Below are 57,671 nucleotides of genomic sequence, written 5' to 3' on the forward strand. Positions count from 1 at the left end.
ACGCCGGTGCCGCACTATGTGCCCAGTGCCGTCGTCAACGCCTTCGCCACCGGATCGAAGCAGGAGGCATCGATCGCCCTCACCGATGGCCTGCCTGCTGCGCAGCCTGAGCCCACGCGAGCTGGCGGGTGTGCTCGTGCACGAGGTCGCGCACATCGCTAATGAGGATCTGCGTGTCATGGGGCTGGCGGATTCCGACAGTCGCCTCACGAGCCTACTGGCCCTGATGGGACAGATCGCGATCCTGCTCAGCCTGCCCGCGCAGCTGGTTGGCGCGGCGGAGGTCTATTGGCCTGGTCTATTGTTATTGGCCGCATCGCCCCAGCTGGCCCTGCTCGCACAGCTCGGCTTGTCTCGCGTGCGTGAGTTCGACGCTGACCGCCTTGCGGCGGAACTGACTGGCGACCCGCAGGGGCTGGCGTCCGCGCTGGCGAAAATCGAGCGGGTCAGCCGCTCCTGGCGTGCCTGGCTATGGCCGGGATGGGGCAATCCCGAGCCCTCCTGCTTGCGCACGCGTCCGGCAACGCAAGAGCGCATCGCACGCCTGCTGACGTTGGCGCCTGGGCCAGCATCAGCGTTGCCACTCCGCGCGCCCCATTTTTTGCCGGAATCCGCTTTGGCGACGCGCCCACCGCGCTGGCGCCCGAGCGGGCTGTGGCGCTGATTGCCCATCAACAGGAGACGTCTCATGGCCTATCTCGACCCGTACCAACGCCCCGCGCCGGACCGCTTCGTCCGGCGCGGGCTCTTCATCACCGCCTGCATTGCCGCGCTCATGCTGCTGTGGCAATTTCTGCCCGCCATCGAGGCATGGTTCAGTCCGCGCGAGGCAGCAGAACGCACCGTGATGGCGCGTGGCGATCTGGCGGCGGACGAGAAAACCACCATCGAACTGTTCGAAAAATCGCGCGCCTCGGTGGTCTACATCACCACCGCGCAATTAGTACGCGATGTCTGGACGCGCAACGTGTTCTCCGTGCCGCGCGGCACTGGCTCGGGCTTCATCTGGGACGACGCCGGCCACGTCGTCACCAACTTCCACGTCATCCAGGGCGCGTCCGAAGCCACCGTCAAACTGGCCGACGGCCGCGACTACCAGGCCGCTCTGGTGGGGACGAGCCCCGCGCACGACATCGCCGTGCTCAAGATCGGCGTCGGTTTCAAGCGCCCGCCGGCCGTGCCGGTCGGCACCAGTGCCGACCTCAAGGTGGGTCAGAAGGTGTTCGCTATCGGCAACCCCTTCGGCCTGGACTGGACGCTCACCACTGGTATCGTCTCCGCGCTCGACCGCTCGTTGCCGGGAGAAGCGGGCGGCCCGGCCATCGATCACCTGATCCAGACCGACGCCGCCATCAACCCCGGCAATTCCGGTGGCCCGCTGCTCGATTCGGCTGGGCGGCTGATCGGAATCAATACCGCCATCTACAGTCCGTCTGGCGCCTCGGCCGGCATAGGCTTTGCGGTGCCGGTCGATACCGTCATGCGCGTGGTGCCGCAACTCATAAAGACCGGCAAGTACATCCGTCCGGCGCTGGGCATCGAGGTGGATGAGCAGCTCAACGCGCGTCTGCAGGCGCTGACCGGCAGTAAGGGCGTATTCGTATTGCGCGTGACGCCGGGCTCGGCGGCGCACAGGGCCGGGCTCGTCGGCGTCGAGGTCACCGCAGGCGGCATCGTGCCCGGCGATCGCGTTATCAGCATCGACGGTATCGCCGTCGACGACGTCACCACATTACAGGCCCGGCTAGACGACAAGAACGTTGGAGATGTTGTGGTCTTGTTAGTGGAGCGGGCCGGCAAGACTCGCGAGATGCTTGTGGAACTACAACCGGGAGTTTGATGGAAAGTGGGTCATGGATCTGCACAGCGAAGCAGCCAAGCGACTTCAGCCTTGCGCCGAACTACGAGCCCTAGCTAGGGATGGTCTGAAGTAGCCCTGTATTTCCGGCTGACTTCAGCCACTGCTGATTTTGAAAGCGGTGAACCGATCAAAAACGATCGGATCACCCGCTCATTTCGGTGCTTTCAGCCGTCGCGAGCACCTTGCGACGGCCATTTTCCGCATTACAGGCGCACCTCTCCTGCGCTTGCCAGCAAATGTCGGCGGGCCATCCATAGGTTCGACAGGGCAAACAGCGTCACCAGTTGTGCAGTGTTCCTCACCAGCCCTCGGAAACGTACCTTGGTGTAGCCGAACTGCCGCTTGATCACGCGAAACGGGGGCTCTACCTTCGCTCGCACTTGCGCCTTGGCCTTCTCGATCTTGCGCTTGGCTTTGTACAGGGCGCTGCGTTTATCGAGCATCTTGTAGGTGCTGCGGCGTGCTGCGACCTGCCAGATCACTTCTCGGTCGGCATGCTCGGAGCGCTTTTCGACGCCTGTGTAGCCGTCATCGGCGCAGACGACGTTCTCGTCGCCGTGCAGCAGTTTGTCGACCTGGGTGACATCCGCCACGGTGGCTGCCGTGCCCACCACGCTGTGTACCAGCCCCGATTCATCATCAACGCCGATGTGCGCCTTCATGCCAAAGTAATACTGGTTCCCCTTCTTGGTCTGGTGCATTTCCGGGTCGCGCTTGCCGTCCTGGTTCTTGGTTGAATTGGGCGCGTGGATCAGCGTGGCATCGGCGATAGTGCCCTGGCGCAGCGACAGACCGCGATCCCCCAGGTAGCCATTGATCACACAGAGGATGCCGGCTGCCAGTTCATGTTTCTCCAGCAGACGACGGAAGTTGAGGATGGTAGTTTCGTCAGGAATACGCTCCAGGCTCAGCCCGGCGAACTGACGTAGGATGGTCGTCTCGTACAGCGCTTCTTCCATGGCCGGATCGCTGTAGCCGAACCAGTTCTGCATCAGATGGATACGCAGCATCGCCATCAAGGGATACGCCGGGCGACCACCTTCGCCTTTCGGATAATGCGGTTCGATCAGGGCAATCAGCCCTTTTCACGGCACCACCTGATCCATCTCGATCAGGAACAGTTCCTTGCGGGTCTGCTTGCCCTTGCCGGCATACTCGGCGTCGGCGAAGGTCATCTGCTTCATGGAAGAACTCGGGTGGCGGGATCAGCGTATTTTGGACTGCCCCCACGCCCGTAGACAAATTCTGTCCTCACGATGAGGCCTGTTCGAAGGCCTCCGGACTGGCGCCGCCGAGGTGACTGTGGCGACGGGCCCGGTTGTAGAACACTTCAATGTAATTGAAGATATCCGGCCGGGCCAGATCCCGAGTTTTGTATATTCTCTTCCTGATGCGTTCTTTTTTCAGTGAACTGAAGAACGATTCGGCCACCGCATTATCATGGCAGTTGCCACGCCGGCTCATGCTCGGTGCAAGGTTATTGGCCCGGCAGCAGCTCTGCCAGTCGTTACTGCCGTACTGACTACCTTGATCGCGATGTACGATGACCTCGCCGTCTGGGTTTCGGCGCCAGACCGCCATCATCAGCGCGTCGAGCGCCAGTTCGCGTGAGAGAGTGGGGTTCATCGACCAGCCGACCACATTACGGGCGAAGAGATCGATAACCACCGCCAGACACAGCCAGCCCTGCCAGGTGCGGATATAAGTAATATCGGTGATTGGCCCGGACAACGGTAAACTGCCGCTGCACACGATTAGGCGCAACCACTAAAGGTCGGCCAGCGATACGACGCGGAGCTTTATAGCCGCGCACGGCTTTAATCCGGTTCAATTGCATAATACGGCCCACCCGGTTTTTACCGCAGATTTCCCCGATTTCGTTCAGGTCGCCATGAACCCGGCGGTAACCGTATACGCCTCCGCTCAGTGAATAGGAGTCACGGATAAGCGTCAGCAGACGCTGGCTATCTTTATCACGCGCCGAGGCAGGGTCATGCAGCCACGCATAGAACCCGGCCCGGGCGACATTCAGTACCCGACACATCGTCATCACACCCCATACAGTTCGGTGCTCATTGATAAAGCGGTACTTCAGTCGGGCTCCCTTGCAAAGTACCGCGCGCCCTTTTTCAGGATATACCGTTCTTCTTCGGTGCATTTTAGTTGCGCCCGGAGTTTGGTAATGCTGCCAACTTACTGATTTAGTGTATGATGGTGATTTTAAGGTGCTTGCGTGGCTTCCATTTCCATCAGATGTCCTTCCTGCTCCGCTACTGAAGGCGTGGTGCGTAACGGCAAAAGCACTGCCGGACATCAGCGCTATCTCTGCTCTCATTGCCGTAAAACATGGCAACTACAGTTCACTTACACCGCCTCTCAGCCCGGTACGCACCAGAAAATCATTGATATGGCCATGAATGGCGTCGGATGTCGCGCCAGTGCACGCATTATGGGCGTTGGCCTCAACACGGTTTTACGTCACTTAAAAAACTCAGGCCGCAGTCGGTAACCTCGCGCATACAACCGGGCAGTGATGTGATTGTCTGCGCTGAAATGGACGAACAGTGGGGCTACGTCGGTGCTAAATCACGTCAGCGCTGGCTGTTTTACGCGTATGACAGGATACGGAGGACGGTTGTGGCGCACGTCTTCGGTGAACGCACTCTGGCCACACTGGAGCGTCTTCTGAGCCTGCTGTCGGCCTTTGAGGTCGTGGTATGGATGACGGATGGCTGGCCGCTGTATGAATCCCGCCTGAAGGGAAAGCTGCACGTTATCAGCAAGCGTTACACTCAGCGCATTGAGCGACATAACCTGAATCTGAGACAACATCTGGCAAGGCTGGGACGGAAGTCACTGTCGTTCTCAAAATCGGTGGAGCTGCATGGCAAGGTCATCGGGCATTATCTGAACATAAAACACTATCAGTAAGTTGGAGTCATTACCCAATTGCCGCTTCAGAATTTGGTTTTCCGTTTAGATACTGTGTCATGTCTTAAGTCGTCGCTCGTTCCATTGAACGGCTGAGTCGTGAACATGGACCTACTACGACGATTACATTTCACCGCTACGAACCAAGGGGCGCTACGCCCGACTATGCAGGGGCATTTTTTCTCCCGCGTGATTTATCTTCCCGCATCAGCTTCCGGTTAATCGTTTCCCAACACAACCTGTCCCGCAAGGGTAAATGGCACGCATGCTGCGCCCTTGCAGGACAGAACGATGCCGTGAAAGCGAACCGTCAGGCGATACGAAGACGAAAATCACATCACTGACGGAGAAAAAATCATGACTATTTCCCTGCATAACAAGACTAGCGCCCCTAACACCGCAGCGGCGACCAGCGTATCCCCGCTGGAGCAGTCAGGCTCCTCAAAAACGAAATTTTCTCAAACCAGAACCGACATTTATCAGACCGTTACTGACAGCATCATTTCTGCGCTAGAAGCCGGTGTAAAACCGTGGTCTTGCCCGTGGCAACGTGTAGATGGCATGTCTGGTCTGCCTTCCAATTACGCCACTGGTGTGGCTTATAGTGGCATGAATATCATGTTGCTGTGGTGCAGCGCATCTAAACAGGGATTCAGCGATTCCCGCTGGATGACTTACAAACAGGCGCAAGCGGAAGGCGGGCAGGTGCGTAAAGGCGAACATGGCACAACAGCCATTTTCTATACGACCCTGGAAAAGGAAAATGACGACGGAGAAACTGACTTTATCCCGATGCTGAAGACGTTCACCGTGTTTAATGTTGAGCAAATTGATGGTTTGCCTCTGAGTGAGGAAGCCGTTTTCCCGGCAGAGACCTTTGAGCCGTTACCGCAGGTTGAAGCGCTTTTCCGTAACAGTGGTGCAACCATCATTGAGAAGGGACAAAACGCCTTTTTTGCACCGTCAACCGATGAAATCCGTTTACCTGAACGTTGTCTTTTTACCGATGCGGCCAATTTCTACGCCACCGGACTGCATGAGCTGGTTCACTGGAGCGGGGCAAAAAGCCGGCTGAACCGTGAAATGAAAGGAAAGTTTGGCAGTGAGAATTATGCGTTTGAGGAGTTGATCGCCGAACTGGGAAGCGCATTCCTGATGGCGGACCTGGGGATTGTCGGGGAGGTTCAGCATGAAAGCTATATCGCTTCCTGGCTGAAAGCACTGAAGAACGACAAACGCTATATTTTCAAGGCCGCCAGCGCGGCATCGAAAGCGCATCGTTATTTAATTGATAAAATCTGAGCAGGAAGTGGCCGCAAAGAAATGCGGCTTTGAGTGCTGGGATAGGCTTAACCAGTAACGCTGTAGAGACATGAGTGAGGCGGAGCGCAGCCAGGCGAGCACCGAACAGTCATGTCTCTACAGTGGAATAAAGCAAGTCACACGGACAGGGGGGAATGGGCAGTTATTCTCGGTTACCAGCAACTACCTGAAGCGCAAGCAGCCGCTGTTCCAGATTATTAAGTCTTTCTTCGAGGTCATGGCTATGCTGCTCAATATCTTCCAGCGTTTCTGACAAAACATCACGTAGCAGCACAAAGTTTGCCTGTAGGGCGTACACAAAATCGCTGCCGCGAACCAGTAATGCTTCGCGTGGTATGTCCTGCAATGCGGAATGCGTCATCCATGTCACTAGCGCTTTTGCGCTCATTTCAGTCAGTACGTCCGAAAGTTGGTCAGTTTCTCTGTTCATTCTGGTGTCCTGTCTGTTCTGATGTTGGGTGAGTATTTAGACGAGCATTATTTCAGCTCGTTTCGCTGCTGCGTGGGTTGGGACTGTAAGTGATATAGAAGAACTATATGCCGTGGTCTAAATCGAGCCGTTGCAGCTCGTCGAGCGTGTAGATGCGAAAGACATTCCGGTGGCGGGTTTCCAGCGGGATGTGTTGATGGTTAACGATGACGTGCCGGATGCTGTCAAACAGCCGTTCAAGACCGCGCTTTTTCTGCGGGTCCGGCACGATATAAAAAACGTAAATCCAGTCTTTACGGGTTCGGGCAAGCAAATGACTGGCGATGATCGACTGATAACGGGCTTTGGTTTTCAGACGGCGCTCGGTCTCAATAGCGATCACGATGCCGCCGGGCAGGGTAATCAGTCCGTCCGGGCGGTGGCTGGTCTGATAACGATTGAGGAAGGTTGTGCGATCGCCGTTTATCCATCCGGATGCGCCTTTTTGCTCAAGGATGATACGGGCGGTCTGATTATCAAGGTGGTGCTCCAGCGTCCAGCCGGTAATTTTTGAAGGCTCAAACCGCGCCGGAAAAATCGCATCGTCGGGGGTTAATACAACGGCCAGCCCGTCAGTGGTTATGCCCCATAATGAAATTTTCATCGTGCGCGATACCAGGACATGTTTTTGTATCAAGCCCATACCCTCGGCTTTTGAAAGCAGGGAATACAGTGATTTATGATCCCTGAAACCGAACAGCAGCATCGGTGTTTTAAAGTCACTGTACGTTTCCTCCTTCAGAAAATTCAGCAGTCGTTGTATTTTTTCGTGGTGTCGCGTCTGGCGTTCGCTGTATGTGGTGATAAGCATCATTCCCCCCTTTAAAAATCCAACAATGACGGGTTTTCCTCTTTATCGGCATTCGGTGTTGTTGTGTCTTTTTCGCCCGTCTCATCAAAAAAAAGATCGGGCCGCGTTGTGGTGATATCCGGCATTGATACGGATACGGAGGATGTTTCCTCCTCGCTAAAATCCAGGGTGACGTTTACCGTTGCGGCGGTGGCGGCAATCGCGGGCGACACGGCACAGATCTCCAGTTCGCGTTTCTTCACCCTGATGGGCGAAATCAGCGAAGCAGAGGGGAGTGTTTTTGTCGTAAAAATGAAGCTGACAAAATCGGGTAGATTCAGGATCATATTGCTGTCGGTAAAGAAACGCTCGGCCTGCCTGATGGTGCGTTCACTGTCGATAGTCTCTGTCAGCACGGCATCGGTTTTTGCTTTGCGGACCTCATCATCGACTAATATAGTGCCTGACATCCTCGCCACCCATTCAGCGGTGTCAGGATCCATGACACGATAAACCAGTTTGAATTTGGCGTTCTCAACGACAGCGCCGACAACGGCGTCACCTTTCAAATCTGCCGGGCAGTCTTTTAAATCGGCAATAGACTGATGGTCCATAATAATATGCACGCCTTTATCGCGTGCCGCGCCTAAACCTTCCAGTGCGGGCCTGGATAAATGGTATTTCAGTTCGGAAAGATAAATTGCAATGGGGCGGGGCACATCTTTCACCCGCTCGCGCCTTTCTGCCAGCTGGTACAGGCGAACCAGCAGCATGCGCTGAGCGGTAATGATTTTGCTGTTGCGCATTGAACCGATGACGTAACAGCAACCGCCTGCCTCAAATATCTTATTAAGCGAAAATCCTGTCGGCGCATTGATGGCATTGAGTAAGGCAAGCTCTTCAATTTTCCCAAAAAAGGCTTTTATTTTATCGGTAATACCCTGAACGTAGTCGCCGTTATAAACATCCCGAATGGTTGAGGCAGTATTTCGGGTGACAAATTGCGCGGCTATCCGGGCCGCTTTCCGGTCGTCAATCCGATAAAAGTCAGATTCCTGACCTTTCTCTGCCAGACTGAAACCGGCAACGAAAAGTTCTTCCAGTTCATCGGCGGTGATCGCTTCAATCAGGTTTAACTGGTATTGGGGTTTTCGCAGGTCAATTAAGGCAAAAGGTTTGCCTGCATCCTCACAGGCCTTGCGGTAAAGGTGGGGTGCCCATTCATCATCCTTGGGGTCCATCACAAATACGCCTTCACCGGCCAGAATACTTTGATAAAGTAATATCCCGGTGGCAACGCCCTTACCAGCACCGGTGGTGCCGATAATATCCGCGTGTTGTTTTTGCCAGTCTTTTAACGGCAGGTACATCGGCTGAATATCGCGGTCAATGCCGATAAATAACCCTTTGTTCAGGTCGATATAATCCAGCGGGTCATAATGCAGTGTTTCCGGCAGCAGTGATTTCACCGTACGGACATCGGTGCGTAATTCCCGTTCAAGCGTGGTTTTCCTGACGAGGCGTTTCTTTATTTTGTCTAACTCAGGTGTTAATACTCTGCGCAGCAAAATATGCAAAATAAAACCCGTTACGGTAAAGGCAATCAGCACCGGCCATGCCAGAACGGGAATGCTGGTGACTACACGGCCTTTATAAAGCCACTGGAAAATCCAGATAACAACCGGGGCCATCGTACCGCAAAGAAAACACAGTATGGAAAAAGCAATAATCAGCTTTTGCCACAACGGGGCTTTTTGCCGTTCATCGCTTTTCATCGACGCGAAAAACGGCATCGTCAGCCCCGATAACAGCGCCAGCATCAGCTGATGCTGTTGCATAAAAGCAATGAAGCTCAGCGCGCCATTCACTATCGGCGACAGTGAAACGGCCAGCTTATTCAAAATCACGATGCCTCCTTTGTCAGCAGTTCGCCCCATGACATCGCCCCATCAATTCGCCCCACGGTGTCGGGCGAAAAGGCGGGGCGAGCGTCAGGGGCGAAGAAGGTGGCCGCGTTGCGGCCATGTGCAGGAAAGCATGCTTTCCTGCACCAAACGGCGTGCGCCAGTTCATGCGGGCTGGACGCCCTTATGATATGTCGCATGGGGGTAATGTCGCGGCTGGACGCTGCGCCAAAACCCCCGACGTCAACGGCGGCACACCGTCGCCCGCTACGCGCGACCACCCCCTTTAAGACGGTCGCTTTCGCCTTTTTCTTCCCTTTGCTCGTTCCTCGCAGCGGGAATAAAAGGGAAGCTGACCTTTAAAGAGGGTGGTCGCGCCACGCTACCGGCTTTGGGCCGGAGACTTAGCGGCGACGGTGTGCGGGGCTGTGCCCCCCGGATAAACCGCTGTCGTGGGCGACAGCTTTTCGCTCGCCGGGGCGGCGAAATTTATCCGGCTCCCCCCGGCCTGCAAAATCCGCGTGGGCGCGGCTGTTTGCAGGTGAGGCGCGGTGCCTGAATTATTTTCGCTCCTTAACCCGCGAAAATAATTCTGTCCGCTGCCTCATTTTTACGGCCCCTGTTTCTTCGCTCCTTAATCCGCGAAAAACAGAAGCCGTAAAAACCTGAAAACCGTCATGCTCTGTGCCCGTCTCGCCAGTGTTAACCACGAACGGGGCCATATTTACTGATGATCTGACTGATAGCAGCAGGGGCTGCCGAATCACATTCAAGTAAAAACGATTTTCTGGCATCAGCCGTATGGTCAGGCAGAAAACCATGCCTGTTCTTCTTTACGATATTAAAGAATGCCCGTTCAGCCGAATGGCATTCACTGCCGCCGCCATTTCCGGTTGCTTTACCGTACATACATAACACCACTTCGCAGGTATCAGCAGCCATTACAGTTGTTGAACATGACGCCATAACGCAGAACAATAATACAGACAGTATGACTTTCTTCATTTCAGCCACCGTTATGATTAATGAAAGGTTACATATCTTTGGTTATGTTGTTTGCCAGAGTTATTTTCTGAATACCTCTTTCATGCTATTTAAATGAACTGGTTTAAAGTAAACATTATGCATCTGGCGAACATCGCCGTGTATATCAATACTGACGATGACATCAATGCTTTTAAGCACCTTACGTAACAGCACATCATAAGGAATATCCCGGCAGTCGGGGTTTTCATAGCAGCGGTCAATAATCCCGTCAATACATTCCGCCGGGCTGCCCGCATGCAGGGAGGTGATTAAACCCTTATGCCCGGAACCGACAATTTTCAGCGCATCCCACGCTTCCCGTCCGCGAATTTCCGCCAGTAATATCCGGTCAGGGTTCATCCGGTAGCTGGCGCGTATCAGTCTGCCAGGTGTGACAATGGCGTTATCCCCGGCATCCGCAGGGTAAAAAAGATGAACATAATTGCCGTGGTGATAAAAGCGGATTTCGGGGTTATCCTCAATCGTTATTAACCGGAGATGCAGCGGAATATAATGCAGCAGCGTTTTCATATAGGTGGTTTTGCCGGAGCCGGTTTCCCCCACAATAAAAATCGTTTTTCCGTATTCCACCGCCTTTTCCATAAAGCGGGGAATGTCCCCGCTGTGGTATAACCGTATCAGTGCCTCATCATGACTTTCCGTTTTCTCCTGACCGCTCACCCGCTGGTAAAATCCCGCATCAATCCATGACTGATGCGTTTTCTGCTCAAACGATGGTTTGCGCAGCGTAACGGACACCGTATGACGTTCGCTGGCCGGGGGAATAATCACCTGAATACGCTCGCCGGCTCCTGATGTTGCAGAAAGGATCGGCGACGTGTCGTCAATATTATCCTCATGCCAGGAAGCCAGTGCTCTGGCAAAGGCATGGCACTGACGCAGCGTGACCGGGGAGTCATGTTTTTGCCATTTCCCCCGGATTTTCGTATGCAGTTCACCCGGCCGGTTAATGGCAATTTCCGTCAGGCCCTCCTGCGCGAGGAAATCACCAAACAACCGGTTTTTCATAAACTCCAGTGACAGGTTTTCAGTGTTCATACCATTTCTTTTTCAGTCGCAGTTGATAAACAGAGGAAAAATCAATATCCGTGCCGGTCATGATGCCGATCACATCACCCTGGTTCAGGTACATCGTGGGCGGGATACTGATGCTGTTTTCCAGCGTCGTTTTCGCCATTTCCGCCGTAGCGGCGCGGGTGTTTTCGGTGTAGTCGGTATTGCGGTCTTTCCCCGGTGCGGCCTCTGACGCCGCTGCCGCCACGTCCTGCACGGTACTCAGCATCAGGGCGTTGCCGAAACGCTCCCAGAAATGGCTGTCGATCCAGCCCGCAATCCCCGCCTCGCCGAGCGGGCCGGTGGCCTGCGTATCGGTGAGCGGAATTTGCAGGCTGCCGGGCTCCGGCGTGCGCAGCTCCGTCCACAGCACAAACATCCGGCTGCGCCCGTGTTGCAGTGCCCCGGTGCGGTAGACGCCACGGGCGACCGTTCCCGCCGGGATCAGCTTCACATGGTTGCTGGCGCTCCAGACATCCTCCCCAATCAGGCAGGAGATATGGCCGCCGACATCGGACACAAAGCGCCGCATCATCGAACAGGGAATATAACGATCCACCGGGATATAGAGATCAGGATCGAGGCCCAGCCGTCTGACCCCGGTGACACGGGCGACGCCCGGATTGTCGCTGTCAACCGTATCCTGCGCGGTTTCCGGTGCGGCGGGATCCGGGCAGCGCAGGCGGCCATCCGCCCCTCTGACCAGTACCGACCGACAGGACGTGTACGCCGTGGAGACTGGCTGGCTCTCCGACATTCCCGCGCGGTTGCGCGGTTCGCTACGGGACGCGCGGGCATTGCCGCCAGCCGTTGTACTGCCGCTGTTCAGCCCGTCTGCCAGTGCTGCCGCTTTGTTCAGGGCGGGCGGCTCTGCTGGCAGGGCGGGTGCGCTGGTGACGGTCTGACTGGCCGGGTCTGTGCCTTGCTGTTTGCGCTGTCCGAACAGGCCAAACGGGTTACTGTCCATGCCCAGATTTTTACGCTCATGCTGCGTCGCCCCGGTGGAGGGCGGCGGTGCGGTGTCGGCTTCCTTCTCATCGCCCCTTTTCAGGGCGCTGAGAAGACGATCGCCGCCGGATGCGAGGGCGATCACCAGCGCCAGACTCAGCAGGCTGACGATCAGCGTGCGGTGACCGGACGCCTTACGGAAACGGGTCACTTCCGGCTGGCCGGGCGGTGTTTTTTGCTCCGGCGTCTGCGTCGCCATTGCCGAACGGGCGCGTTCACGGGCTTCCGCTTCCCGCTCTGCGGTGGTTTTTTCCGGTTCGTCCGGGAAAGGTCTGTCAGTCATTTTGCCTCCAGCGTAACGGACGGTGAAACGGTGTCACTGCGGGTTACCGGGATACGCCCGGATCCGGCGTTTTCCACGCCCACCACCGAGGTGCCGTAACGCAGTACCAGTTGCGGCGATGCCGGAACCACCATCACGGTGTAGTTGCCCTGTTGAACTGTCTGCGGCGTGACCGCCTGCTCCTGACCATTAACCACCCGGAAAACGGAAGGCAGGGTTTTCGTGGGGGAAAAACCGATATACGCAAAACGACCGTCATCCCAGGTAAAGTCTGGGGCGATGGCGGCGGAACCGGCGGCCACTCGTTTGCTGTAACGCCAGTTCCGCGGCGAGGCCGGTTGCCGGAATGCTGCCGCTATCCGCTGCCGGTCCAGTGCTTCCTGCTGTCGTTGCTGGCGGGTGGCGCTGGCGGCAGCGGATTTATTCCGCTGCTCATCAGGATAGTGGTAGCGGATAACAAAGGCCTGAGCGGGTGAGTCGCGGTCCAGCACGTTCAGTTCCAGGCTGTAATCGCGCTTCGAAGTCACCACGAACAGGTTGGTTTTCCAGTCTTTCTCTGTCGGCAGAAACACCTGACTGATGTTGTTGCCGCTGGCGTCCGTGACCGGCTGGGTAATCGGGTTCGGGCTGACGCCCACCCGGTTGTCGCTTTTCGTCACGGTCCAGCCTCTGGGAAAACCCGCCTGCGCATCGATAACGGTTTCACCATCGTCAAACACTAGCATGGTGACGTAGCCGGGGCGGGTACGGACGACCGTGGCATTCTGGCTGTTGTACGTGACGTTCTGCATCCGGCTGTCATACGTGCTGCCGCGTGGTGTCGCCGCGCTCCATGCCACGCATGACGCCAGTAACCCCGTGAGGAGCAGAATGTGTTTCAGCATCATTCCCCCCTCAGCTCTTTATCGCGCTGGTAGCTGGTGACGATGAAGCCCAGCGGATTCACTTCACGCTGGCTGTCGGTCAGTTGCTGGTGTGGCACATAGCGGTAAGTGAGACGGATATTCCAGACATCCGTTTTCACGGAATTATCGGCAATGCGGCGGATCGTGCGTTTAATTCTCAGGGTCGCCAGATTATCCGGCCCGGTGGCGGGCGCATGCACATTGGAAATAATATCGATATAAACGACATATTCCGCCTTGTTAAAAATTACGTCCGGTGCCTGGTCGCCGTTAAACCAGTCCAGATAGTCCCGGTTCACGCTGTCGCTGTTAAATAACTGTACGTCGTCATAATCACGCTGAAGGAAGAAATAATTGTATCCCTCGCGGAGTCTGACATAGTGTGCTGCCAGTGAGTGCGCCAGTGCCTTTTCAGAAGAAATATCCCGCTCCTTCACGCGGGTCATATATTCATAACGCCCGGTCTGTTTATCCACCGACCATAACTCAATGTCGGTGGTTTTCAGCGGCAGTAGAATAATAATGGCCGCAATCGCCATTGCGGCCAGCATCAGCCCGGCAGCAGCCATCCGCCAGGCGGTTTTTCGGGAACGCTCCTCCTTTTCCAGCAGGATGGATTCAAAAGAGCGGGAAACATTAACAATGTTCTGAATATCAGACATGGTGAGTCAGCTCCTGAATGATTGCGGGGGAATTTACCGGCTCGGGTTCGCCGGATACCGGCGGAAGGTCGCCCTGATGCCGTGCGCAGCCCGTGAGCATGCACAGCATCAGAAGGAAGATTCTGAATTTCATGGAAACTCCTTATTACAGGGATGCAGGAATGCCGCACCGGTGGCGCAGGCCACGGCGTGACGGGGAAAGGAAATTAACGGTCGGAAGGATTAACGGTGACGCTGCCGGTTCAGGCGTTTCATGCTTTCGATGGCGGCGGCGCGTTTCTGCCAGGCGTTCACGGTTTTACCCGCGCCTGCGCTGATGAGCCTGCCAGCCACCGTGGCGGCGGCCATGCCACCTCTGGCGGCCATGCCACCTCTGGCGGCCATCCGGGCACCGCCTTTTATACCGGGTCCGGCGAGATCGGCGGATTTGTTCGCCAGTCCGCCCAGGCCACTCATGGCTGCGCCCTGCAGTACCGCTTGTACGGCGGCTCCGCTGAGTGCGCTGGCGAGTTTTGCGGAGAACCAGACCACCACACCCGCCGCTGTCCCGGCCAGCAGGCACTGCGCCGCCAGCGTCACCATATTGGTTTCTGCGGATGTTTTTGCTGCGGTATCCAGTATTTTATTCAGGTAATTAATGGCGATACGGATGGATAAGGCGGAAAACATGATCGTCAGTATTGCCGCGAAAATCGTTTTCAGCCAGTTATCAAACATCGGTTTAAGAAAACCGTACAGCAGGCAGAAAATAAAGAGCGGCGCGGTGGTCGTCATTAACAGGATGGTGATTTCGGCGAGCAGGTTGGCAAAAGTGGCGGCCATCAGCAGGACAATCGCGCCGCCCCATACCAGCACCTCGGCAAGGCCGCCATTCAGTTTGACGTAAGTTGAGGTGTCCATATTAAATAACTTTTGCCCCAGCGCCTGTGCCTTTTCCCAGACGGTATCGAGCAGCGCCCAGATGTTATCATCGCCGCTGATACCGTCTTTGAGTCCCTGGATTGCCGCTACCACCATATCCAGCCAGCCATCAAGGTTTAACACAAAGGTGGTGATAAGCAGCATTCGCCCCACATCCCAGACGACATCTTCAACCGGGGTCCGGAGTTTGCCAGCCAGCGTCTGATAACCGCGATAGAGTATAAATAAGGTAAAAGAGCTGACAATGATGGCGCTGATCATTGTGCCGTAAGTGGAAGACTGGCCTTCCAGTACGGCATTCAGTCCATCCATGATGTTTTTGTCCATACCAACAAAAATACCACCGGACATGGTGCCTCACCTGATATATAAAGAAAGGAAATAAAAAACAGGGAGAATTCCCTGTTTTGCTGGAGGAAAAATTACTGTGTCACAGCATTTCGTTTTTCAGCTTCCTGCTGAAATATCGCCTCAAATTTCTCCTTAACCCCGGGCTGGCCTTCCTGTGCAAACATAAGTGCTGCCCGGTGGGCAAATTCGCAGTTATCGCTTGCCTCGCCATCCTTCAGGCATTGCGTATAAACCGCATAAGTTTCGTCAGGATGCTGTTTATACCAGGCTTCGGATTTGGTTTCCTTGCAGCCGGAGAGCACGATAACGCCTGAGAGTGTGCATAAGGTGAATAAGGATCTGAGCACGGATAACCTCCTTATAAATTATTAAGGTCAGCAACAGGTGCCGTCAGCTGCTGCTGTTCAAAGGCTTTCTGTCTTTGCTGTTCCAGCAATGTCGTTCGCTGTTCAGCCTGTCTGACAGACATCTCCCACTGATTCGTCAGCGCATTTAACTGTACGCTTTTCGCCGCGATGGCGTTAGCCAGATCCTGAGACTCTTTCGAGTCCTGCGCATTCGATATACGGTCAGATAAGTCTGATATATCGCTGAGTGTGCTGTTGATCCTGTTTTCAATGTCAGTGGTATTCTCAATCGCCATTGCCTGATTGAGGATCATCTGTTTGCAACTGTCGGCCAGAGACTGAGATTTTATTCCTTCCTGTTCCGGGCTGCATACGCTGAACGATTTGTATTTACTGTAAAGGTTTTGCAGTTCAGAAGAATATGAACTGTTCTGCGTGGTCAGCAGATCATCCAGTGAAATACCGCTCTTACGGAGATTATCAATATCGGTTTTCAGGCTTCGGGCATCACTGAGAAAACCCTGAATATCCCGTACGCCGGTTGCGGTAGCCAGTTGTTTCTTATATGCATCAAGTTCACTTTTATAATGGGTAACCGTAGCTTCCCATTGCTGTAGTTTCTGCATCCACTGGTTAATGGATTCGGTATTCTGCACGGCGTCGAAAACCGGTATTCCGGCGCTGAACGCCTGTGCTGAGAAAAATAACGATAATGCCAGAAGGTGATCCCGGTAACGCATTGATATTACCTCCGGTTGGCTTTCAGATTGCCCGGTCAAGAAACGTATCTTTCCATTCATCAGGTCGCATACCGTCCTGATAAATGGCATCGAATATTTTCAGGTTGTCCTCACTGCCGCTGAGAAGCCGGGTGAATTTACCCAGCCCGGACAGATCCATTTTCGCCATCGCCACAAACGGGCGGGTTTCCCCGGCCCGCAACGGGGTTTTCAGGATGACCATATAATGCTCGCCCGGATCCAGGTTCCTGACCGTGTCATAAACGCTGTCCGGCACTTTCATTTTCTCTACGTAATCCGCATGGCTGGCTTTCGGATTAGCGAGGAAAATCTGGGTACCGCACTGCTCAATAATCGCCGGGGCGATGGGGTGTTTGACGATTTCATCCGGTGACTGTGTTGCCGGAACGAAGATACCGTTCAGCTTGCGGATGACTTTCAGCATATTGAGCGAGAAGCGGGAAAATTCGACATCGGCCAGCCAGCGCCAGAACTCATCCATAAACATCACCAGGCGGCGACCGTCCAGAAGACTGGTCACACGGTACAGCAGGTAAAAGGTGATGGGGCCGCGAATATCGTCATCATCCAGAAATTCGGTGCCGTCGATACCAAAGTTATCGACATCGCTGATGGTGAATGTATCGGCCTCGTTATCAAACACCCAGCCGAACTCGCCCCCCTGCGCCCACTGTTTCAGGCGAATACGCAGCCCGTTGGTGCGGGCGTCTGTGGTCGGCGGCTCCGGCAGCACTTCCAGTAGCCGGGTGATCCCGAACCGGCGGTACTCCGGCGGATAGTCCAGCATGATGGTGTCAATGGCGGCACTGATCCGCTCCTCATCGCGCGGATCGAGCGGCTTACCGTTGCGGCGGCACAGCATCCGTACAAGCCGTTTGATAAAACTGATGTTCCGGCGGGTTGGCTCCAGCGCAAACGGGTTGAAGCCGGTGGGCTCGCCGGTACGGATACGGAAATAACGCCCGCCCGCCTGGCGGATCGCCATCTCCGCCGCCCGGTCCTTATCGAAATACACCGTGGTCAGCCGTTTGAGGGTGGCAGAAGGCGCAAACGTCGCCGGGTTACGGTACTTCTGCATCAGTTGCTGCATGACGGTCATCAGCAGGGTTTTACCGGAGCCGGTTTTCCCGATAATCGCCGTATTCCCCGGCGTTTTCTCTCCGGTGTCATCCCGCCCGGCCTGGCTGTCATGCAGGTTGAGGTAATATCCGCCACCGCCGGGAGATGTAAGGAGGGCGATGGCTTCCCCCCACGGATTACCGCTGCGTTTGTGAGGATGGAAGTTATGCAGGCAGGCCATATCGGCAAAATTCTGGCTGCTGACGGCCACCCGTCGGGGACGCAGCGTATAGACGCCCGGCAGTTGTGCCAGATATGCGGCGGGCAGTGACAGGGTGGAGAGCGTCGTCATAATACCCAGATCGGCGAAGGGCTGGGCCAGAACGTTGGTGTCCTTCACCACCTGTCCGGCACTGTCTGAGGAGATCAGCAGGGAAAAGTGGAATTTACCGCACGACACATGTCCGGACTGGAGCAGGTCGCGCAGGACAATCAGCTCTTCGCGCTGGGAAGTCGCGTCGTCGTCCGTGGAGTTAAGCCGTTTTTCCGCCAGCCGGATATGATTCTGCGCCTCATCCCGTGCCATACAGGTAAAGGACTGCGTCAGAACATACTCGCTTTCGGCGTACAACAGTGCGTCCAGCATACCGGTATGGGTTTCCGGGGAATAATCCTTAATCTCCATGCTGCGGAAGAAGCGGGAACCGCTGACCGTCTGGCATTCACCGGTGTCGGTGGTGAAAAACACGTCCGGCGTGCTTAATGTTTCATAAAACGGCGAGCGCGTTACGGCCACTTTCTGCCACTGTCCGGTGATCAGGCGGTGGAAGAACGCCAGTTGCGAGGAATACACCCGCCCGTTTTCTTCATATATCCCCAGCGGCGTTGCCGTATAACGGGATAATGAGGATTCCAGTGCTTCACGGTATTCCAGCATGATTTTGAGTGCGTCATCCAGTGCTGCCTGGTGTTTACCGTGCGACTGCGCTTTCATGGTTTTCTTCTCAATCTGAGAGAACGGCGCGTAGCAGACGGTGAAAAACAGCCGGTGCCGCCAGAACGGTTTTTCTTTTACCGACTCGTAATACCGACGTGTTACCTCATCGGAAAAGGGAATACCCGAACAGGCTTCAAAAGCATCATGGTATTTTTCACGGAGCCGGTGAATATAGAATGTTACCGGCAGACCCTCATACGAACGAATAACGTTATTCAGGTGCGTAGCCATCAGGGTCAGGTGATGTTCGTCTTCACATTCAAAGACGGTACCGCCCAGCTCCCAGGTGGCAACAAAATCACGGTGACGGTTTCTGATGACGTAAGGGTGCATATGGGAGGAATACGGAATATATTTATCCAGCGTAATACGCTCGTTTAATTTCATTTTCTGAATAAACTCCGAGACATCAATATTATCGTACTGATTCGCCAGAAGGGCATTCGCGCCAAAATGGATATTGGTGAAAATTCGTCCACGGGTTTTAAACGCCAGCCAGAGCAGACTGAAATAATGAATGTCCTTTCGGGTTTTATTTTTCATTTCCGCCCAGGCCGGGATCAGCAGAAGCGCCAGGTAATAGCTGACATAGACCGCCAGCAGGACGATGGCCCCGCTGACGAGAACGAACGGCACCAGAGGAATACCCATAATGGCGGCAGGCCGCGTAAGTGCTTTATTCAGCGTAGCCATCGTTGCCTCTCTTATGACGCCCAGTAGGCACCGAAGCCGGATGCGCCGACAATCAGGATCGCGCCGATGATGACGTTACGCATGTCGTGCAGGCTTTTGCCGTCGAACAGCACCTTGTAGCCCACCCACATGGTCGCCAGCGTGATGGTGACGGCGGCCAGTCCCAGCAGGCCGGTCGAAGTATTGCTCAGTGTCTCACTGGCCTTGTTAAAACCACTGTCGGCCGCCAGCGCCGGGGCAGACAGCAGGACGGAAGCAACAGCGGAGTAACGGCGTTTACGCATGATCATTTCTCCTCATCAGGGATAACGGGAACCGCGCCGCGAATGACGGCGTCGGGATAGTGCAGACCAGTCAGAACTGGTGCAGCGGCAGGCTCGCCGCGCAGCACAATGGCGGGATAATGAACCGGCGTCGGCTCGTTCCGGTCAGGGACGCTCTGCCGGTCTTCCCGCGTGGACGGCACGGCATAGCCGATGCGCTGCACGTAGCTGGTCTGGTTAAAGGCGGATTCCGGTCGCTGGCCGGTTTCAAAGTTGCCGGAGTAGTAACAACTGAGTGCGCGTTTCAGGGTGCCACCGCGCCGGTAACAGTCGGCGAGAATGCGCTCAAATACCGACAGATTGATGCAAGGGTTAAGCAGGTCGCTGGCCGTGACGCCGTAATGGCGGAAATTGGTGCTGGTGATTTGCATCAGGCCGACCGAATAGCGTCGCTCCTGTGTCGCCAGCTGTCTGGTGAGGCGGATCGCCTCCGGCAGGCTCGTGGGGAAATGTGAAATCACGCCCCGGCTGTCTGGCAGGATTTCAGCAATGGCGTAAGGATGAAAACCAGATTCGACCCGTGCGACATCAAGCGATGTGGACGAGGGAATACTGGCGGCGCACTGCACCGCCAGTGCCAGAAAGGCAGTGGTGGAAAGCATGCTGGCCTCGTAACAGAGAGACAGGCGGCTTATAGAAAAGTACGCCGCCGGTGGAGAAGAAGAGAAAATGGATTAAGCGGCAGCGGCATCCTGTGAAATGTCACTTTCTTCTCTCGGTTCGAGCAGCACCAGCCTGCCGGAAACCGCAATACCGGGTATCAGCACGATATTCAGACCGGGCTTGCCGTTATGCGCGAAGGCCACGCCAACCTTTGTCCAGTACGTGTTTTTTTCACCCTGTGCATCGGGCTGACTTTCCTGGGTGACAAATACGTGATAAACGGGTTTTCTCATGGAATTTCCTTTGTTCAAAAAACAGTAAATGAAATAAACCAATCACATCCCGGTTCTGCATTCCGGTTTTAACGGGTCAGCGAGAACATTCAGCGGCACCCTGAATTCTGGTTACGTGACAGCCCGAACCATTCTGTTAAAGAGCAATACCCGGCCCGGGCGAATTAACGTCCATCAGGGCAACAATGCGGTAATGGCGCTTTCAGATTCGGATATCTGGCGCGGGATATGAATGAGAAACTCAAAACAAAAAGAAGAGAGAAAAATAAACGGAGCATTTAAGATGCAGCGAGAAAAATGGGGAAGGAAAAACACGCCAGAGCTGTATTAATATTCACCGGGAATAATAAAGACGTGCAGGGATATAATATCTCCACACGTCTTTGTTACCCTGTCAGCGGTTGAGGCGTTCAAGTTTTTCCTGACATTCCGTACAGGTGGTTACACCCGGCAGTGCTTGCCGTCGCTTTTCTGGAATGGGTTTACCACATAAACGACAGTGGAATAATGATGGCGCTGGCCCTGGTTTGAAACGACTCTGTTCAATCATCTCATCCAGTCGCTGTTCATTAAATTCCTGATCGCGGTCGATCTCATCCGGCATGTGACGTCCTCCTGTCAGCGGCAACTCCCTTTTGACAAAGCGTGATACGCCTCCATACCATGGTGAGTGACAGCCCCTGGAATCTTGGTAGTAGGACTTCAGTTACCTGCATCATGGCTATCAGCGCGTTGGGGGATTCAAGGTTTTCCACCCGGCACTTCTGCCATTGCAGCCAGATAGCCGCATCCGTCTCTTCATCCGGTTCAGGCGTTCGGCCATACGGCACGCTTACACCCAGCAACCGTCGGCGAAGGCAGACTTCATTTGATGTCAGGCCAAAATAGTAGTTGAGCAACGAGATAGAGCCACCCAGGCGGATAGCACGGTTAATCTCCTGTTGATGGTGGTATTCCTGGCGGGCCTGCGCCAGTAAATGATGCAGAACATCATGGCGGACACTGACCGAAACAAAGGGAGCTGCCGCCCGGCTGACCGTAAACAGCTCATCGAGTGATAACTGATTAAGAGCATTCATTTCGTCGAAAGTAAATCCGAGGGATTCACAGTGACGAATATTGCCTTCTTTCAGAGCGTGCAATGCATCAGTTAAGATGGTATAATTAATTAATGGAATCATTCTGTTATCTCCTCAATCTATATGGAAAAGTTGAGCAAATAAACGGACATTTTTAACTGATCTAACGTCCGGCTAACTTAAGGTTGATCCATTCATCAATTTCCGATTCGAGCCAGGCCACACTGGCCGGGCCAATTTTTATTGAACGTGGGAACGAACCATTTTTCATATACAAGTAAATTTGAGAGCGTTTCAAACCGGTTTTTTCTTCGACCTGTTTTAAACGTAATAACTGATGTGATGTCATTGTATTCTCCTATTGTGGAATGACTGGTGCATGTCCAGAGAAAATAAAAGAACACAGCAGTAAGCTTAGGAAAAGCCGATAGCACCTTATTACTGATGGGAAGATCCTTAGTACGGTTTTTTAGTGAATAAATAATACGTTATTAGTTGTATAAGGATGTGGAGAAGGATAGTTGTGCTGCTGTGTAGTTTTCAGCGTTTCGCTGCTGCAATGGTGTCATGGCTTAGCGTGATAATGAGGACAATAAAAAGATGCGGTTAAATACATTCATTGTGAATTTCAGTCAGGGGGGCGTTACCACTCTGGCGGTAATGCGCTATGAAGCATCGCCATAGAAGTATTCTGTGTGGTCGAAACATATATGCTCAACTACTTCCTTAACACAATGCTGAATTGATTGTGCTTCCCGATCATGTATAGACCGATCCAACAGATATAATACCGTCCTTTGATTCTTGTTATCGTTAAGGCGGCTGAGGCAATATAGTCCTGGCTGGAGGTTCCATGCGATAAAGATTCTGTAGTGTGATCCCCCGCACAGGGAGACGGATATGGCAGCTCTATGACTCACCTCTGGTTTCTTGGAAAACCTGATGTCGCTAAATATCGGTTAAGTGTGCGCTTGTTTTCCGTTCGGCAAAATAGTGTGCGGGTGTACTGCCCATGGTTTTTTTGAACATGGTGATAAACGCATTAACCGATTCATACCCCAGATTAGCTGCAACATTCTGAACCGAAACGCCGCTAGCCAGTTCCCGGAGAGCAATTATCAGTTGCAGTTGCTGACGCCAGCGTCCGAACGTCAACCCGGTTTCGCGCAGCATTAAACGCGCGAGAGAACGCTCGCTAAGCGCCAGTCTTTTTGCCCATGCTTTGAATGTGCTTCGGTCATCAGGTTGACTGACCAGAGCATCGGCCATGGCGCGGATTTTAGGATGCGACGACACAGGGAGGCTCAGTTTCTGCTGAGGCATGGTGGCTAATTCATCGAGTGTTACTCTGGTCAGTCTGGCGGGATGGCTTTCCGGTGGATATTCGACGCCCTCGCGGGTTAAACGGGCAACAAGTTCTTTAATCAGACTGGAAATTGCCAGAGTACAGCATCGCTCCGGCAGCGCGACAGCTCCAGGCTCGATAAAAAGATAGTTGAGATGCGCATTCCAGGTAGCTTTGGCGCTGTGCGGCACTCCCCCAGGGATCCAGACGGCACAATCAGGCGGCACGATCCAGATATCATTTTCGGCGCGACAAATGACCGCCCCATAGAGGGCAATAATCAATTGCCCTTTGCGGTGCGTATGCACAGGCACTTCGGCTGCGTAATCGACAAAATCCAAATGACGCGCGACTGCGGGGCAGGGGGTGGCATCCGGATCAAATAGCGTATTGGCGAGTGGGGGTAACATAGATTGGCAACATTTAGGTATTTTTTGACAGAATAGAGTATTTAAGTGGATATGCAAGCCGGTAATAATTTCCGGCATGAAAAAAATTAACGCGAGTTACTTTCATTTTTTACACACGATATGCCAACGTCTTCGCGGTATGGCTTCTCCTTCACTACTGAATGATGCGAACGCTCTGCTCTATTCCGCGAAGAGTTTTGCCGCAGCGATGCTCGCATACTACATTGCACTGTCAATTGGCCTGGAGCGGCCTTCCTGGGCAATTATCACCGTGTATATTGTTTCCCAAACCTCCGTCGGAGCGTCGCTGAGCAGAAGTCTGTATCGTCTGGTGGGAACGGTAGTCGGAGCGGGCATAATGGTATTAATTGTACCTGCTTTTGTGAATATGCCTTTATTTTTCAGTGTGATACTGACGGGGTGGATCACCTTCTGCCTCTATTTATCCTTGCTGGAACGCACGCCCCGCGCCTATGGTTTTGTCCTGGCTGGTTACACTGCGAGTCTGATTGGCTTCCCTGCGGTATCCGATCCTGGTGCGATTTTTAACATCGCTATTGTTCGGGTACAGGAAATCATGATCGGTATCTTCTGCGCGGCACTTATTCATCGCTATGTATTGCCCGCGCGCATAACGGGCCAGTTCAACAGTAAATTGTCGCAGACGCTGCTCTCGGCGCGACAGCGTGTCGCAGATACTTTAGCAGGCAAACCCGACGCTGTTTCCGGGCCGCTGCATATGGCACTGGCATTACAGTTCCTGCAGGGTATCAGCCATCATATCCCTTATGATTTTGCGTACTCTGTACCGGTCCGGCAAGCGAGAAAAAGGCTTCATGACAGGCTTGCGCGATTAGTCATTGTTAACTGTGAGTTACGCGACCGTTTAGCTCTGATAGCGACGATACCTGTAGATGTGCAAATTCTGCTGGGTGATGTTGAGGTCTGGCTGGCCTGCAAAGATGAAGGAAAATTCAAAAGCGAGGGTGAAGCGCTCAAAAAAAGGAGTGAAAAATTACTACAGCGCTATTCAGTGTATGAGCTGACGTTTGAAGAAGCGCTGCGTGTAAGTTTTATGCGCTACCTGTTAGAGGCCATTGTCCTTGTGCAGCAGTGCTATCGTCTTTCGGATGCCATTCATCACGCGAAACAGACGCCTGCGCACTCGGAAAAGAATACCGTGAAAGGATATGTATTCCACCGCGATCCTCTTACTGCTGCCCGCACCGCACTGGGCGCTTTCGCCATCATTATGAGCGGCTGTCTGGTGTGGATTTTCTCGGCATGGCCTGATGGTGGTACGGCGGTTTCTATCCTTGGCGTTTGTTGCACATTGTTTGGCAGCTTCGATACGCCTGCCCCGCATATTGTTAAGTACATTATCGGCTCCTTCTGGGGCGTTGTGATAAGCCTGATCTACAGCTTCGTTCTACTACCACAAGTCAGTGATTTTATCGTGCTGGTAACGGTTTTAGCTCCGGTATATCTGCTGGCCGGATCGCTCCAGGCCAGACCGCCTACCACGTTTATGGCTATGGGGATCACACTGACGCTGCCTATTTTGTGCGAGCTGGGTGCCCACTACAGCGGGGATTTTGCCGTGGCGGTGAATACCTCTATCGCACTATTTTCTGCTACTGGTTTTGCAGTGCTCGGCATGAGCCTACTGCAAACTGTGCAGGCTGATTCGGCGATAAAACGGCTGCTTCAATTATGCCAGCGAGATATTAACCGCAGCGTGGAAGGTAAGCTGAATACAGACGAAACCCTCTGGACCAACCTTATGATCGATCGGGCAGCGTTGATACTGCCGCGATTGCAGCGCAGTGGACAGTCACCGGAACGGGCACATCATTTGTTGTACGCCATGCGTATAGGGCTGTGTGTTATGCGATTACGCCGATGTGATGCGCATGCGAACAAAGAAATAAAAGAAGTGCTCACTCTTCTTACACACTCGACAGATATTGACACCTTACTTCAACGGATCGCCAGTCTGACTGAGCGCAGCTTGAGCGTAACAGATGAACTATCGCGGCATTATGTTGATCAACTGGTTGATCTTTACTGCGCATTAAGCGTTCAGAAAATGGAGCCTGCTAATGATCAATGATTTCAATATTGAGGGCGTTTTTGTACCCGGTCTGCTGGTAATTGCCCTCGTTGCACTGACCTGTACACTATTTCTCGTACATCTTTTCTCTTTCAGCAAGGGTTACCGCCGCTTGCCCTTTAGACCGATGATCGATTTTTCCGTCTTCATTATTGCTTTTTACCTGCTGTTGCAGGGGCTGACCGAACTGGGATTTTTTAAATGAAATCGTTACTTTCTCTACTGGGCCGCTACGTGCTGACGTTCAGCGCTGTGGCGGTGGCTACGCTTTTGGCTTTTATTCTCTGGAAACATTATGCGCAAACCCCCTGGACCCGCGATGGTCGGGTTCGTGCGGATGTGGTACAGATTGCGCCGAATGTCTCCGGACCGTTGCTGAATGTGTCCGTCCGCGATAATCAGTGGGTTAATCGGGGCGATGTGCTCTATTCCATCGACCCGCACTGGTTGAGGTTGGCAGTGGACAGCGCACAGGCAGATGTTGAGGCGAAACGTCATGAAATGCTGATGCGCCAGGATGCGGCGAGGCGACGCTCTCAGATTAAAGGGGTGATTTCCAGCGAGGATTTACAACAAACAGCCAGCGCAGCCAGCGTCGCTGCGGCTAATTACCACGGTGCACTGGCTGCGCTGGACCTTGCAGAGCTTAACTTATCGCATGCTATTGTTCGGTCTCCGGTTACGGGCTATGTCACACATTTGCGGCTTCGCCCTGGTGACTATGCCACAGCGGGAGAAACTAAAGTTTCCATCATTGATGCCAATAGTTTTTGGGTGGTTGGCTATTTTGAAGAGACTAAGTTGCAACATATCCGCACGGGAAATACTGCACACATTACGCTGATGGGATTTAAGCCAGTGATCACGGGTCATGTTGAGAGTATCGGACGCGGAATAGATGATAACAATGACGAGACCGGGGGGCTTGGCCTGCCTAATGTCGAGCCAACCTTTAGCTGGGTGCGGCTCGCGCAGCGTATCCCGGTTCGGATTCATATTGACAGATTGCCGGAGGGAGTTGAATTGGTGGCTGGATTGTCTGCGAGTATATCCATCACACCATAATAAAAAGTATGGTTTCTATTGAGGATTTATGCAGAACTTAGGGATTGTCAGCTCTTGATCTATATGCCTGATGAAAATTTATTTCTGGTAGAGTAATTCTAAGGTTTCGGTTATGAAAAACAGAAAAGATTTTGTAAATGACTTAATTATCTGGATAAACAAAAATATAGAGATGCCACTAAAAATTGATGATGTGGCTATCAGGTCCGGATATTCAAAATGGCATTTGCAGAGACTGTTTTTTTCTGAAACAGGGCAGAGCCTGGGAGGTTTTATCAGAGAGAAAAAATTATGTCTTATTTTAGAGGCTGTTATCACAACAAATGAACCTTTGATAAACATCGCGATGCGATTTGGCTTTGACTCTCAGCAATCATTAACCAGGGCATTTCGGAAAAGGTATAATGTCCCACCGCACCGGTGTAGAAAAAATGCCGTAAGTATTAAAAGTAAGTCTTCTAGGGAGCAAGGTAATTACTCGTATCATAAGGATGAGTTTTTAAATCTTTAGTAATTATCTGGGTTATGGACGGGTTCATCTAATAATCATGGCCTTAGTACCTCAGTTATAGATTTGTTGAACGAAATGAAATCACTCATTTATTTCATTGTAAATGAATCTAAGTCTTTCTGTGCAATGTATGTTTTCGTTTTTTTGCATGTGTAATGTATTGGTGAGTAAATTTTGGATGCATTAATTGGAATATAATTACGAACCCATGTGTGTATTTAATGGCTGGATAAATTAAGGTTAATCTATTTTGCGCATTTTGGATTCGATCGAACCTATGCAGGTCGGCTAAATCCTCCTTGAATAAGGAGTGGCTTTTATGTATGTGTGGGGTTGTGAGCATTTAAGTACTGTTTTATTTTTACATTTCTAATGCTTGGTAATTGATGATATGTATTTATACCCGTAATGCAGAAATATAATATCCCTTGAGGTGACAAGGAAAAAAGAGTCAAAAAAACTAATTATGTCCGTATTACTGATTTTAGAGCCCTTAATACGGACATTTGGGTTTGGTAAAATTCACTTGCGTCAATCCGACATTGATGTGGGGGAACCGCGTACGAGTGCAGTTTTTAACGTATCACCACTGAGTCTGTCGGTAATGCCTTCGTCAGATGCCCATTGTTCGAAAATAGATAGTAGTTTGTACGGTTTACTAATTAATGGACGGATGACTTCATTGTTTTTACAGGCCAGCCAGAAAAAACGAGATAGTGGTGTTGATATTCGCGTTGCAGATAATGGGGGCACTCTGCTATTGGTTATGATGTCAATGACTTTATCAAGTTCAGCATGTCGAATAACAAACCAGGCATCCCGAGGTAAAATATGAGCCGGGAAATACTCTTTCCTCAGGTAGTTATTTATCTTCTTTGAGAATATCTCTTCATGTACATCTGGTGAGATGTTTTTAGGGAGTTGCATAATTTTTTGTATTATTCTTTCTTCCCATGTCATTTTATCGAATAGTTGAAATGGTTCTCCTTGTAAGCTAACTGTTATGCCATGATTAAAATCAATAGCTCCTGTTACAGGTAATGGTATTTTAAGAGATTGGGCAAGTAATTTTTGTACTAGAACATATTCATATCCAATCAATAGAGTGTCAATAACTCTCTCTGTGGGAATGATATATTTGCCAGTAGTGCTAACAATAAAATTATGTCCTTCAATAAACGCTTTTTTGTCAAGAAGGCATAAACGATTTATTGATGACATATCAGATGGTCTGAACCTTACTTTGTAGCCCGACATCTGTATTTTTCGTAATGTAATTGGCGACTGGAAGTAAATAGAGAGATGAATGCTGCCATGTAATGCATGCCTGTAAATGTCACTTTTTTTTAATTTTCAGTCCTTTTTTATTTATCACTTCGACTGCTTCACGGATAGTCAGCCAGTCAGGCGAACTATAGTTTGTATTTGATAGTGTTTGTTTTTTTGACATAGTGGTTTGCCTCTATTTCTATTTTTTAAAAAAAACACCATGAATTTTCCAGTGAAATAAATTTCATGGTGCGGGATCTATTGCGTTATAATATTTGGGTTATATTAACGCGGGGGCTTCTTAGCGTTTCAGTCCCCCATGTCCGGCCTCATATTTCGCAGTGATTGAAAAGAAGAACAAATATCAGGTTAAACTAATTCAATCCTCAAACATTATTTAAGTTGAATGGAAGACATTACATAAATCTGTCTGCTCCGCCTGATGCTTCAATTGTCTGTCCAGTAACAAACTGATTCCTCCCAGAAAGTAGGAACGCAGCAATTGCAGCAATATCTTCAGGAAGTCCAAAGCGGCCCACAGGCGTTTTCTCTTTACCCAGTAATGCCATTACCTCTTCGTCTGTTCTGTCAACCAGTTCAGGACGACGATTGCGAACATTCGGTAGCATGTTCTGCGCCCAGTTATCCGTCGCGACAGCACCCACTCCGATCGCATTGACCAGAATGCCATCCGGAGCCACGCTAAGTGCTAAACTACGGGTCAGGTTGTTGATAGCGGCGCTCAGTGCGTGTGAGACGGTAAGTTGCGGATTAGGGTAGATACCGCCAATGGATGAGATATTGACAATACGCCCCCAGTTTCGTCTCTGCATCCCGGGGATGATTACCTTACAAAAACGTCGCATGGCGGATAATTTGGTCTCAGTCATTATCTGCCAGTCTTCTTCCGAAGTGGTTAACAGCGTGCCCGCATGGGCTCTTCCGGCATTGTTAACCAGTAAATCAATACGCTGAAAAACCTTTTCCGCTTGTTCAACCACTAAAGAAGGTAGTTTGGGATCAGTCACATCCCCGGCAACAGGCAGCACCGAAACACCGTATTTCTCTGAAATTTTTTTCGCAGCCAGAATCAGCTCAGGTTCTCGTCTGGCCACCATGACTAAATGCACACCATTCATGGCCAGTTCTTCACAAATGCTGAAACCAATTCCGGTTCGGGCTCCGGTTACCAGAGCCACTTTTCCAGTCAGTTTTAAATCCATTTGCTGCTCCTCAAGTTAAGCACAGTTAATAACATGAGCAGTATTAGTAACAAATCTCTTTTTCAGGAGCTTGTGCATCAGAATTCAGACGTCTGAAAAAAGCGGTCAAAGAGTTGGGATTTCCGTCTGCTTATACTCCAGACGATATTGAGTTTAGAGCCAGGAGTGGTCAATGCGAACGGACAATCATGAGCTTTCTTCTGCCAGGATTCTTATGCTGGCGATTATTTGCTGTATTGTTGTAGCTAATATTTATTTTAATCAATCTGTCCTGAATTTAATTGCCGGATCCTTTCCCAATGAATGGGGGGCTGTTTCTTTGATCCCCATGGGCACCCAGTTAGGCTATGCGGTGGGCTTATTCTTTCTGATCCCACTGGGCGATTATATTGAACGTCAGCGGCTTATCCTGCGTCAAGCGCAGGTGCTTTTCCTGGCACTGATCGGCATGATGTTATCGCCAACGGCGACAGTGTTGGTGTTCTTCTCCTTCCTTACCGGGATGGCTGCAACAGTAGCCCAACAGATAGTGCCGCTTGCCGCCTCGCTCACCAGAACTTCTGCACGAGGTAAAACCGTGGGTACGGTGATGAGCGGTGTCCTGGCAGGTATCCTTGCTGGCCGGGCTATCGGAGGCCTTATTGGTCAGTATTTCGGCTGGCGCGGTGTCTTTTTGTCCGGCGCGATCATGACATTGCTGGCTATATTTTTCATCTTGCGCATTTTGCCTGCTCAGTCGTTGCCAACGCCAAAGTTTAACTATCTGGCGGTATTACGTTCATTAGGACAGCTGTGGAAAAGCGAGCCGCAGGTGCGTGGTGCAACTCTTACACAAGCAATGCTGTTTGCCTCCTTCAGCGTGCTGTGGACCGTGCTCCCTTTCTGGTTAGCTCATCGCTACGATTACGGTGCAGGGATAACCGGCACCCTGGCTGCTTTGGGGTTAATCGGTATTCTGTGTGCGCCTCTGGCGGGAAGTTTCAGCGATCGTCAGGGACCATTCCGAATGGTTGTTTTTGGTGTGATACTCATGCTGCTAGCCTGGACTGTTTTTTGGAGATGGAACAGTATTGTGGGTATGGTGGTGGGCATTCTACTACTGGATGCGGGTGAGCAATGTGTACTGATAGCTAATCAGCACACGATTTATTCTTTGCGTCCGGATGCCAGAAACCGTCTTAATACATTATTTATGTGCGTTATGTTTATTGGCGGAGCATGTGGCTCACTGACTGCCACCTGGTTATGGGAGACAACTCATAGCTGGGCGCTGATTTCTTCAGCAGGGGGCGGACTCGTGATCATGGGGATGTTGATAGCCGTAAGACGTAAATATTCAGGCCCCTATTCGGGCACATAACGCAATAGCACTTCTTACATCCGTCGCATTGTCTGAGTCATCAACATCATTTAAAGCGTCCTGTATCAATTGTTTAGCAGCCCATTTTTCCCCGGCTTCAGCCTGCAATGTCGCCAATGAATAAGCAATACGGAGGGCCCAGCCATAAGCCTGTTGCTGGCGCGCTTTGTCCAGGGCCTGCTCCAACAGCAGGCGTTGCTTCTGAGGAGGTAATTGAGTGGCAGAAAGACGCATCAGCTCAGGCGTGCACCAGTTTTCATGATCCTGGCGGGTGGCTCTCAGTGATACCCCGGTATCAATTTCTGACAACAAGGGGGAATATTGCCAGTCTAATCCCATCGCCCGCAACGAGCTAAATAGTGTGGTTTGACTAACATCGGTATGACTGAACTGTTTAGCCCAAACAAGAAACAGCTCGCCATATGTCTTCCAGAAATATAAATCATGCCTTTTTGCCAGATGAATAAGCCAGTTTGCGGCCTTTATAACCCAACGCGGATTACGATCCAGTGCTGCTGTCATACAAGCGCCTTCAGCCAGTGCACAGCAAAGAGAACAGACATGCTGCAAACGAGCGGCTTTTTTAACACCGCGCCATGCCATCTGTTTCGCTGCCTTATACTCACCCTGTAACCAGAGTAAACGAGACAGAAAGGCCTGACCGGCGCTCTCTTGATCAAGACCAAAACGGAAAGAGTGGCTTAATTCACCATGTTCATACCAATCAAGAGATTGTTGGAGATAATCACGCCCGACATCATGACGGCCCAAAAAATGCAGGGATACACCGAGAATACGCAGCCCGGTTGCCATCGCCTCCTCGTCGGTAATGGACCGTGCTAGCTCGCACATAGATTGCGCATGCTCAAGCGCTTTATCCAACTCGCCAGTACGCAGATAATACAACCATAATCCGTAATGTGCCTGTAAACGTATTTCTTTGTCGTCGAGCTTTTCTGCAATTGTCAGCGCGGTTTTCCAGGCTGAATGTGTTTCAGGCGTAGGGCCTTTTGTCCAGGTTGACGCCTTACCTGCTACAGCGCTGAGATTCATTCTCTGGCGTAGCGTTAATACTACCTGCGAAGTATTTTCATAAAGCAGAGGATAAATATGGCGCTGACATTCATCGTATAGTGAATATTCAATCCAAAAAGGGGTCATAGCTTGTAAGATCTCAAGCCCTTTAGAGGGATCAGCTCCCTCAATCAACGTTTGCTGTAATACACTCCGCAAATCATTAAGTATATGGCTATAACGTTCACGCCATTGTCCTGTTGGCAGCATAAACCAATCATCTTGTGCCTCTTTTACCAGAACTTTATAATAGTCGGCAAAACGGGCCTCAAGAACAGTATATTCACCCTGTTGCCTGAGTTTATCGCATGCGAACTGGCGCATGGTTTCCAGCAGGCGGAAACGGGTCTCTGGTACCTGAGTACTGACCTGAATCAGGGATAAAGACAGCAATCTTTGCAGATCGTCAACAACCTGCCAGCGATGCTTGTCTTTAATCAGCAGAAGGTCGCTTACTGATTTCACACTGAACATATCGGTATAGATCCCCAGAGAGCAAAATAATCGTTGTTCACGTGTGTTGAGCAACTGATAAGTCCACTCCAGCGCGGTCAGTATTTTCTGATGTCTGGGCTCCAGAGATCTGTGCGTATTGCTCAATAGCTGGAAACGGTCTTCCAGTCGGCTATAGATCTCTTTGACACTCATGACTGGCAGACGGGAGGCCGCAAGTTCAATCGCCAGCGGCAGACCGTCAAGATGACGGCATAACTCGCCAATCAAAGACAGTTCGCTGGCTGATGGATGGTAATTATGTCGATTGGCCTGCCCGCGTTCGATAAAGAGGCGGACACTGGAAAAAGTTAGTAACTCGTGGGTATCAGCCTCTTCGCTCTCAGGAACTTGTAATGGTGGTAGTAGATATTGTTGCTCGCCGGCAACCTGCAACGCTACCTGGCTGGTCAACAACAGTTTGATATGGGGAGCCAGGTGCAGGAGCAACGTAATCACTGGTTCAAGTTCATTAATTACATGTTCACAGTTATCAATCAGCAGTAAACATCGACGCCGTGCAAGCTGTTGCCGTAAATCGGCATCATTATGAATGGCAGCTAATGGAAGATGGAGCGCTTGTGAAATAACGGATAGCAAGCTGGATGCTTCGGTGATATGAGCCAGTTCAGCCACACATATTCCATCAGGAAAATGCGTGTGTGTAAGACTGACGACTTCCCATGCCAGACGAGTCTTACCCACGCCCCCTGAGCCTGTAATCGTCACCAGACGGTATTGATCCAATAAGGCGCATAATTCCTGCACAGCTTTATCACGCCCCAGAATCGACGCTAGAAAAGGGGTAATAGCGGGCTCAGGTATTTTTGATTTAGAGAGCGGTTCAGTTGGCGAATTGTTGATATTAAAGCGATAACCACAACCAAATTCAGTAACCAGTAGATGGCGGTCATGTCCCAGTATGCGGCGTATAGCTGAAATTTGTGCCTGAAGATTATTTTCTTCGACGATTTCATTTCCCCACACTTGCGTAAGTAAAGATTCTTTATTTACCGCTTTACCTCTGGCACTCACCAGAACAACCAGAACATCAAAAGCTCTGGCAGAAATTCTTACTGGCTTACCCCGATGTAACAGAATCCTTAGCTGTGGCCAGATTTGCCAGTCAGCAAAGTGAATCTCATCAATTGATATCATAGTGTTGAGATCTTCTGTTTTGAGCATCACGAACTCTCGCTATGGAGTAAGCCATTTCTAACGAAAGCGGTTATCAGAATCAGGCTACATGTTGAATGTGTTGCACCGGAGTATCACTATTCAATACCACTTTTACCGTTAATGATTATAAAGCCAATAGTGCTATGTGGCATAGCTTTGCGATCAAACTGGTGATGAAAACTGAACTATCTATGCCAGCCATATCCCATCAGGCATGGCTGGAAAAGCACTCACATGGATAATCATTCGACTAGGGATTAACCTTCAAATAACAGCGTGTGTCCGAACATTTAAATAATGGTGGTACGGGATGCCAATACCAGAACTGATGGCGGTTTATACAGTCTTATCTCAATGGCGCTAACAGCCACAGACAGAGGAAGCGGACTTGATACCTGTACCATAAACAGAGTATATCGACGAACGATCCACGCTGACAATGAGACGACGATTGGCATCCAACGAAGCGATCAAAGGCTAATTATTGCGATGCCGGTCAGCACCACCACTGCACCGGCAATCCGGCGTGCCAGATGATTTTCACGAAACAGCCAGTACGAAAGAAGAGAGCCGACAATAATGGATGTTTCCCTGAGAGGAGCGACGAGTGCCAGTGGCATGCTCTGCATGGCTGTCAGTACAAGGATGTAGGCAAGGGGAGAGCATACAGCAATGATAAGGATTGGGATGATATCCACACGTACAGCAGTTGGAATGCGATTTCGTCGCCGCATCGCACCAGGGGTAAGAATCAGACTCTGTAGCAGGAGTGTGCTGGCGTAGTAGCTCACTGGATCCAGGTGCAGAGAGATTACCGAATAACCGTCCCAGAGTGTATAGCCAGCGATGGCGGTGCCTGTCGCTGCCCCCCAAAGCATTCCTTGTAGCGGCCGGCTTCCGCTCCTGAACGGATTGCCGGTGACAACGAAAATACCAGCGATAACGATAAAGGCGCCGAGTAAAGCGCCTGGTGAAAGCCGTTCTCCCATGAGAAGGGTTGCAAACAGTATCGTCAGAACTGGTCCACTTCCTCGGGCAATCGGATAAACAACACCCAGTTCGGCGCGCTCGTAGCCAGCCTGCAAGATTAGAGAATAAGCGATATGAAGTGCAGACGAGATAACTGCGCCGACAGCGAGTCTCCAGTCGAGCTCCTGTTGTCCCTCAACTATCAGAATGAGGCTGAACGGGACCCACAGCAATGCTGAGGCACAGCTGTACGCCCAGACGAACACAAGAGTGTCTTCCCTCTTGTATTTTGAGGCTATATTCCATACTGCATGGGCTACCGCAGCAGTAAGAATCATTGCTACCGTGCTGAACTGCATCAGGACATATCGGGCAAATCAATACCCGCCCGTTCAGCCCGGCGACTTTGTTCTTTATCCCGCAGAGTGAGAGCAGCGACCAGCGTATCAATAACGACGAGCTGGGCCAGTCGACTCCCGGCAGCGGCCATCTGTGCCGGGAGTGGCATTCCGCCAACAACGAGCGAAACGTTGGCGAGTGTCGCCAGTGGGGTATCGTACTGGTTAGTTATTGCAATAAGCGATGCTCCTGCCGAGGATGCTGCATCAGCGATGGAGAGTGTGGATGATGTGCGCCCTGTTGAACTGACGACGATGATGACGTCGCCTGGACCGAGTAGACGAGCAGCAATCATCGCTGATAAATAATCCTGGATACTGACGGTTATCACACCCGCCGTCCGCAAACGAAAGACCGCATCAGCGGCAACCGTCGCAGAGGGACCAGCACCAAATGCAAATACCTGGCGTGCGCTCTGGATTAAATCGACCGCCTCATCAAGGGCGGAGATTTCGATAGCACCGCTGAGCGCAGTCAGTGCGTCTACACCAGCACGAATTGATGTTTCCAGCACTGATGCCAGCGTCGCATCCGCTGTAAGAACTTCAGGCGGGGCAAAGAATTGGGCAGTGCCACGAGCCCGGGCAATCTCTATCTTAAGTTCAGTGAACCCGGTGAACCCGATCGCTCGTGCAGCGCGTATTACTGTCGGCGGTGATACACCAGCACGGGTGGCAACCTGTGCTGCCGTGCTTGTACCGACAAATAAAGGATCGACAAGCAGGAGGTCGACAACTTTAGCCTCACTTGCAGCGAGGTCGCCGCTTCGGGCGTGAATGCTGCCAAGCCATTGCTGTAACCGCTGCTCACCTTCTGAAATTCTATTACCAATTTCTTTATTCATATGTAATATATTACATGTCCTTTGGGAAGGGCACAACCACCACGTAATTAGATTCTGTTGCAAGGAGTCCGCATTCATGAACACTGAAATCAATACAGTTGTTGCTGTTTTAGGTCCAGGTGCCATCGGCACAACAGTCGCGGCGGCGTTACACGAAGTCGACCGCACACCATTGCTGTGTGGACGTACTCCCCGCGATCACCTGACCTTGCAAGATGGCGACCACTTTATCACCGTACCCGGTCCGGTACAGACGAATCCGGCACAAATCACTCGCACGGTTGATCTTATCTTTCTGGCAGTCAAGTCCACACAAATCGACGCGGCAGCAGAATGGCTCAGGGCGTTGACTGGCCCGGAGACGGTTGTATGCGTGCTCCAGAACGGGGTCGAACAGTTGGACAGGCTCGCTACGTACTCTCTGCCCGGACAGAGCGTTCCCGCTGTCGTGTGGTTCCCTGCGCAAGCGCAGTCCGATGGCTCGGTACGCTTGCGTGGTGAGGCGCGCCTCAGCGTGCCAGACGCACCAGCTTCCCGTGTAGTGGCCGCAGCGCTGCAAGGCACGTGGTGCTCCGTAGATCTGGCCGCGAATTTCAGCTCCCTGGCCTGGCGCAAGCTGATGCAGAATGCGGTGGCTGGACTCATGGCACTCACGCACCGCCGCTCAGGCATGTTTGGCCGTGCTGATATCGCCAGGCTTACGCTGGCTTATCTGCAGGAATGCCTGGCCGTGGCACGTGCAGAGGGCGCTGAACTCGGAGACGAAGTGCCGCAGGAGATCCTCGATAAGTTCCGGGCGGCTCCTGCAGACATGAGCACCTCCATCCTCACGGATCGAGAAGCTGGCCGACCGCTTGAATGGGATATCCGCAACGGCGTCATTGCGCGTCGCGGCCGGGTTCACAGCATTCCAACGCCGATCAGCGACATCCTGGTGCCGCTTCTTGCGGCTGCGAGCGATGGCCCTGGTTGATCCTAAAGCCGATGATTGCACTCTTACTTCTCTTCTTCGTCGCTCTCGGTGCCGGAGTACTCAGCGGTGTCGTCGGCACTGGCTCGTCGTTAATCATGCTGCCCGTCCTCGTCGCCACGTACGGGCCACGGATTGCTGTGCCTGTTATGGCGATCGCCTCCCTTTTCGGCAACATCGGACGGGTGATTGTCTGGTGGCATGAGATTCGTTGGCGACCGGTGTTTGCCTATTCGTTGGCGGGAGTTCCTGCGGCTGTTCTCGGGGCGAACACGTTACTTACGATTTCTCCTGGCACAGTGGAGGTATTCCTGGCAGCTTTCTTCCTTGCGATGATCCCGCTGCGCCGTCTCATCAGACGATCGAACCTCCACTTGAATCTCTGGCACATGAGTTTTGCCGGGGCGATTGTCGGGTTTCTGACAGGATTCGTGCTGTCCACCGGGCCGCTCAGCGTGCCGGTATTTACCGGGTACGGAATGAGTGGAGGCGTATTTTTGGGATCAGAGGCGGCAAGCGCAATCCTGCTCTACGCTGGCAAGCTAGCTACGTTCGGTATATCGGGCGCACTCGCGCAGCCTGTCCTCACATATGGACTTGCCATCGGCATCGCATTGTTCGTCGGTTCGATGATTGCGAAACGTCTCGTCCAGAAACTCCAGACGCATACGTTCGAGCTTCTCATTGATGCCGTTCTCGTCGCTGGGGCAGTAGGGATGATCCTTGCTCTCAAATGAAATGGCACGCCAGGGCTGACGGCGCAAGCGTGTTGTTATTGTGTAACAGCTTTCTACAGGCAGCGACGGGTCGGGGTGGAGGGGTTGGCAAGCCATCAGAAATGAATAAAGCCGTACCAGGGTATGCTGGTACAGCTTTTTGTTATTGTTCATGCAGCTTCGTTGTTTTTATTCCGCCCTGTGTTAAAAGGTGGTACGTATGCGACCCGGCATGTATCGATATAATCTGACCACCACTGCATCATCGCCTTGCGGGCTTCCAGATGCTCAGCCTTATGAATGTAAGCCAGACGCACGGTGTTGCGCTCCTGGTGACTCATCTGGCGTTCCACTGCATCCTGCGACCATAAGCCAGACTCCATCAGGGCACTGCATGCCATTGCCCGAAAGCCATGTCCGCAGATGTCCTGTTTCGTGTCGAATCCCATAAGGCGCAGTGCTTTATTAACCGCGTTTTCGCACATCGGCCTGTACGGGTTATGGTCGCCGGGGAAGACCAGTTCGTAAGCCCCGGATATTTCCTTAATCCGTTTCAGAATAGCTATAGCCTGCTGTGAGAGGGGCACGATATGAGCAGTGCGCATTTTGGCACCGCGCCCTGAATAACGCACACCCACAATGGCTTCGCGTGTGGCGGGTATCGTCCAAATTCTGTTTATGAAATCAATTTCTGACCAGCGTGCAAAGCGCAGCTCACTGGAGCGAATGAACAGATGCAGCGTCAGCAGGACAGCAAGCCGGGTCAGTTCACGGCCCTGATGATATGCTTCAATGTGTTCAATCAGTTCAGGCAGCCGCTCCAGCGGCAGGGCGGGATAGTGGTGTCTCATGGGGGGAGCCGTCACGCCATCAAGATTTGCTGCCGGGTTGGTGTCGATAAATCCCTGATGGACCGCATGGCGCATGATGTTACTGAGGTGCTGCCGCGTGCGGGACGCGACTTCCAACAGGCCCTTTTCCTCAATGCCTTTCAGCAGGTCAATGAAATGATGGGGTTTAAGCTCCGTGACGGACAGATGACCAATTACAGGAAAGATATGGTTGTTCATGCTGGCAAGTAGACGTCCAGCGGTGTTCTGCGACCACTTTTTATTGTTTTTATGCCATGCCAGCGCCACTGTTTTAAACACCTTCTCTGGTGTGCAGGCTCTGCGTTCAGCAGCCCTCTGCTGTGCCGGGTTGATGTTCAGCGCCAGCATCTTACGGATACCTTCGCGCTGCTGGCGGGCATCAGACAGGGAGACGGCAGGATAGGCACCCAGGGCAATGCGGGATTCTTTGCCGTTTATACGATATTTTAGATACCAGTGACGTGAGCCGCCTGGTTTGATAAGAAGGTACAGACCGTGAGAATCAGAAACTTTGAAGGGTTTTGCGGATGGTTTTAAGGTGCGGATTTTTGAGTCGTTAAGGGGCATTTGGGGGTCACTCCGTCATCGAACTAACCTGACCCCAGATTTGACCACCAATTTTTCCCGATGCGGAGGGTAAAATCAAAATGCACCGGGAAGAGTTTTCACGCTAACCTCTTGAATCAATATCAGATAAGGATTCGCAAAGATGCATGCAAACAGGAAATTGGCTCCTCTGACTGGACTCGAACCAGTGACATACGGATTAACAGTCCGCCGTTCTACCGACTGAACTACAGAGGAATCGTTTGAACGGGGCAGATATTAGCGAGCACGAGGGTGACTGTCAACGGCTAATTAAAATAGTGAGTTTGATTGCTGATTAAGTGCACAAAAAGCTAAAACTTTGTTCTTTATCGCAAAGTAACCCTTTTATTTTTCTTACTATTGTGCGGTTTATTCACATACTGGAATACTTATGCGTGCTAAGGATTTAGTCTCATCGAGCCAGTTTTACCCCCTCAGACTTCTGCCGGGAACAGAGTTAATTGCCGAATTAAGGCAATTTGTTGCCATACATCACATTAAAGCCGGCTGGATCGCTTCCGTAGTCGGAAGCCTCTCAACGGTTTCGCTCCGGTATGCCGGATGCGAGCGGACTAGCTTAATTGAAGGGAAATTTGAAGTTATCGCCCTTGGCGGAACTTTAGATAGCCAGTTCGAACACCTACATATGTCGGTTGCCGATGAAACCGGAAGGATGTTCGGTGGTCATGTTATGCCTGGAAATATTGTTAGAACGACGCTAGAACTCATCATTGGCGAGCTGTGTGATGTCGATTTTTCGCGCCAGCACTGTATTTTATCCGGCTACGAAGAATTAGCTATTGCTCCTCGCAACGATCTTAAGGACGAGAATAAATGAAAGAGAAACGCCAATTTTCTAGCCGTAGCTTAGTTCTGATTGTTATTTGTGTTGCGATTAACATGATCGCAGGACAGATGATTTCGATGCTTAAACTACCGCTTTTTTTAGACTCGATAGGCACGGTGCTCTGTGCGGTGCTGGCGGGGCCGTGGGTTGCGTTGTTCACAGGGCTAGTCACAAATTTACTCTGGGGGCTTCTCACGGGTCCGATTGCGGCCGCTTTTGCGCCCGTTGCCATGGTCATTGGCTGCGTTGCGGGTGTAATGGCTCGTGCGGGATGGTTTAAATCGTTTGGCCGCGTTGTGATCACGGGTGTGGTAATCACGCTGTGCTTAACGGTAGTGGCGGTACCTATTCGAACTTATCTGTTTGGCGGTGCGACAGGAAGCGGTGCAGATTTTGTGGTGGCCTATTTGCATGCTGTCGGTGAGGGGCTGCAAGAGTCCGTTGCCTTCACCGTTATCGGCATTAATCTCATTGATAAAATTTTAACGGTGCTGATTGTGTGGGTGCTTCTGCGTCGCATGCCAGAGCGCACGCGGCATAATTTCCCGCATATGGCTCCGATACGTTAATGCATCCTTTCACATGGCTAGCGCTCTGGCTCTGGTATTCCGTTAGTGCGCTGTTTGTGCCTCTGCCGATTCTCGTGGGATGGTGCATGGTGCCTGTGGTCATGATCATGATGTGGGCAGCGGCTCGCTGGCGTATCAAAATTGTGATGGCATTCATGATCCCCATGGGGATCGGGCTGTGGCTGGTTCATAGTCACTGGCTTCAATCGTTGTTTTCGCATAGTGACAATGTCAGTTTTGCCGCTCCGATGTTTGCCATTGTATTGTGGCTACGCCTATTCGTTTTCTTTGCAGCCGCTCAACTGTGGCTGCAAAAGGTGCCCACTCAGCAATTTGTTGCCGCTTTATTCTCTAGCCGTTTACCTGTCGGCATGGCTTATTTATGTGCAGGTCCTCTGCTCCTCAAGGAGCAACTTAAACAACAATTAGCCGCGATTAAAGAAGTACAAAGCGCGCGGGGCGTAAGTTTTGATGGTTCTCTTGTTCAGCGATTGAAAACGATCGTGCCGTTGCTTTCACCTATGCTCATGCAAAGTCTCAATGATTTAACCACGCGAAGCTCTGCGCTAGATGCGCGGGCATTTCGTCGTTACCCACATCGGACCGTACTGAAACCTATCTCCGAATATCGCTGGGAGCCATTTTTACGCGTTGTTTTACTGTGTTGTTTGCTCGTCGAAGGAGGCGCGTTTTGGCTTTATCACTCGATATCGATCGGTTAATGGTGGATGTGCATGGTGTTTATCAGCTAGGGCCAATAACCCTGAAGTTGGAAGAAGGGCAGTGGCTTGCCGTTCTCGGTGGCAATGGTTCTGGAAAAAGCCTACTTGCCAGATTACTGGTTGGCAGCCTTGAGGATGGTTCATTGCGACATATTCAAGGCAAGTGCGAGGTGTTGGGGAGCAACATTTTGCTTGAAAATGAGATGAAGCATACGCGCCAGTGGGTTCAACAATCGCCCTATTTACAGTTCTCTGGCTGCTGCTTCACCGTTGAGGATGAAATTGCCTTTGGGCCACAGAATTTAGCACTGCCTACAGCTGAAATAATGAGTCGGGTGGAGACTGCGCTGACGCGTTTTAAGTGCCAACATCTGCGGTTACGCAATCCCCAAACCCTATCGGGAGGTGAAGCTCAGAGGGTTTTACTGGCCTGTGTCTTGGTTATGCATCCAAAATTATTAGTGCTCGATCAGGCGTTGGGGCGATTAAGCCAAGAGGCAACCTATCAAGCGCTGGACGCTATTCAATGCTATGTCGAAGAATTGCAGTGTTCAGTGGCCATGCTTGAACATCGTCTTTTCCCCGCGGCCGATTATTGCTTGCAACGTGTATTGCTGGAAGAAGGAAGGACGCGTCCTTTTGAAGAGATTCCCCCGTCGTCACTCGTGCAACAAGTGGTTTTACCCGAACAATTGAAAACGATGCTATGGCAAGAAACTGAGAGTCTTAATGAGGCTGCGCGGGTTTTGGCTCCTTTTATGCGAGGTAGCCAACTATGCTAAATATAGAAAATATGGGCTTTGGCTGGGAGGCGGCAAATAACTGCCTGCAAGATGTCAATCTGCACATCAAACGTGGCGAACAATGGGTGATTACCGGAGAAAACGGTGCTGGAAAATCAACGTTGCTTCGACTCGCTGCGGGTTTACTCAAACCGAGCAGTGGAACGGTGTATTTAGATGGCGTGGATCTTGCTCGGATGAAGTCGGTAGAAAAAGCGGCGCAGATTGGTTTTTTATTTCAGGAAGTTGAACGCCAGCTGTTTCACAGTTCAGTGCGCGATGAAATTCGGTTTGGCCTACGGCTACAGCGTTTGCCCTCGGCGCTTATTGAAGAGCGCATACAACTGGCCATCGAAACGTGCGGTTTAGCCGCCGTTGCGAATAAACACCCGCTTGACTTGCACAGTGGACAGCGTCGTATGGTCGCCGTGGCGTGCCTATGTGCAATGCAGCCGCCCTTATTACTTTTAGACGAGCCGAGCCGCGATTTTGATCCTTATTGGATGGCGATCTTTGACGCTTGGTTGGAAAAAAACCGTCAACAGGGAACGACGGTGATCGCGATAAGCCACGATCCTGAGTTTTCTCAGCGTCACTTCCAACGCACTATTTTGGTCAATCAAGGAACAGCGCGAATATCTATTTAACATTCGTGGTGTACAGATCGCTTGCCTGCGCATGTTGTTGTCGAGCAAGAGGGTCCTGCTGATAGAATTTTACAAAATGCGCATACATGGCGGGAAAACGCCCGTAGAGCAGCTCTGGCGCGCTAAAAAAGTATTCAGAAAGCACGGCAAAACATTCTGCTGGTTCGCTAGCTGCGTAAGCATCAAGGCTGGTGGCTGCCTCACCGACAACGTCCACTTCGTCTTGAATAGAGTTCATCGCCGTTTGCAGATCATATTCCCATTGCGCAACGTCTTTAAGCGCAATCGGCGGAATGCCGGTAGCGACGCCAGCGTTACGCATATCGAGCTTATGTGCAGTTTCATGGATGATAAGGTTATAACCAGAAAGATCGAAAGAGTCCTTCACATCCATCAGATTCAAGATAACGGGCCCCTGCGCCGAACATTGACCTGCTTGTACCATAGGACCGGTATGAACTAAACCGATGTCATCTTGCCATTCTTCATGAAAAATAAAAGGCTCTGGATAAAGCAGGATCTCATGAAAGCCATCGAGCCAATCGATGCCAAGCTCAAGTACGGGAAGTGAAAAGAGTAAAGCGATGCGAGCCTCAAGCAGAGGCGAAATACGCAGGTCTTGCAATGGAACGATGCGTTTCAACTGCAAAAATTTTGAGGCAACCAGCGTTAATTTATGCAATTCGGATGGTGTGAGCGTTGCAAGCAGAGGAATAGCTAACGCCTCTTCCCAGGGGTAATTGGCAAGAGGATGATTTTCACCTGCGTTCCAAGGCCACTTAATCATTAGATTGCTCGCACCATGATGGTTTATTCACCACTGTTTTATCATGAAAAAGCGTCAGGATAAAACAGTAAACTAGGTGCGTAGATAATCATTTTTTTTACGATTAGTCTGTGATTAAACCCACGCTTGTTACTCGCTTGCATAAATAAATCAACATGTTGGCTACGCAATCTCCAGAGGTTCAGGTTTACCTAAAAGATAGCCTTGCAGGTATTCCACGCCTAGCGTGATCAACATATCGCGCTGCTCCTGTGTTTCTACGTATTCCGCGACGACTTTTAATTTCATTTCACCTGCAATTTCACAGATAGATTTTATGATCATCTGATCAACGCGGTTACTGGTAATATTTTTGACGAAATAACCATCTATTTTGATGATGTCGGCATTCAGCTTTTTTAATCGCTCATAGTTGGCAAATCCGGTACCAAAGTCGTCAATGGCAATTTGAAAGTGATAGTCGCGTAATGTACTGATGCAATGATGGACAGCGGCCGCATTGATGAAACCTTGCTCTTCGGTTACTTCAAAAACAACGGCGGAAGGGGGCACTCGGTGTTGCTCAAAAATAGCAATAATGCGCTCGGCAATACCATGCTGCATTAACGATAGAGGCATTAGATTAACGGAGAAACATACTTCTTCTGTGGCTAGGTTTTGCGTTCGTATGTATTTAACTACGTTCTCAACCATCAGCAGGTCGAAGCGTGGGCTAAGGTTAAATTCCGCGATTAAAGGAATAAATTTATCTGGCGTAATGATGTCATTGTTATCTTTCAGGCGCGCTAAAATTTCGTAATAGCGTGTACCATTTTTATGCTCAATCGGCTGCGCATGCAGCATGATGCTATTTTCATTAAGTGCATTTTTGATTTTTTGCAGCAGCATGACTCGGTCTGACACTTGGGTTGCGACGACCTGATTGCCCTCACTAAGGCATAACAGACGATCCTCTTGGCATGCTTTTTCACATAGATAGCTTAACTGACCAATACGGCGATGAAGATTATCTGTTTCACGATTAAGTTCGCCATAAGACAAACCATAGTGCAGTTCAACCGGAATATTATTCCAGCTTAACGGGTGCTCTTTGAGCTTTTGGCGTAGCGCATTTAAGCGGGGAATATTTTCGTATTCACTACCAGAAAGAAAAATGAGTAAATCACAGCTAGGTAATTGATATACACGCTCACCGCTGTCCAGATGACTATTAATTACGGCGGCAATGCTTTGTTTACAATGTATCCGCATGCGAAGCCCATAGTGGCGGCTAAGCAACTCGAGGCTGGAAAGATGCAGGTGACATAACACGCCTTTGGGATGAGCACGGACATGATGTTCGAGCGCTCGCAAATTAGGCAGCTTAGTCATAGGATCGGTTAACGCCATAAGCGCATAAACTTTCTGCATCCAGTCACTTTTCTTAAACATCATCGACAGATAAAAAATTGAAACGGTGAACGCGATAAATACCGAGGATATAAAGGTTAGCTCAAAGGCATTATTGGCGATGTGCAAAAAGCTTTTGCTATAGGTCAGAAGCATAAGCGCAGTGAACGACCACAGCATAATGATCAAGCGGGTACTAAAGCGTTTGATGCCGTAGTTAAAATGAACAAATATTGCAGGGGCAACAAAGCCTGAAAATAATACTGTATTGAAGGGTAGGCAAAATACAATCAAGAATAGGGCAAGTAACGCGAACCAACAGATATTGATCGCGCGGCCTTCATTGCTCACGGCTGACTTTAGATCAAACAAGAAAAAGGTTCGCGCATAGCGCCAATTTAGCAACATTCTTATACCGTAATAGAATATAACGCTAAAAATAACCGCGGCAATAATCAGGTTTTGAATATTAATGAGTGTGTAGACATCAGCACTCAGACTAAAGTAGCGTTCGAGCGTTGGTGGTGCGTCAATCAGCGTGCCGGAAGCCACAATCATCACCTTCATCCAGAAGGGGGCAATTAACCCTAGCCAAAATAGACGGACGCCGATCCCGTTATTACCGATATTATAACGCCAGCGTTTACCCAAAATCATCTCGACTACCCATGAACAGCCAGCCAAGGGGATGACAATACTCAAGGTCATCGCTATTGCCGATGAGGGCGTGAAGAACGGGATCATGAGATAGCTAATGCAATATGCGGCTGTCAGCGGGATTAATACGTTTCGCCCAAATAGCAGGATCATTGCAGCCGCCAAACTGACGGGTAAATAAGCTAAGTGAACATTTTCGTAATAGATAACAGCATGAGGTGAGATACTACGAGCGATGGGGAAAAAAAGTAGAGTGACAATAAACGCCGTTATTTGTTTTCTCAAGTTTGAGCTGAATTTAAAAGCCATCGCTAGTTCGCATTAGTCGGTTAGAGTTAATGTAAGAATATAATTTCACCGCATACATTAAAGCGTATAGGAGAATGATGTCTGTAGACTACAGTAGAACTTTATATTCTCTGAATGCCGTAATTGTTACATTTATTATCTGTTTTTTCAATTGAACTAATAATTTACAATATAAGAACAAATTTGGGGGCTTGGATTGTTGGTTTCAAATGATCATGAGCGGTAAAAACTGTTCCGCTAGATATTATTGCTTACGAATACAAGGCTATTTGGACGGAAACTGTATTTCCGTGGGATTATCTGCTCATCAAAGATTAGATATGTGGTGAATTTGTTATGAGTAATTTAACTCAAATAGAAAAGCCACGGTGTATCCGTGGCTTAGGTGATTGCTTAAACTGTGATATTGATCATCTTATTCTCTGCGTTATCACGGGTTACTTGCCCGGCATGCTTTGAGAATATCTAGATTTGGATCGTATTCTTTGGTCTGAACATTCATCATTGCTAGCATGGTATGGAATAGATTGTCATGCGAATAGTTGTTCGTCTTGGCAAGCTTGGCGACACAATCACGATCTATTCCATTGGCTTGAACAAAACCATCCGATAGCCACATTTCCATCGGGACTTTCGTTTGCTCATCGGGGGCAAATTTATAAGGCGTTCCATGTAAATATAGACCATCTTCGCCTAATGATTCACCGTGGTCAGATACATAATACAGCGCGACGTTATAGTCTTTTTCATATCCTTTAAGTCGCTGAATGAACTGGCTGACAACATAGTCGGTATACCTGATGGTGTTATCATAGGTATTCACTAATTCTTGCTGAGTGCAGTTTTCAATATCACTGCGCTGGCAGTCAGGAATAAAGAAACGAAACTCTTTAGGATAGCGTTTGTAGTATGTTGGACCATGGCTGCCGATAAGATGGAATGCCAGCGTCTTATTTTTTCCGTCATTCGGAATAAGTTTATCTAAATCTTTTAATAACACGGCGTCGTAGCAGGTTTCACCATCGCAAAGATTTTTGTCGCTATTCGTCGGCACTATCTGTGTTGGAATGCGATCGCAGGCGCCCTTGCAACCTTCATCATTATCTTTCCAGTAAGTGGACACGCCTGCTTTTTGCAAGATATCCATCAATCCTTCGCTGTTACGAGCCACGTTATTATCAAAGTGTGTGCGCGGCATATTTGAGAACATACACGGCACTGAAATAGCGGTTGCGGTGCCACATGAACTGACCTTAGAGAAATAAATCAGATCGGGCTCTTGGCTGGTATAAGGATTGGTTGGGCGAGCATAACCCTGTAACTGCTGGTTCTGATGGCGAGCGGTTTCTCCCACGATTAAAAAGACCAGCGTTGGCTTGCTGCCTGCTTTTTGTACTAATTTCGCATCGTCACCGATCTTACGGAACGGAATAGGTTTGGTTAGGTAGCGACGATTAATATATTGCGAAGCACTATAGAGATAGTTAGTTGGCACAATTTCCAAATTTAGCGTGCGGTTATTACGGCCAACGGATGCGTAGTCTTGGTAATAGAGGCTCGCGACCAACGCAATAATCAAAAGTGAAACCAGCATAGAAACTAGACGCAGCCCAAAGCGGGCGAGAAAGCCGTGCGCATAGATAATCTGGGTTCTCATCAATAGCACGCAGGGCAGAATGCCGGTGAACAACACCCACAATACCACCGAGAAATTGTAATACGACGAGGCTTCTGCGGGGTTGGTTTCAAAAATGTTTTCAATCATCGAGCGATCGAAAATGATCTTGTATTTCAATTGTGCGTAGCTAGCAAAGGCGCTAACTACCAGAATGATGCAAAAGAAAGGTTTGAAAATCGGTTTAAACGTGAACGGTGTAAAAACGAAGTTCAGAGCGGCAATCAGCACCAGTGGGATTGAAAATGCAAAGCCGAGTTTATAGTTATCTAACGAAGTCAGTATCCGATAGAAATGCAGCAAAATCGGTAAGTTAACGACGAGAGTAAAGTAAATTGCCAAAATAATGGTCAGTGATAAAAAACTGACTCTTAACGCCTTTCGCTGCAAGGTAAACGCTCCCCAAAACCCGTTAAATGACCATGTCTGATGGAATAGTGGCCAAGAATTAAGCGTAATAAATAAACCGCTTTTATAGTGGGGCAGATTAGCGAGCCAAACTTAAGATAGCCTTAAGCCATCAAGGCTTCAGGTGATAAGAACTCAGCGAGTGAAAACAGCGGAATGTCTGCAAAGTGAATGACATTGTGTGATAAAAAAACGCCGCATTGATTATCATGCGGCGTGAAATCTTTGGGCTAATCAGGTGAAGATTTAGCGATATTTAGCAAACGCCAAAATCACCGTCTTCTTGGTAGAGGGCCAAATGTGAAGCCGCTATAGTTTCCTGCTTTTCGCTTCCTAGCTCATTCCAAGAACAGGTAATGTCATTGCCATTAACCGCGGCAACCGTCATTCGCGGGCCACCGCTGGTTTTCTGCACGCTGTCACCAACTGAAAAAATCATGCTTCTCTCCTCAATAAATCGGTCTAAATAATAAACAGAATGCGTTTATCTGATTGAATGTTTAGATATTCAAATAAAGTATGCATTAAAAAATAGACCAAATTAGCCCCGATAAATAGTGAAAAGAACCGATGTCTATAGTGATAAAAATTGAATAACTTTCCGCTGGTGCAGATGCCTATTGGTTCACTCGAATCGCTTTTTCGGATGTCATAAAAAATTGCTCACTTAAAAAACTCATTGCTTTGTTTTTAAAAGTTATTTTCATTTCAAATACCAGAAGGTAACAACTGGCCACACTTTAATTCACAAATAATATGAGGTGAACGCTTGTTTTTTTATTAACCGTAATGATAATCGGTATCATTATTTTTACGGTTCTTTACATGCGCATTGTGCGCAGGCAAGAGAGAAAAGCATGTTTGTTCCCTTCCTCATCATGTTCCGCGAAGGCCTTGAAGCTGCGTTGATCGTCAGCCTTATCGCCAGTTATCTAAAGAGAACCCAGCGTTCGCAGTGGTTGGGCGTCGTCTGGATTGGTGTGATCCTCGCCGCTGCACTCTGTTTAGGATTGGGCATCTTCATCAATGAAACCACCGGTGAATTCCCGCAAAAGCAGCAAGAACTGTTCGAAGGACTGGTTGCGGTGGTCGCGGTCTGCATTCTGACCTACATGGTGTTCTGGATGCGTAAGGTTTCCCGCTCGGTAAAAACACATCTCGAAGGGGCGATCGATAACGCACTCAGTGCAGGTAGAGGACAGGGTTGGGCACTGGTAGCGATGGTCTTCTTCGCCGTGGCGCGAGAAGGGCTAGAGTCGGTCTTCTTCCTGCTGGCGGCATTCCAGCAAGACGTTGGCGTTCAGGCGCCCATCGGCGCGGTATTGGGGCTCGTCTGCGCCATTCTCGTCGGCATGATGATTTATTGGGGCGGAATAAAGCTGCACTTAGCTAAGTTCTTCAAATGGACAAGCCTCTTCATCCTGTTTGTCGCCGCAGGTCTTGCCGCAGGTGCAATACGCGCCTTCCATGAGGCCGGATTATGGAATTATCTGCAAGATATCGCCTTCAATCTTACCGATGTACTTTCTACCCATTCACTGTTAGGAACGTTTTTAGAAGGCATTTTAGGCTATCAAGAAGCGCCTTCGGTGAGTGAAGTGTTGGTCTATTTCCTGTATCTGATCCCCGCACTGATTTTCTTCTTCATGCCACAGCGCGCAGATGTTGCGGCGGTGAATAGTAAAGCGGGTCATTCACGTTAATGAGTTTTCAATACGATTATCCTATTTCTCAGGGAGTTATTTCTATGTCTAACAAGACTTTCCGCCGCACTGCGCTGTCTTTAGCTTTACTGGCCTTACCTGCGACCGCGGCATTTGCCGCCGACGCATTGCCGCAGGTGAAAATCGCGGTCAATGACAAACAGTGTGAGCCGATGACGCTCACTATTCCTGCCGGAAAAACCCAGTTCATCGTGCATAACAACAGCCAAAAAGGTCTGGAGTGGGAAATTCTTAAAGGTGTCATGGTGGTGGAAGAGCGCGAAAATATCGCCCCAGGATTCACCCAAAAAATGACGGCAACCCTTGAGCCGGGTGAATACGATATGACCTGCGGGCTGCTGAGTAATCCGAAGGGAAAAATCATTGTTCAGGCCGCCGACGGCGCAGCCGCGGTGAAGACTGACGCAATGGCGCTGGTGGGGCCGATTGCAGAATACAAAATTTATGTCATGCAAGAAGTTAAACAGCTGGTTGAGCAGACTAAAGCCTTCACCGATGCAGTGAAAAAAGGCGATCTGGCAACGGCACAAAAACTTTATGCTCCAACGCGTCAGCATTATGAGCGCATTGAACCGATTGCAGAATTGTTCTCCGATCTCGATGGCAGCATTGATGCGCGTGAAGACGACTACGAACAAAAGGCGCAAGATCCTAATTTCACCGGTTTCCACCGTCTAGAAAAAGTGTTGTTTGGTGACAAAACCACGAAAGGAATGGACGGCTATGCGGATCGTCTGATGAAAGACGTGCTTGAACTACAAACCCGCGTGACGACGCTGACCTTTGCTCCAAGCAAAGTCGTCGGTGGCGCGGCAGGTCTTATCGAAGAAGTGGCGGCAAGCAAAATTAGCGGTGAAGAAGATCGCTACAGCCGCACCGACCTGTGGGATTTCCGTGCCAACGTTGATGGCGCACAAAAGATTGTGAATCTGCTGCGTCCGATGCTGGAAAAAGCGAATCCTCAGCTGCTCGCCAAAATTGACGCCAACTTTAAAACCGTTGATTCGATCTTAGACAAATACCGTACCAAAGACGGCTATGAGTCTTACGAAAAACTCACCACCGCAGATCGCAATGCGATGAAAGGGCCAATCACTGCGCTGGCAGAAGATTTAGCGCAGCTGCGTGGTGTGTTAGGGCTCGATTAAGATTAGCGATGCGGTTAGAAAGTGAGCGTTCAAAAGCTAGAGCTAAAAAGCGAATCGTAGAAAACTGGGATTCGCAATATTGGGGTTAAAGAAATGAGTGGTAAAGGATGCCCGATCACCGGGCTGACGGGGGAGGCCGAAATGCCTTCCCGCCGCCGTTTACTGTTAGGTGCCGGCGCGTTAAGCGGCGCCTTGGTACTTGGTGGAACAGTAAAGGCAGATACCGGCACCAAACCGTTGGCGACGGATAAATACCCCGAGAGTGCGCGCTGGCAGAAACAGCCCTTCTATGGGGAGCACCAGGCTGGCGTTCTGACGCCGCAGCAGGCTTCGGCTATGCTGGTTGCCTTTGACGTGCTGGCGACGAACGCTGACGACTTGCAGCGCTTAATGAAGCTGCTCACCGAACGTATTGCCTTTTTGACGCACGGCGGTGAAGCGCCGCACGCGGATGCCAAATTGCCGCCGATGGATTCCGGCATCATGGGGCCGGATATTTACCCTGATAATTTGACGATTACCGTGTCAGTAGGGGATTCCCTGTTCGACGAGCGTTTTGGCTTGGCTGCGCTCAAGCCGCTTCAGTTGCAAAAAATGACGCGTTTCCCTAATGACTCGCTGGATGCGGCGATCTGTCACGGCGACCTATTGCTTCAAATTTGCAGCAACAGCAACGACAGCGTGATCCACGCGCTGCGCGACATTATCAAATACACGCCAGACTTACTCAGCGTGCGCTGGCGGCGGGAAGGTTTCATCTCAACCCATGCGGCACAAAGCCATGGCAAAGAAACGCCGATCAATCTTCTGGGTTTCAAAGACGGTACGGCAAACCCAAACGCCGACGACAAGCCTCTGATGAACGACATCGTGTGGGTCACCGCTGACCAAAAAGAACCGGCATGGGCGGTGGGCGGCAGCTATCAAGCGGTACGAATTATTCGTTTTCGCGTCGAGTTTTGGGATCGCACGCCGCTGCAAGAGCAGCAAACAATTTTCGGCCGTGATAAAGCGAGCGGTGCGCCACTCGGCATGACGCATGAGCACGATGAACCGGATTACACTCAAGATCCTGAGGGAAAAGTGATTCCGCTGGATGCGCATATTCGTCTGGCTAATCCTCGAACTCAAGAAACACACAGCAGCTTAATGATGCGCCGTGGTTACAGCTATTCGCAGGGCGTATCTAACTCCGGTCAGCTTGATATGGGATTGCTGTTTGTGTGCTATCAACACGATCTGGATAAAGGCTTCATTACCGTACAAAAACGTCTGAACGGCGAAGCGTTAGAGGAATACATCAAACCGATCGGCGGTGGATATTTCTTTGTACTGCCGGGAGTGAAAGATAAAAATCACTATCTGGGCGAGGGACTGTTCCAGAAGATTTAGTTGAAATATGAATGAGATAAGAACCTAAACTCACGATTTGAACGCCAGCATCCTGCTGGCGTTTTTTGTTTTAGCCGCCAAACCCCGCAGATACTCCTCAAGGGTTATCCCAAGAAAAAGTGCATTCTTTAAGTTGCATTTGAAATGCATATTAAATACTATAATTGCAAAGACGCATTTGAAATGCATATTTAAGAAAGAGCAATAATCAGGAGTGGGTCATGGCTATTCAGGTAAAAAACAACGTCTACTGGGTTGGTAAACAAGACTGGGAACTGCGCGAATTTCACGGCAGCGAATACTCGACTCACAAAGGCTCTAGCTACAACAGCTATCTGATTAAAGAAGAAAAGAACGTTCTGATCGATACCGTCTGGACACCATACGCCGCCGAGTTTGTGGCGAATTTAGAGCGCGAAATCGATCTCGATAAAATTGATTACATCATTGCCAACCACGCAGAAAGCGACCACAGCGGCGCATTGCCTGCGCTGATGGCTAAAATCCCGAACACCCCCATTTACTGCACCGCCAACGGCGTGAATTCCATCAAAGGTCATTATCACCAAGATTGGAATTTCCGCGTGGTAAAAACCGGCGATTCTATTGATATCGGCAACGGTAAAAAATTAGTGTTCGTTGAAGCGCCAATGCTGCATTGGCCAGACAGCATGATGACGTACATGACGGAAGACGCTCTGCTGTTCAGTAACGACGCTTTTGGTCAGCATCTCGCCAGTGCGTGTTTGTTCAATGACGAAATTGACCAAAACGAACTGTATAACGAATGCATCAAGTACTACGCCAATATCCTGACGCCGTTCAGCAAACTGGTCACGAAAAAGATTGAAGAAGTGTTATCACTGAATTTGCCGCTCGATATGATCTGTACTTCGCATGGCATTATCTGGCGCGATAATCCGGCGCAGATCGTTGAAAACTATCTCAAATGGGCAGACAGCTATCAGGAAAACCAAATTACCCTGATCTACGACACCATGTGGAATGGCACGCGCACCATGTCTGAGGCGATTGCGCGCGGTATTCGTCAGGCCGATCCTAGCGTAGTGGTCAAACAGTTCAATCTGGCAAACTCAGATAAGAATGACGTACTGACCGAAGTGTTCAAATCGAAAGGAATTTTGGTCGGCTCTCCAACGGTTAATAACGTGATGTTGCCGCAGGTGGCTGGGTTATTAGAAGAGATGCAAGGGTTGCGCTTTACCGGAAAAGCCGCGGCGGCGTTTGGTAGCCATGGCTGGAGCGGTGGTGCCGTCGACCGTATCTCTTCACGCCTGCAAGATTGCGGATTTATGATGATGCGTGGCATCAAAGCCGAGTGGAAACCGACCGAAGACGCGGTTGCTCAGTGTGAAGCCTTCGGCGCTGAATTTGCTCGCCAGCTTGGTGCTCCCGCATGTTGTGACAGCGGTTGCGCAGGCGCAGAAAAATCCTCTTCAGGTAAATGGATCTGCCGCACCTGTTCATGGGTTTACGATCCTGAACTGGGCGAGCCAAATCAGGGCGTTCCGGCCGGTACCGCATGGGAAGACGTGCCGGACAGTTTCCTCTGCCCAGTGTGCCTGATGGGCAAAGACGACTTCTATCCTGCTGACTGAGGAACATATTATGGCTGAGAATCATCCTGTCATTATTGTTGGCAGTGGTCATGCAGGGCTACAACTGGCGCGCAACGTGCGCCGGTTACAGCCGACCTCTGGGCTAGTGATGATCTGCGCCGATGACGGCGTGGATTACGCCAAACCGCAGCTGAGCCATGCCTTTAGCCAGCAACAAAGCGCAGAGCAGCTGACGCGCAAAACCGCTCAGGAACTGCGCCAAGAGCTAAAAATGATGCTGCTCACCGAACAGCGCGTTGAGGCAATCCATCCCGCAGAACAAACGATTGTGGTCAATGGGCGTACTTTGGCCTACAGCAAACTGATCTTAGCCACGGGGGCTCGCGCTTTTGTTCCTCCGGTAGCGGGTGATGCGAGCGATGACATCAAAACGCTCAACAGCCTGCAAGAGTATCGCCATCTGCGCGAACGAATGATGCAAGGCGATCGAGTTTTGGTGCTCGGCGGCGGTTTGATCGGCACTGAAATTGCGCACGATCTTGCCGTGGCGGGTAAACAGGTCAGCGTATGCGATCCTTCCGCGCAGATTCTGGCGAGTCTTTTACCTGAGTTTGCCGCGCAGCGGCTGGCGGAAACGCTACAAGCGCTATCTTGCGATCTGTTGCTGAACAACACGTTGGAGATGCTACAGCGTCTGCCTCAAGGCCTGCGAGCTACGTTCACCAACGGAGATGCTCGCGAGTTCGACCATGTTATTTGTGCCGCTGGGCTACGCCCAAATAGCGAGCTTGCCGCACAGGCGGGGCTGAACGTTGAACGAGGCATCGTGGTTGATAGCCAGCTTCGTACCTCCGATCCCTATATTTACGCCTTGGGTGATGTAGCGCAGATTGATGGCCGCTTATGGCCGTTCTTACAGCCGATTTCGCAGTGTGCCGCGGCGTTGGCAAAAACGATCGCGGGTGAACCGACTCACGTCACGCTGCCGGTGATGCCGGTCAATGTAAAAACGCCGCGCTTCCCGCTACAGCTAGCCGGGGAAACACGGGCTGCCGACGTAGATTGGCAGATAGAACAAGATGCCGACAGCCTATTGGCGAAAGCCTATCGCGACGAAAAGTTAGTGGGTTATATCGCGGGCGGCACCGCACAGATGCAAGGCTTGGCGCTATTGCGTCAGCTCTCAATATAAAGTGAAAAGGTGAAGACTATGTTCAAGATCCCAGCAAACTATCATGTTACTCGTAGCACACCGTTCTTCAATCGCCAGACCGTACCAGCGGCGTTGCTAAGCCATCACAACACCAAAGCAGGTGTGTACGGCCGACTCTCTGTGATGCAGGGCGCGGTCAAATATTATGGCTTTGCCAACGAACAGGCTCAGACGCCAGAAATTGAAGTCACTATCAATGCAGGGCAATTTGGTGTTTCACCGCCGCAATACTGGCACAAAGTCGAGCTGCTGACCGAAGACACCTATTTCAATCTAGATTTCTTTGCTCAAGATAGTGCAGATACAGAGAAGAGCGATTTAACCAAAGTGGTTGATTGCTAACCTCTAACACAATGTCCCTTCTAGTTTTATCTCCTCCCCGCTCAAGGGGAGGAGTAACCCCAAACGATCCCGCAATAAACCTAAATTTCTGCCCCTTATTCTCGCCATGGCTTTTTATCTCATCTGTCATCCTATGCACTGACTAATTTTCATTTTTAGCAAAAGCCTTGGGATTGCGCGGTGTCAGAAGATAGCGATCTAGAAAAAACAGAAGACCCCACATCCCACAAACTTGAAAAGGCGCGTGAGAAGGGACAAGTACCGCGTTCGCGTGAGCTGACCTCAATGCTGATGCTGGCGGCGGGTCTTTCTATTCTATTGATCGGCGGAGAGCATTTGGCTCGCCAGCTTTCGGCGATGATTTCGCAAGGTTTACAGTTCGACCAACTATTAATTAGCAATGACAAACAGATGCTGCGCCAGCTTGGCAATTTATTGCAGCAGGCCGTGGCGGCGCTCATGCCTGTACTGCTGGGTCTGATGATGGTCGGCTGGGCCGCGCCGATGCTGATCGGCGGTTTTTTCTTTAATCCGGGTTCGATCAAGTTTGATTTAAGCAAGATGAGTCTGCTGTCGGGACTAAAACGCTTGTTTTCCAGCCAGGCGTTAGCGGAGTTGCTGAAAGGCGTGCTGAAGGTGGTTCTGGTCAGTTGGGTTGCCGGATGGTTTATCTGGCATTACTGGGGACAAATGCTAGCGCTTATTGCTGAGTCGCCCCTTGACGCAATGGGCGATGCGCTGCATCTGATTGGCATGTGCGGGCTGTTGATTGTATTAGGGCTGGTGCCGATGGTGGCGTTTGACGTCTTCTACCAGATCTGGAGCAACATCAGCAAACTCAAAATGACCAAGCAGGAAATCAAAGACGAATTTAAAGAACAAGAGGGCGATCCGCACGTCAAGGGACGCATTCGCCAGCAACAACGTGCCGCTGCGCGCCGCCGTATGATGAGCGATGTGCCTAAGGCCGATGTGATTGTGACCAACCCGACGCACTATGCAGTGGCCTTGCAGTATCAGGAAAACAAAATGAGCGCCCCAAAAGTGTTAGCAAAAGGGGCCGGAGAGATTGCGCTACGTATTAAAGAACTGGGAAATCAGCATCGAATCCCTCAGCTAGAAGCACCGCCGCTCGCCCGTGCGCTCTATAAACACAGCGAGATTGGACACCATATTCCCGCCACGCTATATGCCGCGGTTGCCGAGGTTTTAGCGTGGGTCTACCAGCTAAAACGTTGGCAGAAAGAGGGCGGTTTAGCACCGAAGAAACCACAAAACTTGCCAGTGCCGGAAGCACTGGATTTTGCCGGAGAGAAGACCACCGATGAGTAATTTGGCTGCGTTATTACGCATACAGGGAATGAATGGATCCCAGTGGAAGGTGCTGGCTGGCCCGATCCTGATCCTGATGATCCTTTCCATGATGGTGCTACCGCTGCCGCCATTCATTCTAGATTTATTGTTTACCTTCAACATTGCGCTGTCGATTATGGTTCTGCTGGTGGCGATGTTTACCCAGCGCACGCTTGAGTTTGCGGCGTTCCCAACCATCCTGCTGTTTTCCACCTTACTGCGACTCTCGCTGAACGTGGCATCAACGCGCGTTATCTTGCTGGATGGGCACACCGGTGGTGCCGCTGCGGGGCGGGTTATCGAAGCCTTTGGTCACTTCTTGGTCGGCGGCAACTTTGCCATTGGTATCGTAGTCTTCATCATTTTGGTGTTGATTAACTTCATGGTTATCACCAAAGGTGCAGGGCGTATTGCTGAAGTCGGGGCTCGCTTTGTATTAGACGGTATGCCGGGTAAACAGATGGCGATTGACGCCGATCTCAACGCCGGCTTGATTGGTGAAGATGAGGCGAAAAAACGCCGCTCCGAAGTGACGCAGGAAGCTGACTTCTACGGTTCCATGGACGGTGCGAGTAAATTTGTGCGCGGCGATGCGGTTGCCGGACTAATGATCATGGCGCTCAACGTGGTCGGCGGGCTGCTGGTGGGGGTTATTCAGCACGGCATGCCCGTTGGGCAAGCGGCTGAAACGTATACCTTGCTGACCATCGGTGACGGGTTGGTTGCTCAGATCCCTGCGCTGGTTATCTCCACCGCGGCAGGTGTGATCGTGACCCGCGTCAGTACCGATCAAGACGTTGGTGAACAGATGGTCACCCAGCTGTTTAGCAATCCACGCGTCATGATTTTAAGTGCTTCGGTGCTCGGGCTACTAGGCCTTGTGCCGGGGATGCCAAATCTGGTGTTCCTACTGTTTACCGCAGCATTGCTGGGTATTGCTTATTGGATTAGCAAGCGAGAAGGGCGTGCGGCACCATCGCAGGCTGAACAAGCTATCCCTGAAGCGCCTCCGGTGGTTGAAGCCACATGGGAAGATGTTCAGCTTGAAGATCCTCTGGGGCTAGA

General features: G+C 50.9%; 52 protein-coding genes, 1 tRNA gene and 4 pseudogenes (2 of these 57 only partly in view). 24 read left to right on the top strand and 33 right to left on the bottom strand.

The features are described from left to right. Together DSM2777_RS10515 and DSM2777_RS10520 are read left to right on the top strand one after the other, a co-directional pair. Positions 1-664 (top strand): annotated as a pseudogene (locus tag DSM2777_RS10515) (zinc metalloprotease HtpX); it begins 306 nt to the left of the window's first position. 24 nt (positions 665-688) lie between these two features. Beyond that, positions 689-1,840 carry a S1C family serine protease gene (locus DSM2777_RS10520; RefSeq protein ID WP_003847784.1) on the top strand — a complete coding sequence of 384 codons (1,152 nt, stop codon included), beginning with the start codon at positions 689-691 and terminating at the stop codon, positions 1,838-1,840. 224 nt (positions 1,841-2,064) lie between these two features. On the opposite strand, the pseudogene DSM2777_RS10525 reads toward DSM2777_RS10520, so the two are convergent. Together DSM2777_RS10525 and DSM2777_RS10530 are read right to left on the bottom strand one after the other, a co-directional pair. Then, positions 2,065-3,045: pseudogene (locus DSM2777_RS10525) on the bottom strand (IS5 family transposase). Positions 3,046-3,112: 67 nt separating this feature from the next. Beyond that, positions 3,113-4,045, bottom strand: a pseudogene (locus tag DSM2777_RS10530) (IS3 family transposase); the annotation flags it as partial. A gap of 49 nt (positions 4,046-4,094) precedes the next feature. Between DSM2777_RS10530 and DSM2777_RS10540 the strand changes: the two are divergent. Further along, a protein-coding gene (locus tag DSM2777_RS10540; RefSeq protein WP_223862015.1) for an IS1 family transposase occupies positions 4,095-4,792 on the top strand; the annotation gives its coding sequence in 2 pieces (ribosomal slippage) (positions 4,095-4,344 and positions 4,344-4,792; 699 coding nt in all). Between the two features lie 357 nt (positions 4,793-5,149). Further along, positions 5,150-6,094, top strand: a complete 945-nt coding sequence (locus tag DSM2777_RS10545; protein WP_061553907.1) for an ArdC family protein — start codon at positions 5,150-5,152, stop codon at positions 6,092-6,094. A 163-nt stretch (positions 6,095-6,257) separates the two neighbouring features. Here DSM2777_RS10545 and DSM2777_RS10550 read toward each other — a convergent pair whose 3' ends face one another. From DSM2777_RS10550 to DSM2777_RS10645, 20 genes are all read right to left on the bottom strand, one after another. Next, positions 6,258-6,545 (bottom strand): hypothetical protein, encoded by a 288-nt coding sequence (locus tag DSM2777_RS10550; RefSeq protein ID WP_061553908.1) that lies wholly within the window; start codon positions 6,543-6,545, stop codon positions 6,258-6,260. Positions 6,546-6,648: 103 nt separating this feature from the next. Next, entirely contained in the window at positions 6,649-7,395 is a 747-nt protein-coding gene (mobC, locus tag DSM2777_RS10555; protein ID WP_061553909.1) for a MobC family replication-relaxation protein, read from the bottom strand. Positions 7,396-7,406: 11 nt separating this feature from the next. Next, positions 7,407-9,281, bottom strand: coding sequence for a type IV secretory system conjugative DNA transfer family protein (locus DSM2777_RS10560; protein WP_061555376.1), 1,875 nt, complete (start codon positions 9,279-9,281; stop codon positions 7,407-7,409). A 699-nt stretch (positions 9,282-9,980) separates the two neighbouring features. Beyond that, the gene (locus DSM2777_RS10565; RefSeq protein WP_061553910.1) at positions 9,981-10,283 is read right to left on the bottom strand and encodes a TrbM/KikA/MpfK family conjugal transfer protein; all 303 of its coding nucleotides are present in this window, start codon (positions 10,281-10,283) and stop codon (positions 9,981-9,983) included. 60 nt (positions 10,284-10,343) lie between these two features. Then, positions 10,344-11,363, bottom strand: coding sequence for a P-type DNA transfer ATPase VirB11 (gene virB11, locus DSM2777_RS10570; RefSeq protein WP_061553911.1), 1,020 nt, complete (start codon positions 11,361-11,363; stop codon positions 10,344-10,346). Further along, the gene (virB10, locus tag DSM2777_RS10575; RefSeq protein ID WP_061553912.1) at positions 11,353-12,669 is read right to left on the bottom strand and encodes a VirB10/TraB/TrbI family type IV secretion system protein; all 1,317 of its coding nucleotides are present in this window, start codon (positions 12,667-12,669) and stop codon (positions 11,353-11,355) included. The genes virB11 and virB10 overlap by 11 nt, the downstream gene beginning before the upstream one ends. After that, on the bottom strand, positions 12,666-13,553 hold the full coding sequence (virB9, locus tag DSM2777_RS10580) for a P-type conjugative transfer protein VirB9 (protein ID WP_061555377.1): 888 nt from the start codon (positions 13,551-13,553) through the stop codon (positions 12,666-12,668). Before virB9 ends, virB10 begins: the two co-directional genes overlap by 4 nt. Continuing rightward, positions 13,553-14,236, bottom strand: a complete 684-nt coding sequence (locus DSM2777_RS10585; protein WP_061553913.1) for a VirB8 family type IV secretion system protein — start codon at positions 14,234-14,236, stop codon at positions 13,553-13,555. Before DSM2777_RS10585 ends, virB9 begins: the two co-directional genes overlap by 1 nt. Then, positions 14,229-14,369: a hypothetical protein gene (locus DSM2777_RS24665; RefSeq protein ID WP_167669505.1), complete on the bottom strand. Its 141-nt coding sequence runs from the start codon at positions 14,367-14,369 to the stop codon at positions 14,229-14,231. The genes DSM2777_RS10585 and DSM2777_RS24665 overlap by 8 nt, the downstream gene beginning before the upstream one ends. An 89-nt stretch (positions 14,370-14,458) precedes the next feature. Further along, positions 14,459-15,508, bottom strand: a complete 1,050-nt coding sequence (locus tag DSM2777_RS10595; protein WP_061553915.1) for a TrbL/VirB6 family protein — start codon at positions 15,506-15,508, stop codon at positions 14,459-14,461. A gap of 71 nt (positions 15,509-15,579) precedes the next feature. Next, positions 15,580-15,855: an EexN family lipoprotein gene (locus DSM2777_RS10600; protein ID WP_061553916.1), complete on the bottom strand. Its 276-nt coding sequence runs from the start codon at positions 15,853-15,855 to the stop codon at positions 15,580-15,582. A gap of 11 nt (positions 15,856-15,866) precedes the next feature. Next, on the bottom strand, positions 15,867-16,595 hold the full coding sequence (locus DSM2777_RS10605) for a TrbJ/VirB5 family protein (protein WP_061553917.1): 729 nt from the start codon (positions 16,593-16,595) through the stop codon (positions 15,867-15,869). A gap of 22 nt (positions 16,596-16,617) precedes the next feature. Next, the gene (locus tag DSM2777_RS10610; RefSeq protein ID WP_061553918.1) at positions 16,618-19,365 is read right to left on the bottom strand and encodes a VirB4 family type IV secretion/conjugal transfer ATPase; all 2,748 of its coding nucleotides are present in this window, start codon (positions 19,363-19,365) and stop codon (positions 16,618-16,620) included. Positions 19,366-19,376: 11 nt separating this feature from the next. After that, entirely contained in the window at positions 19,377-19,655 is a 279-nt protein-coding gene (locus tag DSM2777_RS10615; protein WP_049156896.1) for a TrbC/VirB2 family protein, read from the bottom strand. After that, positions 19,652-20,290 carry a lytic transglycosylase domain-containing protein gene (locus DSM2777_RS10620; RefSeq protein ID WP_061553919.1) on the bottom strand — a complete coding sequence of 213 codons (639 nt, stop codon included), beginning with the start codon at positions 20,288-20,290 and terminating at the stop codon, positions 19,652-19,654. Before DSM2777_RS10620 ends, DSM2777_RS10615 begins: the two co-directional genes overlap by 4 nt. 72 nt (positions 20,291-20,362) lie before the next feature. Beyond that, a complete protein-coding gene (locus DSM2777_RS10625) occupies positions 20,363-20,584 on the bottom strand; it encodes a hypothetical protein (RefSeq protein WP_061553920.1) in 222 nt (73 codons plus the stop codon). A gap of 394 nt (positions 20,585-20,978) precedes the next feature. Then, positions 20,979-21,188 (bottom strand): TraR/DksA family transcriptional regulator, encoded by a 210-nt coding sequence (locus tag DSM2777_RS10630; RefSeq protein WP_061553921.1) that lies wholly within the window; start codon positions 21,186-21,188, stop codon positions 20,979-20,981. Further along, positions 21,178-21,765 (bottom strand): DUF2857 domain-containing protein, encoded by a 588-nt coding sequence (locus DSM2777_RS10635; protein ID WP_061553922.1) that lies wholly within the window; start codon positions 21,763-21,765, stop codon positions 21,178-21,180. Before DSM2777_RS10635 ends, DSM2777_RS10630 begins: the two co-directional genes overlap by 11 nt. A gap of 61 nt (positions 21,766-21,826) precedes the next feature. Next, a complete protein-coding gene (locus DSM2777_RS10640) occupies positions 21,827-22,012 on the bottom strand; it encodes an AlpA family transcriptional regulator (RefSeq protein WP_032936812.1) in 186 nt (61 codons plus the stop codon). 599 nt (positions 22,013-22,611) lie between these two features. After that, on the bottom strand, positions 22,612-23,418 hold the full coding sequence (locus DSM2777_RS10645; RefSeq protein ID WP_048211281.1) for an AraC family transcriptional regulator: 807 nt from the start codon (positions 23,416-23,418) through the stop codon (positions 22,612-22,614). A gap of 76 nt (positions 23,419-23,494) precedes the next feature. Here DSM2777_RS10645 and DSM2777_RS10650 point away from each other — a divergent pair, with 76 nt between their 5' ends. The 4 genes from DSM2777_RS10650 (at position 23,495) to DSM2777_RS10665 (ending at position 27,107) form a co-directional block, all read left to right on the top strand. Continuing rightward, the gene (locus DSM2777_RS10650; protein WP_061553923.1) at positions 23,495-25,531 is read left to right on the top strand and encodes an FUSC family protein; all 2,037 of its coding nucleotides are present in this window, start codon (positions 23,495-23,497) and stop codon (positions 25,529-25,531) included. Next, entirely contained in the window at positions 25,521-25,736 is a 216-nt protein-coding gene (locus DSM2777_RS10655; RefSeq protein ID WP_061553924.1) for a DUF1656 domain-containing protein, read from the top strand. The genes DSM2777_RS10650 and DSM2777_RS10655 overlap by 11 nt, the downstream gene beginning before the upstream one ends. After that, positions 25,733-26,596: an efflux RND transporter periplasmic adaptor subunit gene (locus tag DSM2777_RS10660; RefSeq protein WP_061553925.1), complete on the top strand. Its 864-nt coding sequence runs from the start codon at positions 25,733-25,735 to the stop codon at positions 26,594-26,596. Before DSM2777_RS10655 ends, DSM2777_RS10660 begins: the two co-directional genes overlap by 4 nt. Before the next feature lie 112 nt (positions 26,597-26,708). Then, positions 26,709-27,107 (top strand): helix-turn-helix domain-containing protein, encoded by a 399-nt coding sequence (locus DSM2777_RS10665; RefSeq protein WP_061553926.1) that lies wholly within the window; start codon positions 26,709-26,711, stop codon positions 27,105-27,107. Positions 27,108-27,638: 531 nt separating this feature from the next. Here DSM2777_RS10665 and DSM2777_RS10670 read toward each other — a convergent pair. Both DSM2777_RS10670 and DSM2777_RS10675 read right to left on the bottom strand, forming a co-directional pair. Continuing rightward, positions 27,639-28,557: pseudogene (locus DSM2777_RS10670) on the bottom strand (hypothetical protein). Between the two features lie 235 nt (positions 28,558-28,792). Continuing rightward, positions 28,793-29,599, bottom strand: coding sequence for an SDR family NAD(P)-dependent oxidoreductase (locus DSM2777_RS10675; RefSeq protein ID WP_057630164.1), 807 nt, complete (start codon positions 29,597-29,599; stop codon positions 28,793-28,795). Between the two features lie 172 nt (positions 29,600-29,771). On the opposite strand from DSM2777_RS10675, the gene DSM2777_RS10680 reads away from it, so the two are divergent. Further along, the gene (locus DSM2777_RS10680; protein ID WP_049133242.1) at positions 29,772-30,959 is read left to right on the top strand and encodes an MFS transporter; all 1,188 of its coding nucleotides are present in this window, start codon (positions 29,772-29,774) and stop codon (positions 30,957-30,959) included. Here the strand turns inward: DSM2777_RS10680 and DSM2777_RS10685 are convergent. From DSM2777_RS10685 to DSM2777_RS10695, 3 genes are all read right to left on the bottom strand, one after another. Continuing rightward, positions 30,936-33,710, bottom strand: coding sequence for an ATP-binding protein (locus tag DSM2777_RS10685; RefSeq protein WP_049133240.1), 2,775 nt, complete (start codon positions 33,708-33,710; stop codon positions 30,936-30,938). The two genes, DSM2777_RS10680 and DSM2777_RS10685, sit on opposite strands and share 24 nt — an antisense overlap. Positions 33,711-34,174: 464 nt before the next feature. Then, the gene (locus DSM2777_RS10690; protein WP_049133237.1) at positions 34,175-35,032 is read right to left on the bottom strand and encodes a DMT family transporter; all 858 of its coding nucleotides are present in this window, start codon (positions 35,030-35,032) and stop codon (positions 34,175-34,177) included. Beyond that, positions 35,032-35,916, bottom strand: a complete 885-nt coding sequence (locus DSM2777_RS10695) for a MurR/RpiR family transcriptional regulator (RefSeq protein WP_049133234.1) — start codon at positions 35,914-35,916, stop codon at positions 35,032-35,034. Before DSM2777_RS10695 ends, DSM2777_RS10690 begins: the two co-directional genes overlap by 1 nt. 76 nt (positions 35,917-35,992) lie before the next feature. Here DSM2777_RS10695 and DSM2777_RS10700 point away from each other — a divergent pair, with 76 nt between their 5' ends. Together DSM2777_RS10700 and DSM2777_RS10705 are read left to right on the top strand one after the other, a co-directional pair. Further along, positions 35,993-36,889, top strand: a complete 897-nt coding sequence (locus tag DSM2777_RS10700) for an oxidoreductase (RefSeq protein ID WP_061553927.1) — start codon at positions 35,993-35,995, stop codon at positions 36,887-36,889. An 11-nt stretch (positions 36,890-36,900) separates the two neighbouring features. Continuing rightward, positions 36,901-37,623, top strand: a complete 723-nt coding sequence (locus DSM2777_RS10705) for a sulfite exporter TauE/SafE family protein (protein ID WP_049133250.1) — start codon at positions 36,901-36,903, stop codon at positions 37,621-37,623. A gap of 149 nt (positions 37,624-37,772) precedes the next feature. Here the strand turns inward: DSM2777_RS10705 and DSM2777_RS10710 are convergent, their stop codons facing one another. Continuing rightward, complete coding sequence (locus DSM2777_RS10710; RefSeq protein WP_049133227.1) at positions 37,773-39,041, bottom strand: tyrosine-type recombinase/integrase; 1,269 nt, start codon at positions 39,039-39,041, stop codon at positions 37,773-37,775. 161 nt (positions 39,042-39,202) lie between these two features. After that, positions 39,203-39,278: transfer RNA gene (locus DSM2777_RS10715), tRNA-Asn, on the bottom strand. 175 nt (positions 39,279-39,453) lie between these two features. Between DSM2777_RS10715 and DSM2777_RS10720 the strand changes: the two genes are divergently transcribed. From DSM2777_RS10720 to DSM2777_RS10740, 5 genes are read left to right on the top strand one after another with little or no spacing between them, the layout of a single operon-like run. Further along, a complete protein-coding gene (locus DSM2777_RS10720; protein WP_046458493.1) occupies positions 39,454-39,900 on the top strand; it encodes a PPC domain-containing DNA-binding protein in 447 nt (148 codons plus the stop codon). Continuing rightward, positions 39,897-40,478 carry an ECF transporter S component gene (locus tag DSM2777_RS10725; RefSeq protein WP_046458494.1) on the top strand — a complete coding sequence of 194 codons (582 nt, stop codon included), beginning with the start codon at positions 39,897-39,899 and terminating at the stop codon, positions 40,476-40,478. Before DSM2777_RS10720 ends, DSM2777_RS10725 begins: the two co-directional genes overlap by 4 nt. After that, on the top strand, positions 40,478-41,200 hold the full coding sequence (locus DSM2777_RS10730) for an energy-coupling factor transporter transmembrane component T (protein ID WP_061553928.1): 723 nt from the start codon (positions 40,478-40,480) through the stop codon (positions 41,198-41,200). Before DSM2777_RS10725 ends, DSM2777_RS10730 begins: the two co-directional genes overlap by 1 nt. After that, positions 41,170-41,982 (top strand): energy-coupling factor ABC transporter ATP-binding protein, encoded by an 813-nt coding sequence (locus tag DSM2777_RS10735; RefSeq protein ID WP_237087836.1) that lies wholly within the window; start codon positions 41,170-41,172, stop codon positions 41,980-41,982. Before DSM2777_RS10730 ends, DSM2777_RS10735 begins: the two co-directional genes overlap by 31 nt. Beyond that, on the top strand, positions 41,976-42,629 hold the full coding sequence (locus DSM2777_RS10740; protein ID WP_061553929.1) for an ABC transporter ATP-binding protein: 654 nt from the start codon (positions 41,976-41,978) through the stop codon (positions 42,627-42,629). The genes DSM2777_RS10735 and DSM2777_RS10740 overlap by 7 nt, the downstream gene beginning before the upstream one ends. Here DSM2777_RS10740 and mtfA read toward each other — a convergent pair. The 4 genes from mtfA to DSM2777_RS10760 all read right to left on the bottom strand — a co-directional run bounded on the left by mtfA (position 42,622) and on the right by DSM2777_RS10760 (position 48,293). Next, positions 42,622-43,416: a DgsA anti-repressor MtfA gene (gene mtfA / locus DSM2777_RS10745; RefSeq protein WP_061553930.1), complete on the bottom strand. Its 795-nt coding sequence runs from the start codon at positions 43,414-43,416 to the stop codon at positions 42,622-42,624. The genes DSM2777_RS10740 and mtfA overlap by 8 nt on opposite strands. A 162-nt stretch (positions 43,417-43,578) precedes the next feature. Next, a complete protein-coding gene (locus DSM2777_RS10750; RefSeq protein ID WP_061553931.1) occupies positions 43,579-45,771 on the bottom strand; it encodes a sensor domain-containing phosphodiesterase in 2,193 nt (730 codons plus the stop codon). A 430-nt stretch (positions 45,772-46,201) separates the two neighbouring features. Next, positions 46,202-47,836 carry a phosphoethanolamine transferase gene (locus DSM2777_RS10755; protein ID WP_061553932.1) on the bottom strand — a complete coding sequence of 545 codons (1,635 nt, stop codon included), beginning with the start codon at positions 47,834-47,836 and terminating at the stop codon, positions 46,202-46,204. Positions 47,837-48,110: 274 nt separating this feature from the next. After that, on the bottom strand, positions 48,111-48,293 hold the full coding sequence (locus DSM2777_RS10760; RefSeq protein WP_061553933.1) for a YodC family protein: 183 nt from the start codon (positions 48,291-48,293) through the stop codon (positions 48,111-48,113). A 418-nt stretch (positions 48,294-48,711) separates the two neighbouring features. Here DSM2777_RS10760 and efeU point away from each other — a divergent pair, with 418 nt between their 5' ends. From efeU to flhA, 8 genes are all read left to right on the top strand, one after another. Next, positions 48,712-49,557, top strand: a complete 846-nt coding sequence (gene efeU, locus DSM2777_RS10765; protein WP_061553934.1) for an iron uptake transporter permease EfeU — start codon at positions 48,712-48,714, stop codon at positions 49,555-49,557. Between the two features lie 44 nt (positions 49,558-49,601). Beyond that, positions 49,602-50,726 carry an iron uptake system protein EfeO gene (gene efeO, locus DSM2777_RS10770; RefSeq protein ID WP_061553935.1) on the top strand — a complete coding sequence of 375 codons (1,125 nt, stop codon included), beginning with the start codon at positions 49,602-49,604 and terminating at the stop codon, positions 50,724-50,726. A 93-nt stretch (positions 50,727-50,819) separates the two neighbouring features. Next, positions 50,820-52,118, top strand: a complete 1,299-nt coding sequence (efeB, locus tag DSM2777_RS10775) for an iron uptake transporter deferrochelatase/peroxidase subunit (protein ID WP_061553936.1) — start codon at positions 50,820-50,822, stop codon at positions 52,116-52,118. Between the two features lie 221 nt (positions 52,119-52,339). Further along, complete coding sequence (gene norV / locus DSM2777_RS10780) at positions 52,340-53,737, top strand: anaerobic nitric oxide reductase flavorubredoxin (RefSeq protein WP_025802316.1); 1,398 nt, start codon at positions 52,340-52,342, stop codon at positions 53,735-53,737. A 10-nt stretch (positions 53,738-53,747) separates the two neighbouring features. Next, positions 53,748-54,890, top strand: coding sequence for an NADH:flavorubredoxin reductase NorW (norW, locus tag DSM2777_RS10785; RefSeq protein WP_061553937.1), 1,143 nt, complete (start codon positions 53,748-53,750; stop codon positions 54,888-54,890). 18 nt (positions 54,891-54,908) lie between these two features. Then, positions 54,909-55,253: a TehB family protein gene (locus DSM2777_RS10790; protein ID WP_061553938.1), complete on the top strand. Its 345-nt coding sequence runs from the start codon at positions 54,909-54,911 to the stop codon at positions 55,251-55,253. Between the two features lie 180 nt (positions 55,254-55,433). Beyond that, positions 55,434-56,585: a flagellar biosynthesis protein FlhB gene (gene flhB, locus DSM2777_RS10795; RefSeq protein WP_061553939.1), complete on the top strand. Its 1,152-nt coding sequence runs from the start codon at positions 55,434-55,436 to the stop codon at positions 56,583-56,585. Continuing rightward, a protein-coding gene (gene flhA / locus DSM2777_RS10800) for a flagellar biosynthesis protein FlhA (protein WP_046458506.1) crosses the window boundary here: on the top strand, positions 56,578-57,671 show its 5' portion. 982 nt of this gene lie beyond the right edge of the window; only the first 1,094 of its 2,076 coding nucleotides appear in the window; the start codon lies at positions 56,578-56,580; the stop codon falls past the right edge of the window. Before flhB ends, flhA begins: the two co-directional genes overlap by 8 nt.

Source organism: Obesumbacterium proteus (assembly GCF_001586165.1).
Taxonomy (GTDB): Bacteria; Pseudomonadota; Gammaproteobacteria; order Enterobacterales; family Enterobacteriaceae; genus Hafnia; species Hafnia protea.

Bases quoted from the DNA above. Each gene is read 5' to 3' on its own strand.
- DSM2777_RS10650 (WP_061553923.1), top strand. From the start codon at position 23,495: ATGAAAAAAATTAACGCGAGTTACTTTCATTTTTTACACACGATATGC.
- DSM2777_RS10685 (WP_049133240.1), bottom strand. From the start codon at position 33,710: ATGCTCAAAACAGAAGATCTCAACACTATGATATCAATTGATGAGATT.
- DSM2777_RS10750 (WP_061553931.1), bottom strand. From the start codon at position 45,771: ATGGCTTTTAAATTCAGCTCAAACTTGAGAAAACAAATAACGGCGTTT.
- DSM2777_RS10660 (WP_061553925.1), top strand. From the start codon at position 25,733: ATGAAATCGTTACTTTCTCTACTGGGCCGCTACGTGCTGACGTTCAGC.
- DSM2777_RS10655 (WP_061553924.1), top strand. From the start codon at position 25,521: ATGATCAATGATTTCAATATTGAGGGCGTTTTTGTACCCGGTCTGCTG.
- DSM2777_RS10520 (WP_003847784.1), top strand. From the start codon at position 689: ATGGCCTATCTCGACCCGTACCAACGCCCCGCGCCGGACCGCTTCGTC.
- DSM2777_RS10700 (WP_061553927.1), top strand. From the start codon at position 35,993: ATGAACACTGAAATCAATACAGTTGTTGCTGTTTTAGGTCCAGGTGCC.
- DSM2777_RS10585 (WP_061553913.1), bottom strand. From the start codon at position 14,236: ATGTCTGATATTCAGAACATTGTTAATGTTTCCCGCTCTTTTGAATCC.
- mobC (WP_061553909.1), bottom strand. From the start codon at position 7,395: ATGCTTATCACCACATACAGCGAACGCCAGACGCGACACCACGAAAAA.
- DSM2777_RS10545 (WP_061553907.1), top strand. From the start codon at position 5,150: ATGACTATTTCCCTGCATAACAAGACTAGCGCCCCTAACACCGCAGCG.
- DSM2777_RS10690 (WP_049133237.1), bottom strand. From the start codon at position 35,032: ATGCAGTTCAGCACGGTAGCAATGATTCTTACTGCTGCGGTAGCCCAT.
- efeO (WP_061553935.1), top strand. From the start codon at position 49,602: ATGTCTAACAAGACTTTCCGCCGCACTGCGCTGTCTTTAGCTTTACTG.
- DSM2777_RS24665 (WP_167669505.1), bottom strand. From the start codon at position 14,369: ATGAAATTCAGAATCTTCCTTCTGATGCTGTGCATGCTCACGGGCTGC.
- virB11 (WP_061553911.1), bottom strand. From the start codon at position 11,363: ATGAACACTGAAAACCTGTCACTGGAGTTTATGAAAAACCGGTTGTTT.
- DSM2777_RS10695 (WP_049133234.1), bottom strand. From the start codon at position 35,916: ATGAATAAAGAAATTGGTAATAGAATTTCAGAAGGTGAGCAGCGGTTA.
- DSM2777_RS10610 (WP_061553918.1), bottom strand. From the start codon at position 19,365: ATGGCTACGCTGAATAAAGCACTTACGCGGCCTGCCGCCATTATGGGT.
- DSM2777_RS10720 (WP_046458493.1), top strand. From the start codon at position 39,454: ATGCGTGCTAAGGATTTAGTCTCATCGAGCCAGTTTTACCCCCTCAGA.
- DSM2777_RS10665 (WP_061553926.1), top strand. From the start codon at position 26,709: ATGAAAAACAGAAAAGATTTTGTAAATGACTTAATTATCTGGATAAAC.
- DSM2777_RS10605 (WP_061553917.1), bottom strand. From the start codon at position 16,595: ATGCGTTACCGGGATCACCTTCTGGCATTATCGTTATTTTTCTCAGCA.
- DSM2777_RS10640 (WP_032936812.1), bottom strand. From the start codon at position 22,012: ATGACATCACATCAGTTATTACGTTTAAAACAGGTCGAAGAAAAAACC.
- DSM2777_RS10595 (WP_061553915.1), bottom strand. From the start codon at position 15,508: ATGTCCGGTGGTATTTTTGTTGGTATGGACAAAAACATCATGGATGGA.
- DSM2777_RS10625 (WP_061553920.1), bottom strand. From the start codon at position 20,584: ATGAGAAAACCCGTTTATCACGTATTTGTCACCCAGGAAAGTCAGCCC.
- DSM2777_RS10710 (WP_049133227.1), bottom strand. From the start codon at position 39,041: ATGCCCCTTAACGACTCAAAAATCCGCACCTTAAAACCATCCGCAAAA.
- virB9 (WP_061555377.1), bottom strand. From the start codon at position 13,553: ATGCTGAAACACATTCTGCTCCTCACGGGGTTACTGGCGTCATGCGTG.
- DSM2777_RS10635 (WP_061553922.1), bottom strand. From the start codon at position 21,765: ATGATTCCATTAATTAATTATACCATCTTAACTGATGCATTGCACGCT.
- DSM2777_RS10790 (WP_061553938.1), top strand. From the start codon at position 54,909: ATGTTCAAGATCCCAGCAAACTATCATGTTACTCGTAGCACACCGTTC.
- norW (WP_061553937.1), top strand. From the start codon at position 53,748: ATGGCTGAGAATCATCCTGTCATTATTGTTGGCAGTGGTCATGCAGGG.
- virB10 (WP_061553912.1), bottom strand. From the start codon at position 12,669: ATGACTGACAGACCTTTCCCGGACGAACCGGAAAAAACCACCGCAGAG.
- DSM2777_RS10725 (WP_046458494.1), top strand. From the start codon at position 39,897: ATGAAAGAGAAACGCCAATTTTCTAGCCGTAGCTTAGTTCTGATTGTT.
- norV (WP_025802316.1), top strand. From the start codon at position 52,340: ATGGCTATTCAGGTAAAAAACAACGTCTACTGGGTTGGTAAACAAGAC.
- DSM2777_RS10645 (WP_048211281.1), bottom strand. From the start codon at position 23,418: ATGTTACCCCCACTCGCCAATACGCTATTTGATCCGGATGCCACCCCC.
- DSM2777_RS10760 (WP_061553933.1), bottom strand. From the start codon at position 48,293: ATGATTTTTTCAGTTGGTGACAGCGTGCAGAAAACCAGCGGTGGCCCG.
- DSM2777_RS10675 (WP_057630164.1), bottom strand. From the start codon at position 29,599: ATGGATTTAAAACTGACTGGAAAAGTGGCTCTGGTAACCGGAGCCCGA.
- DSM2777_RS10730 (WP_061553928.1), top strand. From the start codon at position 40,478: ATGCATCCTTTCACATGGCTAGCGCTCTGGCTCTGGTATTCCGTTAGT.
- efeU (WP_061553934.1), top strand. From the start codon at position 48,712: ATGTTTGTTCCCTTCCTCATCATGTTCCGCGAAGGCCTTGAAGCTGCG.
- DSM2777_RS10565 (WP_061553910.1), bottom strand. From the start codon at position 10,283: ATGAAGAAAGTCATACTGTCTGTATTATTGTTCTGCGTTATGGCGTCA.
- mtfA (WP_061553930.1), bottom strand. From the start codon at position 43,416: ATGATTAAGTGGCCTTGGAACGCAGGTGAAAATCATCCTCTTGCCAAT.
- DSM2777_RS10620 (WP_061553919.1), bottom strand. From the start codon at position 20,290: ATGCTTTCCACCACTGCCTTTCTGGCACTGGCGGTGCAGTGCGCCGCC.
- DSM2777_RS10705 (WP_049133250.1), top strand. From the start codon at position 36,901: ATGATTGCACTCTTACTTCTCTTCTTCGTCGCTCTCGGTGCCGGAGTA.
- DSM2777_RS10740 (WP_061553929.1), top strand. From the start codon at position 41,976: ATGCTAAATATAGAAAATATGGGCTTTGGCTGGGAGGCGGCAAATAAC.
- DSM2777_RS10680 (WP_049133242.1), top strand. From the start codon at position 29,772: ATGCGAACGGACAATCATGAGCTTTCTTCTGCCAGGATTCTTATGCTG.
- DSM2777_RS10550 (WP_061553908.1), bottom strand. From the start codon at position 6,545: ATGAACAGAGAAACTGACCAACTTTCGGACGTACTGACTGAAATGAGC.
- DSM2777_RS10630 (WP_061553921.1), bottom strand. From the start codon at position 21,188: ATGCCGGATGAGATCGACCGCGATCAGGAATTTAATGAACAGCGACTG.
- DSM2777_RS10615 (WP_049156896.1), bottom strand. From the start codon at position 19,655: ATGATCATGCGTAAACGCCGTTACTCCGCTGTTGCTTCCGTCCTGCTG.
- efeB (WP_061553936.1), top strand. From the start codon at position 50,820: ATGAGTGGTAAAGGATGCCCGATCACCGGGCTGACGGGGGAGGCCGAA.